This window comes from Haloferax sp. DFSO60, from assembly GCF_046557615.1.
In the GTDB taxonomy this organism is placed as follows: domain Archaea; phylum Halobacteriota; class Halobacteria; order Halobacteriales; family Haloferacaceae; genus Haloferax.
On the sequence record NZ_JBKIII010000004.1, the window covers coordinates 1 to 57671 of the forward strand.

52 protein-coding genes and 1 pseudogene (1 of these 53 running past the window's edge) are annotated in these 57671 nt (G+C 57.4%); 20 read left to right on the forward strand and 33 right to left on the reverse strand.

Annotated elements, in window-relative coordinates:
- Window positions 1–1049 (reverse strand): annotated as a pseudogene (locus ACK509_RS15820) (cell surface glycoprotein related protein); the annotation flags it as partial.
- A gap of 547 nt (window positions 1050–1596) precedes the next feature.
- On the opposite strand from ACK509_RS15820, the gene ACK509_RS15825 reads away from it, so the two are divergent.
- Window positions 1597–2052 carry a hypothetical protein gene (locus tag ACK509_RS15825; RefSeq protein ID WP_410767531.1) on the forward strand — a complete coding sequence of 152 codons (456 nt, stop codon included), beginning with the start codon at window positions 1597–1599 and terminating at the stop codon, window positions 2050–2052.
- An 18-nt stretch (window positions 2053–2070) separates the two neighbouring features.
- On the opposite strand, the gene ACK509_RS15830 is transcribed toward ACK509_RS15825, so the two are convergent.
- Complete coding sequence (locus ACK509_RS15830; RefSeq protein ID WP_410767532.1) at window positions 2071–2559, reverse strand: hypothetical protein; 489 nt, start codon at window positions 2557–2559, stop codon at window positions 2071–2073.
- Window positions 2560–2862: a ribbon-helix-helix protein, CopG family gene (locus tag ACK509_RS15835; RefSeq protein ID WP_410767533.1), complete on the reverse strand. Its 303-nt coding sequence runs from the start codon at window positions 2860–2862 to the stop codon at window positions 2560–2562.
- Window positions 2863–2959: 97 nt separating this feature from the next.
- Between ACK509_RS15835 and ACK509_RS15840 the strand changes: the two genes are divergently transcribed.
- From ACK509_RS15840 to ACK509_RS15850, 3 genes are all read left to right on the forward strand, one after another.
- Window positions 2960–3388 (forward strand): hypothetical protein, encoded by a 429-nt coding sequence (locus tag ACK509_RS15840; protein WP_410767534.1) that lies wholly within the window; start codon window positions 2960–2962, stop codon window positions 3386–3388.
- Between the two features lie 58 nt (window positions 3389–3446).
- Complete coding sequence (locus tag ACK509_RS15845; RefSeq protein ID WP_410767535.1) at window positions 3447–4028, forward strand: hypothetical protein; 582 nt, start codon at window positions 3447–3449, stop codon at window positions 4026–4028.
- A gap of 101 nt (window positions 4029–4129) precedes the next feature.
- Complete coding sequence (locus tag ACK509_RS15850) at window positions 4130–4582, forward strand: hypothetical protein (RefSeq protein ID WP_410767536.1); 453 nt, start codon at window positions 4130–4132, stop codon at window positions 4580–4582.
- Between the two features lie 60 nt (window positions 4583–4642).
- Here the strand turns inward: ACK509_RS15850 and ACK509_RS15855 are convergent, their stop codons facing one another.
- The 4 genes from ACK509_RS15855 to ACK509_RS15870 form a co-directional block, all read right to left on the reverse strand.
- Entirely contained in the window at window positions 4643–7291 is a 2649-nt protein-coding gene (locus ACK509_RS15855; protein ID WP_410767537.1) for a heavy metal translocating P-type ATPase, read from the reverse strand.
- Between the two features lie 96 nt (window positions 7292–7387).
- On the reverse strand, window positions 7388–8785 hold the full coding sequence (locus ACK509_RS15860) for a hypothetical protein (protein ID WP_410767538.1): 1398 nt from the start codon (window positions 8783–8785) through the stop codon (window positions 7388–7390).
- Window positions 8782–9033: a DNA-binding protein gene (locus ACK509_RS15865; protein ID WP_410767539.1), complete on the reverse strand. Its 252-nt coding sequence runs from the start codon at window positions 9031–9033 to the stop codon at window positions 8782–8784. The genes ACK509_RS15860 and ACK509_RS15865 overlap by 4 nt, the downstream gene beginning before the upstream one ends.
- A 54-nt stretch (window positions 9034–9087) precedes the next feature.
- Complete coding sequence (locus tag ACK509_RS15870; RefSeq protein ID WP_410767540.1) at window positions 9088–10152, reverse strand: iron transporter; 1065 nt, start codon at window positions 10150–10152, stop codon at window positions 9088–9090.
- Between the two features lie 181 nt (window positions 10153–10333).
- On the opposite strand from ACK509_RS15870, the gene ACK509_RS15875 reads away from it, so the two are divergent.
- The 3 genes from ACK509_RS15875 (at window position 10334) to ACK509_RS15885 (ending at window position 12210) form a co-directional block, all read left to right on the forward strand.
- Window positions 10334–10702, forward strand: a complete 369-nt coding sequence (locus ACK509_RS15875; protein ID WP_410767541.1) for a hypothetical protein — start codon at window positions 10334–10336, stop codon at window positions 10700–10702.
- A gap of 431 nt (window positions 10703–11133) precedes the next feature.
- The gene (locus ACK509_RS15880) at window positions 11134–11550 is read left to right on the forward strand and encodes a type IV pilin (protein ID WP_410767542.1); all 417 of its coding nucleotides are present in this window, start codon (window positions 11134–11136) and stop codon (window positions 11548–11550) included.
- Between the two features lie 183 nt (window positions 11551–11733).
- Window positions 11734–12210, forward strand: a complete 477-nt coding sequence (locus tag ACK509_RS15885) for a YbaK/EbsC family protein (RefSeq protein ID WP_410767543.1) — start codon at window positions 11734–11736, stop codon at window positions 12208–12210.
- Window positions 12211–12278: 68 nt separating this feature from the next.
- Here ACK509_RS15885 and ACK509_RS15890 read toward each other — a convergent pair whose 3' ends face one another.
- The 6 genes from ACK509_RS15890 to surE all read right to left on the reverse strand — a co-directional run bounded on the left by ACK509_RS15890 (window position 12279) and on the right by surE (window position 18920).
- Window positions 12279–12674, reverse strand: a complete 396-nt coding sequence (locus tag ACK509_RS15890; protein WP_410767544.1) for a hypothetical protein — start codon at window positions 12672–12674, stop codon at window positions 12279–12281.
- A gap of 582 nt (window positions 12675–13256) precedes the next feature.
- Window positions 13257–14501 carry an orc1/cdc6 family replication initiation protein gene (locus tag ACK509_RS15895; protein WP_410767545.1) on the reverse strand — a complete coding sequence of 415 codons (1245 nt, stop codon included), beginning with the start codon at window positions 14499–14501 and terminating at the stop codon, window positions 13257–13259.
- 865 nt (window positions 14502–15366) lie between these two features.
- A complete protein-coding gene (locus ACK509_RS15900; protein ID WP_410767546.1) occupies window positions 15367–15879 on the reverse strand; it encodes a hypothetical protein in 513 nt (170 codons plus the stop codon).
- Window positions 15872–16696 (reverse strand): ParA family protein, encoded by an 825-nt coding sequence (locus ACK509_RS15905; RefSeq protein WP_410767547.1) that lies wholly within the window; start codon window positions 16694–16696, stop codon window positions 15872–15874. The genes ACK509_RS15900 and ACK509_RS15905 overlap by 8 nt, the downstream gene beginning before the upstream one ends.
- A gap of 695 nt (window positions 16697–17391) precedes the next feature.
- The gene (gene msrA, locus ACK509_RS15910; RefSeq protein ID WP_410767548.1) at window positions 17392–17940 is read right to left on the reverse strand and encodes a peptide-methionine (S)-S-oxide reductase MsrA; all 549 of its coding nucleotides are present in this window, start codon (window positions 17938–17940) and stop codon (window positions 17392–17394) included.
- A 110-nt stretch (window positions 17941–18050) separates the two neighbouring features.
- Entirely contained in the window at window positions 18051–18920 is an 870-nt protein-coding gene (gene surE / locus ACK509_RS15915) for a 5'/3'-nucleotidase SurE (RefSeq protein ID WP_410767549.1), read from the reverse strand.
- A gap of 147 nt (window positions 18921–19067) precedes the next feature.
- On the opposite strand from surE, the gene ACK509_RS15920 reads away from it, so the two are divergent.
- Window positions 19068–19220, forward strand: coding sequence for an HVO_2142 family zinc finger protein (locus ACK509_RS15920; protein ID WP_410767550.1), 153 nt, complete (start codon window positions 19068–19070; stop codon window positions 19218–19220).
- A 537-nt stretch (window positions 19221–19757) separates the two neighbouring features.
- The gene (locus tag ACK509_RS15925; protein WP_410767551.1) at window positions 19758–20057 is read left to right on the forward strand and encodes an ArsR family transcriptional regulator; all 300 of its coding nucleotides are present in this window, start codon (window positions 19758–19760) and stop codon (window positions 20055–20057) included.
- A gap of 104 nt (window positions 20058–20161) precedes the next feature.
- Here ACK509_RS15925 and ACK509_RS15930 read toward each other — a convergent pair whose 3' ends face one another.
- The 9 genes from ACK509_RS15930 to ACK509_RS15970 all read right to left on the reverse strand — a co-directional run bounded on the left by ACK509_RS15930 (window position 20162) and on the right by ACK509_RS15970 (window position 29332).
- On the reverse strand, window positions 20162–21190 hold the full coding sequence (locus tag ACK509_RS15930; protein ID WP_410767552.1) for a GNAT family N-acetyltransferase: 1029 nt from the start codon (window positions 21188–21190) through the stop codon (window positions 20162–20164).
- A 54-nt stretch (window positions 21191–21244) separates the two neighbouring features.
- On the reverse strand, window positions 21245–22336 hold the full coding sequence (locus tag ACK509_RS15935; RefSeq protein ID WP_410767553.1) for a lipid II:glycine glycyltransferase FemX: 1092 nt from the start codon (window positions 22334–22336) through the stop codon (window positions 21245–21247).
- A gap of 136 nt (window positions 22337–22472) precedes the next feature.
- Window positions 22473–23390, reverse strand: coding sequence for a polysaccharide deacetylase family protein (locus tag ACK509_RS15940; protein ID WP_410767554.1), 918 nt, complete (start codon window positions 23388–23390; stop codon window positions 22473–22475).
- A complete protein-coding gene (gene wecB / locus ACK509_RS15945; protein WP_410767555.1) occupies window positions 23383–24462 on the reverse strand; it encodes a non-hydrolyzing UDP-N-acetylglucosamine 2-epimerase in 1080 nt (359 codons plus the stop codon). The genes ACK509_RS15940 and wecB overlap by 8 nt, the downstream gene beginning before the upstream one ends.
- Complete coding sequence (locus tag ACK509_RS15950; protein WP_410767556.1) at window positions 24459–25850, reverse strand: nucleotide sugar dehydrogenase; 1392 nt, start codon at window positions 25848–25850, stop codon at window positions 24459–24461. The genes wecB and ACK509_RS15950 overlap by 4 nt, the downstream gene beginning before the upstream one ends.
- Window positions 25847–26830: a Gfo/Idh/MocA family oxidoreductase gene (locus ACK509_RS15955; protein ID WP_410767557.1), complete on the reverse strand. Its 984-nt coding sequence runs from the start codon at window positions 26828–26830 to the stop codon at window positions 25847–25849. The genes ACK509_RS15950 and ACK509_RS15955 overlap by 4 nt, the downstream gene beginning before the upstream one ends.
- On the reverse strand, window positions 26827–27930 hold the full coding sequence (locus ACK509_RS15960; RefSeq protein ID WP_410767558.1) for a DegT/DnrJ/EryC1/StrS family aminotransferase: 1104 nt from the start codon (window positions 27928–27930) through the stop codon (window positions 26827–26829). The genes ACK509_RS15955 and ACK509_RS15960 overlap by 4 nt, the downstream gene beginning before the upstream one ends.
- On the reverse strand, window positions 27930–28505 hold the full coding sequence (locus ACK509_RS15965; RefSeq protein ID WP_410767559.1) for a DapH/DapD/GlmU-related protein: 576 nt from the start codon (window positions 28503–28505) through the stop codon (window positions 27930–27932). The genes ACK509_RS15960 and ACK509_RS15965 overlap by 1 nt, the downstream gene beginning before the upstream one ends.
- Before the next feature lie 239 nt (window positions 28506–28744).
- Entirely contained in the window at window positions 28745–29332 is a 588-nt protein-coding gene (locus tag ACK509_RS15970) for a metal-dependent hydrolase (RefSeq protein ID WP_410767560.1), read from the reverse strand.
- Between the two features lie 302 nt (window positions 29333–29634).
- On the opposite strand from ACK509_RS15970, the gene ACK509_RS15975 reads away from it, so the two are divergent.
- On the forward strand, window positions 29635–30714 hold the full coding sequence (locus tag ACK509_RS15975; RefSeq protein ID WP_410767561.1) for a DUF354 domain-containing protein: 1080 nt from the start codon (window positions 29635–29637) through the stop codon (window positions 30712–30714).
- Window positions 30715–30778: 64 nt separating this feature from the next.
- On the opposite strand, the gene ACK509_RS15980 is transcribed toward ACK509_RS15975, so the two are convergent.
- The 5 genes from ACK509_RS15980 to ACK509_RS16000 form a co-directional block, all read right to left on the reverse strand.
- Window positions 30779–32614, reverse strand: a complete 1836-nt coding sequence (locus ACK509_RS15980; protein ID WP_410767562.1) for an asparagine synthase — start codon at window positions 32612–32614, stop codon at window positions 30779–30781.
- A 201-nt stretch (window positions 32615–32815) separates the two neighbouring features.
- On the reverse strand, window positions 32816–33856 hold the full coding sequence (locus ACK509_RS15985) for a glycosyltransferase (protein ID WP_410767563.1): 1041 nt from the start codon (window positions 33854–33856) through the stop codon (window positions 32816–32818).
- Entirely contained in the window at window positions 33853–34908 is a 1056-nt protein-coding gene (locus ACK509_RS15990; RefSeq protein WP_410767564.1) for a DUF1616 domain-containing protein, read from the reverse strand. Before ACK509_RS15990 ends, ACK509_RS15985 begins: the two co-directional genes overlap by 4 nt.
- Before the next feature lie 2 nt (window positions 34909–34910).
- A complete protein-coding gene (locus tag ACK509_RS15995; RefSeq protein WP_410767565.1) occupies window positions 34911–36839 on the reverse strand; it encodes a hypothetical protein in 1929 nt (642 codons plus the stop codon).
- 189 nt (window positions 36840–37028) lie between these two features.
- Complete coding sequence (locus ACK509_RS16000; RefSeq protein WP_410767566.1) at window positions 37029–38522, reverse strand: oligosaccharide flippase family protein; 1494 nt, start codon at window positions 38520–38522, stop codon at window positions 37029–37031.
- Window positions 38523–39105: 583 nt separating this feature from the next.
- On the opposite strand from ACK509_RS16000, the gene ACK509_RS16005 reads away from it, so the two are divergent.
- From ACK509_RS16005 to ACK509_RS16025, 5 genes are all read left to right on the forward strand, one after another.
- On the forward strand, window positions 39106–40803 hold the full coding sequence (locus ACK509_RS16005) for a hypothetical protein (protein ID WP_410767567.1): 1698 nt from the start codon (window positions 39106–39108) through the stop codon (window positions 40801–40803).
- A gap of 243 nt (window positions 40804–41046) precedes the next feature.
- Complete coding sequence (locus tag ACK509_RS16010; RefSeq protein WP_410767568.1) at window positions 41047–42033, forward strand: hypothetical protein; 987 nt, start codon at window positions 41047–41049, stop codon at window positions 42031–42033.
- A 164-nt stretch (window positions 42034–42197) separates the two neighbouring features.
- Window positions 42198–43256, forward strand: a complete 1059-nt coding sequence (locus ACK509_RS16015) for a glycosyltransferase family 4 protein (protein WP_410767569.1) — start codon at window positions 42198–42200, stop codon at window positions 43254–43256.
- Window positions 43257–43444: 188 nt separating this feature from the next.
- Complete coding sequence (locus tag ACK509_RS16020) at window positions 43445–44668, forward strand: ATP-grasp domain-containing protein (protein WP_410767570.1); 1224 nt, start codon at window positions 43445–43447, stop codon at window positions 44666–44668.
- Between the two features lie 95 nt (window positions 44669–44763).
- Window positions 44764–45627, forward strand: coding sequence for a DUF5694 domain-containing protein (locus ACK509_RS16025; protein ID WP_410767571.1), 864 nt, complete (start codon window positions 44764–44766; stop codon window positions 45625–45627).
- 134 nt (window positions 45628–45761) lie between these two features.
- Here the strand turns inward: ACK509_RS16025 and ACK509_RS16030 are convergent, their stop codons facing one another.
- Window positions 45762–46763, reverse strand: coding sequence for a glycosyltransferase family 2 protein (locus tag ACK509_RS16030; RefSeq protein ID WP_410767572.1), 1002 nt, complete (start codon window positions 46761–46763; stop codon window positions 45762–45764).
- A gap of 541 nt (window positions 46764–47304) precedes the next feature.
- Entirely contained in the window at window positions 47305–47544 is a 240-nt protein-coding gene (locus tag ACK509_RS16035; RefSeq protein ID WP_410767573.1) for a hypothetical protein, read from the reverse strand.
- Window positions 47545–47699: 155 nt separating this feature from the next.
- Between ACK509_RS16035 and ACK509_RS16040 the strand changes: the two genes are divergently transcribed.
- From ACK509_RS16040 to ACK509_RS16050, 3 genes are all read left to right on the forward strand, one after another.
- On the forward strand, window positions 47700–48329 hold the full coding sequence (locus tag ACK509_RS16040) for a hypothetical protein (RefSeq protein ID WP_410767574.1): 630 nt from the start codon (window positions 47700–47702) through the stop codon (window positions 48327–48329).
- A 105-nt stretch (window positions 48330–48434) separates the two neighbouring features.
- Window positions 48435–49085 carry a hypothetical protein gene (locus ACK509_RS16045; protein WP_410767575.1) on the forward strand — a complete coding sequence of 217 codons (651 nt, stop codon included), beginning with the start codon at window positions 48435–48437 and terminating at the stop codon, window positions 49083–49085.
- A 60-nt stretch (window positions 49086–49145) separates the two neighbouring features.
- Entirely contained in the window at window positions 49146–49655 is a 510-nt protein-coding gene (locus ACK509_RS16050; protein WP_410767576.1) for a DUF2062 domain-containing protein, read from the forward strand.
- Window positions 49656–49729: 74 nt separating this feature from the next.
- Here the strand turns inward: ACK509_RS16050 and ACK509_RS16055 are convergent, their stop codons facing one another.
- Entirely contained in the window at window positions 49730–50995 is a 1266-nt protein-coding gene (locus ACK509_RS16055) for a tyrosine-type recombinase/integrase (protein ID WP_410767577.1), read from the reverse strand.
- A 396-nt stretch (window positions 50996–51391) separates the two neighbouring features.
- Window positions 51392–51994 (reverse strand): rod-determining factor RdfA, encoded by a 603-nt coding sequence (gene rdfA / locus ACK509_RS16060; protein ID WP_410767578.1) that lies wholly within the window; start codon window positions 51992–51994, stop codon window positions 51392–51394.
- Between the two features lie 101 nt (window positions 51995–52095).
- On the opposite strand from rdfA, the gene ACK509_RS16065 reads away from it, so the two are divergent.
- On the forward strand, window positions 52096–54009 hold the full coding sequence (locus ACK509_RS16065) for an archaea-specific SMC-related protein (protein WP_410767579.1): 1914 nt from the start codon (window positions 52096–52098) through the stop codon (window positions 54007–54009).
- A gap of 85 nt (window positions 54010–54094) precedes the next feature.
- Here the strand turns inward: ACK509_RS16065 and ACK509_RS16070 are convergent, their stop codons facing one another.
- Both ACK509_RS16070 and ACK509_RS16075 read right to left on the reverse strand, forming a co-directional pair.
- Window positions 54095–54910: an IclR family transcriptional regulator gene (locus tag ACK509_RS16070; RefSeq protein WP_410767580.1), complete on the reverse strand. Its 816-nt coding sequence runs from the start codon at window positions 54908–54910 to the stop codon at window positions 54095–54097.
- 335 nt (window positions 54911–55245) lie between these two features.
- Entirely contained in the window at window positions 55246–56493 is a 1248-nt protein-coding gene (locus ACK509_RS16075; protein ID WP_410767581.1) for a Zn-dependent hydrolase, read from the reverse strand.
- Between the two features lie 285 nt (window positions 56494–56778).
- Between ACK509_RS16075 and ACK509_RS16080 the strand changes: the two genes are divergently transcribed.
- On the forward strand, window positions 56779–57671 hold the 5' portion of the coding sequence (locus ACK509_RS16080; RefSeq protein ID WP_410767582.1) for an ABC transporter substrate-binding protein. It continues 778 nt past the right edge of the window; 893 of the gene's 1671 nt are visible here — the first part of the coding sequence; it begins with the start codon at window positions 56779–56781; the stop codon falls past the right edge of the window.

The following is a 57671-nucleotide window of genomic DNA, read 5'->3' on the forward strand; positions in this document are numbered from 1 at the left end:
TCCGTCGGTGTATCGGTTGGCGTGTCTGTTGGCGTGTCCGTCGGTGTATCGGTTGGCGTGTCTGTTGGCGTGTCCGTCGGTGTATCGGTTGGCGTGTCTGTTGGCGTGTCCGTCGGTGTGTCTGTTGGCGTGTCCGTCGGTGTATCGGTTGGCGTGTCTGTTGGCGTGTCCGTCGGCGTGTCTGTTGGCGTGTCCGTCGGTGTATCTGTTGGAGTGTCCGTCGGTGTATCCGTCGGCGTGTCTGTTGGAGTATCAGTTGGTGTATCCGTCGGCGTGTCTGTTGGCGTGTCCGTCGGCGTATCCGTTGGAGTGTCTGTCGGCGTCGGCGTCGGCGTTGGCTCCGCGCACGGACCAGCAGATATCGAGAGTTCGCGGTTCATATCGAGCGTTTGGGTCGTTCCATTCCGGTAGATGAGTCGGAACTCGGTGATTCGGTTGTCGCCGCCAGTCCAGACCCAATCGTTCCAGTGAGCGGCTGATTCGTTGAAACCGGGGGTAATCACGACCGAGTCGCCCGAATCGAGATTTTCGAACCCGCGGTAGGCACCACCATCGGTCCGGTTAGGAGCCCATTTCCAATCGATAGTGGCGCTATCCCCGCTCAGAACCCAGTCGTCGTCTTGGTTGCCATCGGCGTAGTAGTCGTCCTGGATGACCCAGCCATCACCCTGCGGGAGTCCGTCGATGGTGAACGTCACGGTGGAGGCGTGCGCCCCGTTTTCGGGGTCGAGCAAGTCGTGGACGAACACGAGGCTCACGCCTTGCGAGCCGTTGTAGAAGAGCATGTTACTCACCTGATTTTCTTGGTACACGCCCGTCCCGTAGGACGAAAAGATACCACTCGACGGAGTTTCGTTGTTACGGTAATCGTAGAACGATTCGACAGAGGTCGTCCCATCACCCACTGCTTCGACAGTGTAACACTGTTCGCCCTGATAGACCGAAAACACCGAGTTGTCACCGGGTGCCGCGAAGGCACCGGGCGTCATAGAAGGGAGGACAACCAACACTGCAAGTGCGAGGACGAGGAGCTGATTTCGGAGTCTCATCAGACACCTGTAGGCGTGGCAGAGCGAGCCGACCGCTGGCTCGGATCATCCCACTGCACGATGGTAATCGAACGGAGAGGCGGGGACCAGAAGTCGCTCGGTAAAATCATACAATCAATCTTGGTTGAGTGATATCCCCGGAGGAATTTGGTTATACACAGAGTACTAGAAAGAGAAGAGAGTCTTCTCTGAGATTAACGGCTGTTTTCCAGTGTGTGAGGCCCGAACAAACCCATTTTCTAAATGGCGTGTTTTTCACAGTTAGAGAGGTAATCAACCGGAAATTGAGTGGTTTGTAAACTGAAGTGAGAGCAAACCGCCGGAAAACCATCAAATATCCGGGAGAGCGAGGAACCACAAAACCGCAAGATATCTACAGAATTACCCAACGCGATGGTTCAGTCGAAGTTGAAATGCTGACAGTGTGACTTCGGTAAACTAGAAGTGTTTCTATCGACCGACCCTGAGATAACTATTTCACTGAACGGACATATTTGCGTATCAAATGTCAGAAGGGTATGACCATAGCTACAACGGAGGGGCCAAGATGACCCTTGGTTGGCTACTAAGTTTATTCGGCGCAGTCGGCGGAGTCGTCACTCTCCCCATCGCCCAGTTCGGATTGATACTTTACATCATAATCTACGTGTTCTTACCCGAAGAGGAGTTCGTCGGGCATGCGACCGCAGATGCTGCGATTATGTATCTCGTTTTCTTTTGGGGCGGCCTCTTTTTCCTCCTCGTCTTCGCCTGGTGTCTCGCGTACGGGATAGCGTTGCTACAAAGGCATTCGAATCAGTCGTATTTTGACACAGATTCGCTGAAAGGGGTCCTTCTGGACGTTGGTATGGGGGTGCTAGTTCTCGGCCCACCAGTGGTTGGGGTGGGCGTGGTCGCTATGTTTGGGGCCGATGAGACTTCTGCCAGCCTCGCTCTCGCGTTCGTCGCCTTCTGCATCGGGGGTATCTTGACCTGCCGAGCGGCCTGGCCTGCCATTCGCTAAAAGAGTCAACCTGACCAATCACTCGAAGAGTTGGCGTGCATATCGATAGATTGGCGCTCCAAGCCAATCTCGACCCTCGGCTATCGTCTCGAACGCATCCATCGCTTCCTGTTCGGTGAGCGCACCACGCTTGACTAGTGCTCGAAGAACGACCGGCGAGAGCGCGACTTCTGCATCGACTAACTGCCGAAGTTCGGGGAGCGCTCGAAAATCGTCGGTGATGAGGAATACTGCGCCTGTCTCTCGAGTCGCGGCAATGCAACTTGCTTCACCAATATCGATACGGCTCGTCACAAACGCGTCTCCGTCGGTGTCAACAACTTCGAAGTGGTCCGCAGAATCGACGACTGTCGAGGCCGCTTGCCCATGCCGGTCGTCGTACTCGGCAGTCTGTTCGAGTTCATCGAGAACGGTCTGGGACGTCACGACACTAAATTCGGTGAGTACCGGGTCGAGTACGTCACCGACAGTGAGTGAGACGAACGCGCTCGTGTCTACGACGAGCATCTACAGGTCGGCGAGTTTATCTGCGAGTGCTTCGCCGCGGTCGAGTACCTCCTTCGAGGCGCGAACTGCCTCCGCATCTTGCCGACCGATAATCTCGGCGAGTTTCTCGAACTCGATTTCGTCGTCGAGGTACAGTTCGACCACTGCCTCTCGGAAGTCGTCTTCTGCTTCTATCTCTTTGAGGTACTGCCGGAGCGCCTCGATGAGTAGCTCAGTGCGGTTCTTGTGGGTTACTTCCGCCGCGATGTCGGCGTGGTCCACCAGTTCCTCGGGGAGGCGAAAGTTGACCCGCTTCGTACTCATTGTACATACGTTGTGTGTACAGCGTGAAAGAGGTGTCGCTGACAGGCGCGAGGAGTTATGAGAGAATAGCATGGAAAGACAAACGTGGTACTGTCAAATGGTTGAATTTGAGTTGCTCTCTGAGTGGGGTGGATGGGAGCATACTACTATTCTGGATGACCTCGAAGTCGAATTTCGTGCGGATAGCTCCTCGAGAGAATTCGAATCATCTCTTCGAGACATCTGTCACGTGTTAGGACTCGTTCGGCATCGAACCGGTGGAGAGACAGTAATTGGGACGGGGGCAGTTATCGAACTATCGTTCGGTGAAGGCGACCGACTCGATATTTCGGTCAATTCACTGCAATCACAGACGAGTGTCCAGGAATTAGAGAACAAGCTTACGTCGCTCGTACACACCATCTCCACCGAGAAAGACCAAGCGAAGGGTTTGGAATATCGTGAGCAAGAGATAGAACACCTGAACAGGTGGCTAGTGAGGCGTGGTGTCGGATACGACGTAGAAAAGATACTCCTGAGTGGATGATGGCGTGGTGAAAAATCGCGGGACATATCCCCGACCACCGCTTCGAATCGCACAACGAATGCGAGAGGACGAGTTGGCGACCCGCGTCGTCGAACACTTTCGGGCGGCCTTCGAAGACGTGACCGTCCACCTCGAAGAGCCGTACGACCATTACGGCAATCGCGGCGTCGCCGACGTGTACGTCAGAGTTCGAACTCCGGAACCGGTCGATTACCTCATCGAACTCAAATCTGACGCCGCAATTCGCCACGCGACGGGCGCGAACGAGGTTCTACGGCAATATCGTCGGATGGAGCGCTACTTCTACAAAGACGACGAACACCGAATCGACCGAAAACTCGGACGAGACGGGCCGGGAGTCCACGTCCTGCTCCTCTTTGCACCGACTGCGGCCTGTGTTCGACACGTCCGAGCGCACCAAGCACTCTACGAGTCGGTCGAGACGGATGCGACCGTCGAAGGCGTACCTGCGACTCGAAAAGTGGCGTTTCTCACGAATTTGGACCAGGCCGCCGAAGGTAAACTCGGATTTCTCTCGGTGAACGGCGAGGTGTCGTTCGACTCAGAAGCGTTCGAGTCGGCAGCCCCTGCGGAGTCTCGTCTCGCCGACGCGCTTGCAGACGTGTCGAAATCGGAGTAGAGAGTAGAGCCGAGTGCGCAGTACACATCCAGTATGTGAGTGCCAAAATGGCGGGCGCCTAAGCGAACACTATCATACACCCCCCGCTCGTAGGGGGTGTCATGGGAACGATTCGAAAGTCGGTTCGACTTCCGATTAGCGACCTCCGCCAGCAGGTCGCGGACGCCGTCGGCGTGGCCCCGTCCTTGCTGGATATCCACGATATTCGAATCGAAGATGGATCGCTCGAAGTAGACGTCAGTCACCCCGACGGAAGCGACATCCCCGCTATCGAACTGTTCGTGACAGACCCCTCCGGAAAGACGGATTCGCACGTGACGGAACTCGATGGCGCAAAGACCCTCCTCATCGCTGGCGAAGACGTCCGCGTCGAACTCGTCGATTACAACCGCGAGCGCAACGAGGTGTTCGTGTCTGCAAAGCACCGTCAGGGCCAAGAGTGGGTAACCGTCCTCGGGTGCGGCGAGCAATGGGTCGTCGAAGTCGAAGAAGGCGGAAAGACGAAGAAGGTCCAGTGTCGAATCGAGAGTGCGATTCAACCCTCAGAAGAGTAAGCGCGAAAGAGACAGAGAGAAGACGAGAAGATAGACACAAGACGAGAGGTCGGAAGTCGGTCAGTTCTTCGGTGAAATTCGTGCGAGGCGCATCGCATTGCCAGTCACGCCGAGTGTCATCCCCGCGTCGCCTGCGAGGACCGCGAGCGCGACGCCGACATACCCAAGCGGGACGCCAACCGCAAGCAGTGCTTTGACCGCCAACGACGCCCAGATATTCTGTTTGATGACGCTCGTCGCCGAGTGTGAGAGGTCGTACAGGTAGGGGAGTTTCGAGATGTCGTCGGCCATGAGTGCGATATCGGCCGTTTCGAGGGCCGTATCGGTCCCCGCCGCACCCATCGCAATTCCTACAGTTGCAGTTGCGAGTGCGGGCGCGTCGTTGATGCCGTCGCCGACCATCGCAACTGAACCGTACTCCGCTTGTAAGTTCTCAACCGCCGAAACCTTGTCTTCGGGGAGCAACCCAGCGCGGTAGTCGTCCACGCCGACCGCGTCTGCAATCGCACCCGCTGTTCGCTCGTTGTCGCCGGTGAGCATGACTACCGAGAGGCCGAAGTCGTGGAGTCGCTGGACCGTCTCACGGGCGTCGGGTCGGAGTTCGTCGGCGACAGCGACGAGGCCCTCGATTTCGTCTTCTCTGCCGACGAGGACGACGGTCTTTCCCTCGGCTTGGAGTCGGGGTATCGTATCCGAGACGAGGTTGAGACAGCCCTGTTGGTCGCAGAGCGAGCGAACCTCGTCTTGGAGTTCGTCGTTGGTCTCGACGACGTGGGAATGTTCGAGGTCGAATCCGAGTTCCTCGAAGAACGTGGGGTTTCCGGCGTAGTGCGGAACGCCGTCGAGGTCGGCACGGACGCCCTTTCCGGTGATGCTCTTGAATCCTGAGACCGACCGAGAGGATGCGCCGTTCGCGTCGGCGTGCGTGACGATGGCCTCGCCAATCGGATGTTCACTCCGCATTTCGAGGCCGCGAGCGCAACGAAGTACGTCTTCCTCAGAATTGCCATTGAGCGGCACGACGTCTGTCACGGTGAGTTCGCCCTTGGTGAGCGTGCCCGTCTTGTCGAGCGCCACTGCTTCGACCGACCCCATCGCTTCGAGGTGCGACCCACCTTTGATGAGGACGCCGTTTCGAGCGGCCGCTGTAATACCAGAGACGACCGACACGGGCGTCGAAATGACGAACGCGCAGGGGCACGCGAGGACGAGCATCGTGATGCCGTGGACGAACCACGTCACCCAGTCAGCGCCGAACGCGAGCGGTGGAATCAGGGCGACACCGACTGCGACGACGACCATGAATGGCGTGTAGTACGAGGAGAACCGTTCGACGAACTGCTCACGCTCGGTCTTGTTCGCCTGTGCGTCTTCGACCATCGAGACGATGCGCGAGAGCGTGTCGTCGCCAGCAGCGGATTCGACGCGGATTTCGAGCGCACCGGCTTTGTTGATAGTTCCGGCGTATACCTCGTCGCCCTCGGTCTTGTCTACGGGAACGGATTCGCCGGTGATGGGCGCCTGATTGACTGCACTCTCACCCGAGACGACGGTGCCGTCTGCGGGAATCTTCTCACCCGGCGTGACGACGACCACGTCGCCGACGACGAGTTCCTCGACGGGAACGACGACTTCCTGTCCGTCGCGTTTGACCGTCGCCTCGTCGGGCGAGAGGTCCATCAGTTCCCGAAGTGAGTTTCGGGTCTGGTCCATCGAGTAGCGTTCGAGGAGTTCGGAGACGCTGAAGAGGAATGCGAGCGTCGCGGCCTCGAAGTAGAGACTCGTGGACGCCGAGATGAGACTCGCGGCGATGGCGCTGATAATCGCCGCCGACATGAGAAAGTCGATGTCGAGGCTACGGTTTCGAGCGGAGTAGTAACCGTTTCGCAGGATTGCCTGCCCACCGATGCCCGCGCCAACGAGGTAGAGCAGTTCGGGGAGCGTAATCGAGACACTGAGGAGCGTCGCAATGACGAGTTCGAGGCCGAGTGCGTACTCCGTGACGAGACCCGCAGCGAGGAATCCCCCGCTGACCCAGGTCTTCATCGCGCGCGTGCTTCGCCAGATACTCTCGCGTTCTGCATCGGCGGTGTCGCCGCCACCGTCCGCGTCGTCGCTAGCAGAACTGACGACTTCGTAACCCGCTCCTTCGACGGCATCGATAACGGAATCGGGCGTTACTGACTGGGAGAGTGAGACGACGACAGTTCCGGTCGTCGGACGGGTTTCGTAGTCGGTGATTCCGGGGACGGTCGTGAGCGCGTTTTCGACCTTTCCCGCACAAGAGGCACAGTCCATATCGGGAACCGACAGTGTGAGCGTGCGGACATCACTGTCGGGCGAGGATTCGACGTCGTAGCCTGCTCGTTCGATTCGGTCCGTGATATCGGCGGTTGTCGTCCGCTGTGGGTCGTAGGAAACGGTGAGTTCGCCACTCGTCACACGGGGGTCTACCTCACCGATGCCGTCGAGTTTCCGCACGCTCGATTCGACCTTCCCAGCACAGGTCGGACAGTCCATCTCTGGGACGCCGAACGACGCGCTCGAAAAGGTAGATTCGTCCGCAATAGAGTCGCCAGCGTGTGCTACGTCGGACTCCTCACCACGTTCGGAGTCCACGGTGCAGGCATCGTCACACCCACACTCGTCGGTTTGCTGGCTGTCGGCCGCGTCAGAAGAAGACGAGACGCGACCATCGTGCTCGGTCATACGCGACACTAGTAGGTGACGAGTTAATAATACACCTATTACAAAGGACCGTGGTAATACAAGAACGTCATAAATTGAACGGGTTGCATTAATAAATTAGAGGAACGGTGGCGACGTGGTCGGGAGCGAGATGAGCCACAGACTCAGCATGGTGTAGAGAATCATCACCGCGACGAAGGGCAACTGGCTTCGAATCGCTTGCAATCGACTCGGGAAGGTTCGATAGGCCTGCGAGTGGGCCACCCAGACGGCCAGCAAGTGGCCGAGTAAGACGAAGGCAACGTTGAGAGCGCCGAACCACGCGGGGAGCGTGAGGACGACAGGATTCGGCGGGGGTGACAGCGGCGACGCGAGCGCGCCGACGAGCATCGGCGAGAGCGAAATGAGGAAGCCGAAGTAGTGGGCGAGGTGGTATCCGGCGGCGATAGCGATGAGCGAGGGAGCGAACGTGATAGCCAGCGACCGCGACGTCTGGAACGTCTCGATTCGGCGGGCCGTCACGCGCGCGGCGAGAAGGTAGAGTGCGAGGAAAATTGCGTAGCCACCGAGGTAGAGGATTACGTAGACGAGAAGCGGTGGGATGCCCGCCTCGACGATGGCAGTAATGACGTTTGCACCCTGCTGGGTCGTGACGAATCCACTGAACGTGAGTTCCCAGACGAGGACGATAGCGACCGCAACGTCGGCGATATCAGTCACGTAGTCGTCCGTGACGAGTCGCATCCCGGGCAACCGAACGGAGAGCCCGTCATCGGTCCACCGAAGCGGTGCGACTCGACCGTAGAAGTGCAGAAACACCGAAACAGGGTCGATGCGGTCGAACCACGTTTTGACACCCACGAGAATCGCACCCACGACGGTCAAAATGGAATATCCGGCGAGAGCGAGCGCGAGGAGTTTGGGTTGGCGCGTGACGCCCGCGGCGGTTTCAATCCAGACGAGTGCGAGGATACCAGCGACCGCAGGCCAACGACCGAACCGGTCAGGGTAATCGAGAAATCCGTTGGGAACAGCAGACGCGAGCGTCCGCCACGGGTTGAGTGCGCGCCACGTGTCGCCGACGAGGTACGTGAACATCGTATATCCCGCACGAAGTCCCGCAAACACGACGATGACGGCGAAGTTGACCGTTGGAACTTGTGGCCCGGTGTAGCCGAGATAGACGAGCAGTGCGAGGAGGACGAGTCCCAACGCGTGGCCGAGAAGGACGAGTCCTCGACGAACGCTGTCGCCGACGGCAACAGATTCACGCCACAAGTGGACGCGGTCGATGAATCGGCGGTCGGTGACGAAACTAGCGAGGAGCGCAGACGCGCCAACCGTCGCGCCGCCGGTTGCGAGATACAGCCATCTCGGGACCGAGAGATTGTCCTGTGATGCGCCAGCGAGGCCGACAGCAGCGTTACTCGCCGCAACGGGGTCCGACAAAATTGCGAGGACGCTCGCGATGAACAGTCCGGCACCGAGACGACGAAAGAGCGTTGCCCGAATCATGATGCGAAGATGATGAACAGGATGAGAAAGCCAAAGTACAGGACGACGAGGCCACCGAGAGCGCGAATGCGGAACGATTTCAGCTCTCGCTCTTCGTCGTAGTACGCCTCGCGATACGCTTCTATCTCGCTCGCATCGAGGCTATCTGGATGGCGTACACCTCGGTGAAGAACCAACAACGTCTCGGTTGGGTACGCCTCACCGCAGGTCGAGCAAACGTGTCGAGCGGGCGTCGTGTCGGTAGTCATCCCACGTACCTCACTCTACGACCGCAGCGGGTTCTGAACGTTTCTGTATCCACGTCATCGCTCGAACGACATCGGTTCGAACTCGAAAAATGCCGTTTCGTAGCCGTCGTGTCGGGCGATTTGTGGAGGAACATCGACCGAAAGGTCAATTGTATCGCCCGATTCGAGTGATTCGACCGGCAGACCGTAGTGATAGCTGAGGTCTGGGTCGAGCGTCCGTCGGAGTTGCACGTCATCGACCAGTGTTTCGCCGTCGCGCTCGACTGTCGCGCGCAGTCCCATCATCGGAAGGACGAACTCGTTGTGCGGTGTTCGCGCGGAGACATAGAGGTACGACTCGTCTGCATCGAATCGCGCACCATCGTCGACGACGAAGCAGTCGAAGAGTGCGTCGCCGCTGGTCTGTCGTCCGAGGTGTGTTCCAGAGAGGTCGGAGATGGCGGGAGCGACGCCCGTCGGCATGTTCATCATCTCCATCGGAGAGATTGCACCACGCTGCCCAGCACGGTCACCCAGTCTCGTGAGTTCGACGTCGTAGAGTTCGTCGGTGTCGAACTCGAACGAGAACGTGGCTGTCTCTGCGGTTTCGAACCGCTCGGCGAACGAACCGGTTCGGTGGAGCGTCGTCCCGCCGACTTGGACGCGGGCCTCGTAGTCGCCTTCCCCGTCGAGTTCGTAGTTCGACCCGTAGTGGACGCCCATCTGTTGAGAGAGCATGGGATAGGCGACTTCTTCGCTCACGAGCGAGCCATCTTGGAGAATCTCAATAGAGACGCCCGAATCGAGTGGGAGAATCGTTCCGGTCTCAGCGTCCCACACGGAGGCCATGAGATGCAAGGTGTCGTCGGCCTCGACGACGGTCTTCTGGAGTTCGCCACCGGCAACAGACCAAAATCGGTGTGGATAGGAGTAGGTGAGTGCGACGCCGTACGACCCGGCAGTCGTCATCCCGTACATCTTCATGCCCTCGGTAATCGCAGGGAGATAGACCGCAGTGGGTCGGTTTTCGACAAGTGGAGGGTCACGCCACGCGGACTGTCGTTCGAAGCCACCGAGACAGCCAGCAGTCGTCGCGAGCGCACCGAGTCCGAGCGTCTTGAGGGCGTCTCGTCGTTTCATTGTGGGAGTACCCCTCCTCACGGTGGGGCTATTGGTGGATTTTACGAGCGAGTCCGTATGGCGGTTGCGCTTCGAGACCGACATTCGATAGATAGACACAGGACAGACCGTGCATCCTATACCCGCTGAGCGATGGATTATCGGGTACGATGAACGCGATTCGAACGACAGAGGGAGACACATGAGCGAGAAACTCGTCGAGTCGTTACCACCGCGAGCGATTCCCCAACAGGTCGTCTCAGAGTTAGAAGCTACCGACGCGATTCAGCAGGCCATCGCGGTCCGTGGATACAACGTCGAGCGAGACGGAGAAACCGTCGCGCTCGCGACACAGTTGTTAGTGAACGTTCGCGGGAAGTACATCCTCGGTCTCCACCTCTCGAACGGCGAGTGGCGCATCGTCTTCGACACCCGCGACCACCTCGAACTCGCCCAGGACGGCGCGCGAGCGGCCTACGAGGCTGCCCACGACGCACTGTACGAACGAGCGCCGTCGGACGCCGAAATCGACTGGGAGACGACACCGCGATTCTGGAACCCACCACAGTAACTCGATTTTTGACGTTTTCGACGTCTCGAACACCAGTGTGTCCGCAGTAATTCTGTGAACTAGCTGAGCGAATAGCCCAACGCGCGCGTCTCGCACTAATGTACTCGTAACTCGCCGAGGGCGTTCCTTCCGCGAGCGACAAGTAGTTGGTACGCAATTAGCGCTCGATTCGGCGTGAAATCACTCATTTAGGATTTCATCGACGTTCAACTCCCCGCATTCGATGGGCCTTAGCGGACAATTCCAACTTGAGACTAAAGTGCCGTATTCAGCAGTTAGAGACCATATAACTGCCGTAATAGATTGGTAAGGCATTGCGAAATTAAGTATATCCAGAACATACGGATAGTCAACAGGAAACGGATTCACGACCTCTCAGATGCTCCAGTTAGGTGGGCAGGGTGTGGGGTGGCCGTTCCTGGGGTAAAACAATGAATCTCAAAGAATTCCTTACAGAGTCTCGTGCAGTATCGCCCGTTATCGGTGTCATCCTGATGGTGGCCATCACGGTCATCCTCGCGGCCGTCATCGGCACGTTCGTACTCGGTCTCGGCGACCAAGTCGGCGACACCGCACCGCAAGCAAGTTTCAGCTTCGAATACGATGGAACGTCTAACGTGACCATCACCCACGAGAGCGGTGAATCAATCTCCAGCGACGACCTGAGTGTGGTCGTCTCCTCGAACGCGAGCGCGGTTGCAACGTTCAACGACGGTGACGGTACGCTGAGTGCCGGTGAAACCATCGAAGTCGGCACTGGTAGCCTCGACTCTGGCGACGAAGTCCGCGTCGTCTGGACCTCCGAATCCGGTGCGAACTCTGCAACCCTGCAGAAGTACACGCACTAAATCGGTCGAAAAACGATAGATTGGATCGAACGAGCGGTGATGGGTTGACCGCGATTGGGTAGAAACACGCTGTTCCAGCAACCAACCCGTTTTCGGACATTCCGATTTTTTCGAAGACAGTACCCGAGTAGTCGTGTGATTGCACGACAAACGTTCTTAACAGATTACGAATAATCCCTGTCTATGCATCCCACGGCACAGCAATTTTCCGACGCCGTCCGCGACACACACGACTTCGACATTACCGTTCGTGAGTTTCCAGAAGGAACGAAGACAGCACAGGACGCTGCAGATGCGGTTGGGTGCGATATCGCGCAAATCGTCAAGAGCATCGTCATGCGCGTCGGCGACGAAACGGTCGTCGTTCTCACGAGCGGCAATCACCGCGTCGATGAAACGGCGCTCGCCAGCGAGTTCGGTGTCGATGCCGGTGACGTTCGAAGTGCAAACCCGTCAGAAGTGAAAACCACGACTGGATGGAGCATCGGCGGCGTCCCGCCGACGTGTCACGAAACACCCGTTCCCGTCCTTGCAGACCCCGTTTTCGAGACGTTCGAGGAAGTATGGGCCGCCGCAGGCACACCAAAAGCCGTGTTTCGACTCACCCCATCAGAACTCCGTTCGATTGCCGACCCGCGGATGGCCGACGTCTTCGAGTAACCACGTCGACGAGTGACACGCTAATCGAACGTAGAGGAACACCACTCTGTCCGCTGTTCATCCGACCGTTAGAGTGGGTAACTGTGCTTCGAGACAAACTCTGCAAGCGACTGCTGAACGTCGGTGAGTGTGACGTGTGTCGGCATCGCGTCAGCGGACGCGTCTTTCAATCCAGTTCCCGTTGCGACGACTGCAACGTCGTCACTCTCTTCGAGTACGCCATCGGCGACGAGTTGCTTCGTGCCAGCAAGCGCGGCTGTGGACGCGGCCTCGACGCTGAGTCCGGCGTCGGTTGCGAGTACACGCTGAGCGCGCCGGATTTCGTCGTTGGTGACCGAGATGACTGCATCCCAGTCGAACGACGACGAATCAGTATCGAGCCACAGCGGTTCACCACACTCGCACCGAGCAACCAGGTCCGTGGTTCGGGTACCACAGTCGTAACACACTCGTTGGAGAGCCATTCGTGTCTCTTTGTCCGCCGAAGGGTGCAAAATGACTTTCTCCTGTGGTCGAACCGAGTGACGACGAGAGAAGTATCGTATCACGAACCCACGTTCGACGGGCACAACACCACGATGTCCGCTGTTTTTTTTATCTGATCTGCGCCTGTCGCAGTTTCAGTGCTATCACGCCGTTATTTTTCGTGTGTGTTTCGGCCAACGTGTACGGAATTCTAATCTGGATTTACCGTTTTTGTACCGAATAGAAAACCCACTCAGGGAGTGGTAGATGACTTGAAAGCGGTGAAAACAACGGACATACTGGGGTTGGTATCAGTGTCGTATCGACACGGTTCATCTCGGTTAAAGGGACGAAAGTAGAAGCGGCCGACAGGTTCCTCAGGCAGTCCCGTCCCAGAGAGGGTTCGAACACCGTTGTGTCCGTAGTATTCAGTCGTTTCGAGAGTGCTATTCACTGAAATATGAAATTCAGTAATAATGATACGTTGGAAAGTGGTCAACAGTTCAAATCAACAGTTCGAACGTAGCAATTCACGCAATAATTCGAACACAGTATTTGGATACTCGAAAGGGTCGATAGTTTCACACGAAATCGTTGAGAGTGCGCTTCGAGTCGGTGTTGAGATACGACTCGATGGTCTCGTGAACTCCCACGAGGTCGATAGTATCCTGCATCGCCGAGATTATGAGTTCGACATCCATATCGAGTGCGTATTCGCGGTAGGTGCCACCGCGACGCCCTTCGTTTCGTTCGGTGACCGAGACGATACCGAGCATGGCGAGTTCGCTGAGGTGGTCACGCATTCGTCTCGGGACGAGCGGGTCTCGATTTGCGAGTTCGGCAAAGCGCGTGTATCGTGGCCGGACATCACGAGAGCGAATCGGTGTCTCTCCTTCGAGGTCGAGCGTCAACAACGAGTAGAGAACGAGATGGCCGTGTTCGGTGAGCCCGTTGATTCCTTCTTTAATTCGACCGCGTTCGAGCGCGCGTCGTCCACGTTTGACGTGTTCTTCGGTGACTCGGTTGGTCTCCTCGTCTCGGGCCAAGTCGCCTGCTTTCATCAGCAAGTCGATGGACTGCCGTGCGTCACCTGCGTCTTTTGCACCGTAGGCCGCACACAGTGGAATCACTTCGTCGGCGAGGACGTCTTCACGGAACGCAACCTCGGCACGTTGTTCGAGAATCGCTTGTAGATTTTTCGCGTTGTAGGCAGGGAAGTGGATTTCTTGTTCACACAACGAACTCTTGACTTTGGGAGAGAGGTCGTCCCGGAAGGAAAAGTCGTTAGAGATACCGATGAGACCGACTTTGGCGGACGACAAGTTTCCATTCGCGCGTGCGCGCGGAAGTTGATAGAGAATGCTATCGTCGTTGACGTGGTCGATCTCGTCGAGGACGACGGTAATCGTTCCACCGCACTCGTCGAGTCCTTCCCAGAGCATTCCATACACCGAACCCAATGGATATCCAGTCGTGCTGATCTGGTTCGACTCGCTTCGAAGCTCGTTGACGAGACGAGTCGCAATCTGATACGAACTCGTCAGTCCATCGCAGTTGAGAAAGATGACGGTGAGGTCGATATCGTCGTATCGGCGGGCGTCTTCACGGAGGTGAGAGAGGAGATACCGCGACGCAGCGGTCTTTCCAACACCAGTCTTCCCGTAGAGGAAGATGTTGTTCGGTTGCTCTCCGTTAATCACGGGTTGGAGGGCCGCCTGAAAGGTTCGAAGCTCTTTGTCACGCCCCACGAGTTCCTCGGGTTGGTAGTCCTCGCGGAGGGCATCCCGATCACGGTAGATCTCGGTATCTCGCTCAAAGAGGGGCATGTGAACACGATTCGTTCACTTTCTTTATAAAACCACCGCGTCCGGAGTGTCCGCTGTTCTGATTATATATAAAGAAGCCCGCGAACACACCCCCTCCACTTTGTCCGCTGTTGTTGGTCTCGAAGGTGTGGGAAGGGAGAAGAACGGGAATATTGTAACAGCAAAGATTTAATACAAATACAGTTCAACCAAATCCGTACTGGAGATAAACTAATACTAAAAGAAGTGAAGATTAGTGAAGGTTACCGACCGTGTGCCTTGACTGACTCTCATCCGAGGAAATTACTTCCGCTTCTTTCGGCACCCCCTACTCTCTCGGCACGAGAACAGCGGACAAAGTGGTGTGAGTGTTCACTACCGTTCGTCCCTCCGTGAGGCAGACTCAAACGTGACTCACACGACTAGTTGTATCCAACGGCCACTTCGTTCTGTAAACCGTTCTGTGGTCAGAACTGCGGACATCGTGGTGTCTCTGTCTGGTCTCCGAGTTCTTCCTTGATTTCTCGATTCGTCCGTATTCCCCATGTTTCTCGTGTTTTCCCCGGAGAATCCTAACTGCACTTCGAGAATCGGAGGCTCACTTCCATGAGTTATTCCTACCGACGATTAGTTTTCGGCGAGGTTGGTCGCTGTTTTGGCTCTCGGAAGACATCTCCCCACCGAGGCTGTTGACCAACGTGGTCGCCCGAACACCATCATGTCCGCTGTTCTCGACTCGGTTCTGTACTAATTTCTCCGGACATCGTGGTGTGTTTCGCTACTCGACCCATTCAAAATTGACAACCGAACTACGGACGCGGTGGTGTTGTGGCTGCCCGCTTCATGCTTTGGATTGCGGCCTCTCTCGAATTTTAGACTCTCGGCACTACTCGTCTCTCGTTTCGAGGATTGCCTCGACGATTTCGTCTGGGTGTTCGGTTGCAATCCGGACGAGTGCATCGTGAAACTCTCGCCCGGTCAAGTTTCGAATGTCGTGGTCTTTCCGAAGGAGTGACTCGACTTCGAATTCTGCGTCATCGAGTTGGTCGAGCGTCGCTCGACGGACGTAGATGCTTTTGGCAGTCGTCGCTTCGAATTCGAAGGCTGGTTCGGACCCATCGGACTCACTCTCGTCAGGTTCGGGTTTGTTGTCTTCCTCCTCTTTGTACCCGTTCTCGGTGACCGCCTCGTCGTCCAGAACTGACCCACGTTCATCCTCGTGTGTGTCTTCGCCCGAACTCTCGACGATTTCTTCTTCAGTACTCGCTGCACTCTCGTTGCTACTCGACGAGGACTGTGATTCGTCTGTTTGTTTTCCGGTTTGGTCGGTATCACTCTTGGCGTCACCGTCGCCATCCATTGCTTCACCGAGACCAGCGAATCGGTTCTCCTTAGGCATCGTCAACGCCTCCTCGCTCGACGATTGCTGCGAGCTGGTCGAGTCGTTCGAGCATATCATTCTCCGGGTCGAATTCGCGGAGTGTTTTCCCGTCTCTCCACGCCCGACTGAAGGCAATTCGATGGCGAATTCCCGGGCCTTTGGAGTTCGAATCGTCAAAGAGTTCCGACCGAGCGAATGCCGGGAGGAAGGGTTCGAATGGCGACTCTTCGAGGTTTTGAATGATACGCCGCTCTTCGTTGTTTCCGGTGAGGTCGTTGGGGACGATTGCGAGGATATCGAGGTCTACTTCGCGACGGATTGGCCCGACTTGCTGTTCGTACATCCGTTCGAAACCGCTGACGCTCGGCTCGCTCATCAGCAAAGGAACGACGACGTTTCCAGTGCCGATGAGCGCAGCGTCGGAGAGCGGGCCAAGACTTGGGGGCGAATCGATGACGATGTAGTCGTAGTCCTCACCAAGGAGCGGTTCGACGATTCGCCGCCGAACCCATAGTACTCCGAACGTCGAGTTACGAACACGGTCTTCGATATCGTCTAAATCGACGTGGGAAGGCAACACGTCGAACTGCTCGCGAGACTGGACGACTTCGCGAACGTCGAGTGGGTCATCGTCGGTAAGAACGTCACCGATGTTCTCTTCGTCAGATTCGTACTGTGCTTTCAATCCGACTCCTTCGGTCGCGTTTCCTTGCTGGTCGAGGTCGACGAGAAGAACGTCGTTCCCTCGTGCTGCGAGCGCGTCCGCGAGATTAATTGCGAGCGTCGTCTTCCCGACGCCACCCTTCTGTAGCGAAACGCTCACTGCGCGAGACATTTATCGGCCCTCCTGCGTCTCAAACAGTGTATAATTTTCACAATTTGTGAAATTTTCGCGCAGTGTGGGCCGTCCAAACTGTCTTCGATGGGTGGACTGTGTGGGCATATGGGTCTAAACTCGCGTACTGCGGCATACTACATAATGGTGTCCACGACTTTTAGACAGTTGAGACGCTCTGGACAGTCCAAAAGTTATACAATCTCCACAAATTTTAAAATTTGTAGAATGTTCTCACTATGTGGGCTTCTCACCCTTCGTAAATCGCCTTCACATCGCTTTGCTCGCCAACTCTGACGAATATCACCTGGCACACAGTTTACAAATTTTAAAATTTTTAGGATGTGCAAACTGTGCTGGATTTTTCTACTGTGTGGGATGTGTCGAACTTCTCCGCTGTGTGGGGCGTGTTCGATTTCTTCACTTGGTAGATTGTCCCCACATTCTGTACGGTGTGGAGTACACGCTCTCCCCACATTGAACAGACGCTTCTCCGCCTCGATTTCTGGACTGCGTTCATCGTCTCATGGGTGTAGACTGTGTCCAATTGCTCTAGTGTCTACACACTCACCACTGTGTACACATTGTACAATGTTTGTGCTGTAGACGTTGAAAACTGGTCTGTACTCTATCTCTTCCGTTCGGTTACTCCGGACGTGGTGGTGTTGTCCGAGGGACTCTCACCGCTGTTGTATTTAATTCGGCGGCGAGGGATTGGTCTTGTCGCCGAACTTCTCGCGCACTTTCTTAATTTTCGGCGTCACGTTGATGACGCAGTATGGCTGGTCGGGATTCTTCTCGAAGTAGTCTTGATGGTAGCCTTCTGCCTCGTAGAACGTTTCGAGCGGTTCGATCTCGGTGACGATTGGGTTGTCGAACGCGCCTGCGGATTCCAGTTCGTCGACGAACGATTCGGCGACCTGTTGTTGTTGTTCGTCGTGGGTGTAAACCGCCGACCGGTACTGACTGCCAACGTCGGGCCCTTGGCGGTCGAGCGTCGTCGGGTCGTGGACGGTGAAGAACACTTCGAGGAGGTCTTCGTACCCGAGAAGTGAGGTGTCGAACTCGACTTGGACGACTTCGGCGTGCCCAGTCGTTCCGTTACAGACTTCTTTGTAACTGGGGTTGGGAACGTCGCCACCTGCGTACCCAGAGGTGACTTCCGAGACGCCATTGAGTTCTTTGAACGCGGCTTCGATACACCAGAAACAGCCTCCGCCGAACGTCGCGACTTCTGTACTCATACGTACTGTTACGCTGCGGATAGATTAAGCCCCGCGGCGGTGGCAGCGTGGGCCGGTATGCTGGACAGTGTCTTCGAACCCTCCCGCTCTCTTCGAACTCCCCTACTAATTCACTCGATTTGCTCGGAGAGGCTCTCGACGATTCCGGCGAGCGACTGGGATTCGGCGTGGCCGTGATGGACCGAGAGCGGCGAGACGCTCACTTCGCCATCGACCATCGCCCGGCGGTCCGTGCCGACAGGGTATCGCTCGCGGTGTTCATCGCGTGCGGGGAAGGGATTCTCGTACCCGACTGTATCGGGCCACGACACGTCACGAAGTCGGACGAGCGTTTCGTCGTCGTCGAGTTGTTGGTCGGTGTCGCCGTCTGGGAGAAGGGTTGTATCCTCGTGGTGGTCAACGTGTTGGTCGTAATCAGCGAGTGGATTGGTGACGCGCAGTCGAGGATGCGGCACGTCGATTGGCGCATTGACGTTCAACAGCCCGACGTCGTCGAAGATATCTGTTCCCTGAACTCGTTCGAGAAGTGCGCGCGCGACTCGGGCGGGGCGCGAGAAGTCGTACTCTTCTGGCGGGTGACAGAAGAAATCGCGGGCGTGGTAACTGGAGACGGCAATCGCGGGCGTGCCGAGGAACACGGCTTCGATACCTGCCCCGACGGTTCCCGAGCGTCCGACCACGTAGTTTCCGGCGTTGGGGCCGTCGTTGATACCGGAGACGACGATGTCGAAGTCGGTTTCGAGCCCGCGAAGCGCATAAGCGGTACAGTCCGCAGGTGTTCCGTCGAGCGCGTAGCCCCACGGGTGTGTTCGACGGACGGCAAATTCGTTTCGCGCACGGCCGACGCCACTTTGATTGTCTGCGGGCGCGACGACGGTCACCTCACCGACTGCAGTGAGTTCTTCGCGCATCGCTGCGAGTCCCGGAGCGTCGATACCGTCGTCGTTCGTGAGGAGAATCTGGAGGGGGGAGCCACTCATTTTGTGGACGGTCCACTGCGGGGGTCGTAGTCGTTCCGGAACGGGGAGAATTTCGTCGCCTCATTCAGGACTAATTCGACGTTGGTCCATCATGATTGTCCACCGAGAATCGATAGTGTGATATTACTTCACACATAGGCAGATGGTATGGACGTGAACCGACCACAAGGCGTAAGCCCACAGTGGTGCCCTGATTGTGGCGAAGAGTTACTGTTCAGCGGGACGCAACCCGCTGGATTCGCGCAGTTCTTCTGTGAACACTGCCGGTATCGACGCGACACCTTCATCGGCGACGAGTAATCTCGTCACTCTCCTCTCGGTTTATCTCGTATCTGCTAGTCCCACCTCTCGTCTCTCGATTGCTGTCTCACTTTTCGGGTTGCTCGGCCAACTCACTTCACTCACGAATTTGTGTTACTCACGAATTCAAGATAGTCAGCAATTCCTGACCATATTTACAACGGTGACTTTATGTAATTAACCTCGAACTAATGAATTGAATGAGCCACGGACGGATGTGCCCGGCGACCGGAATTCCTGTCATTTGGCCGGTTAATCTGCCGTTAAACCGATATCTATGGACATCTTCGACACCTCCATGGGTTCGTACCCGGTTCGGTATCGCATCTGCCCCATTGGCTCGCTTTCCTGCATTCCGCGGGTTACGTCGAGCAGCACGTACCGAACGTCCGTTGCCCGCGCACCACATCGATCGCGCAGTACATTCACTACCATGATTAATTTCGAACAGTCGTATAACGCACTTGGAGACGCACCATCAGTAGCGTTCGGACTGCCGACTGCACAGCATCTGACCGCACCTGAGGTGACTCACGCATGAGTACCGTCTACGGCATGACCGACGACGTTCCATGGGATGAAGTCGGTTACATCATTAGCTCGCAGTACCGCGTGACTGTCCTCGACCGACTGGTTAGAGGGCCCGCGACACCGTCACAAATCGCGGCCGACTCCAACAGCACGATTGCCCACGTCTCGCGCGCACTCAAAGAGCTTCGAAACCGCTCGCTCGTCAAGTTGCTCGTCTCCGAACAGCGGAAGAAGGGGCGCGTCTACGGTATCACCGGCGACGCGGAGAGCGTCTGGAGGATTATCGAAGCACAGGAGATGGCCTGAGGTCCGTCCTGTTTACTCCAAAAATTCGTCTGTACCGAAGCTGAACGACGATTCCTGTGATCTGACCGGCGGCTATCGCCGCCACCTACCCACCACCCGCCCCACTACTTTGGGAGCGGAATCTTCGAGCTATTGAGGAGTTGGTAGGTCCGTTTGGCGATCGTCATACTCGTCCCTGCGGACTCGGCGACGTAGTACGGCACGAGTTCACCGCCGAACTTCGACTTGTAGTCGCACAGGCGCTCGGTGTTCGCGCCGACGAGGTCGTACTTCGTGACTGATTCGAGCGCGTCGTCGGTGGCGATATCTTCGAGTATCGTCCAGTGGAGGAGGTTGTTGATACTCACGTTCTCGTACACCGCTCGTGCGCCGCCGAGCCAGTAGTAGGCCGATTCGTTGGAGAACGGCACGATGATGCCGCTCAGATAGTTCCCGTCTGGGTCGCGGGCGACGTAGGTTCGACATCTATCACCGAGGTTTTCGACCACGGTTTCGACGAACTCCCAGGGCATAGTGAACGGTTCGTCCTGCTCGTCGTATCGAGAGACGATGTCGTTGTACACGTCGTGTGCGCCTTCGATTCCTTCGACAGAGACGGTCACATCGAGGTCTTTGGCCTGTTTAATCTCGCGTCGCAGACTCCGGCTGAAGCCGCTGTTAACGTCGTCGAGCGAAGTCACGTTGATTCGATACGTGAACGAGGGTTTGAGCGTCAGCCCGGACCATTCGAGCGGTCGGGGGTCCATATAGTCGGGCGAACAGAGGAGGCGAACGAATGTTCGCGTCGTCCGAATGTCGAGTTCGTCGATAATTTGCTCGGTGAAATCCTTGTTAATCGACTCGTAGGCGCTCTGTTTCGGGCTGTTCGGGTTCACAATCGGGCCCATAAAGGGAATCGACATCGAGGGCGGCGGAGAGACGACCATTCGCCCGAGCGCAGTCTTGCGAAGGAAGACCGGCATCAGTGCGACCGGGTGGTCACCTTTGAAGCCGCCGAAGAGAAGCATCTCTCCGTCGAAGTGCTGGTCGATTGCATCGAGGAACGCTCCGGTGTGGAACACTTCGAAGCCGGTTTTCGGTAGTGCGGCGTCCCATTCGTCGAGGCTCATCAGTTCGATTCGTAAGTTTGTCATGTGTTGTGTGTTGGAAGTGGGTGTTCAGTTCAGGCAGTGCTATGCGAGTGTTCGTCAGTGAAATCGCTTGTACAGGGCCTCCATCACCGCAACGGGTGGCGGGCGACGCGACGACCTGCTCGGACTCACGAGCGGCGTGAGAGTGTGTTTGTAGACGTGTGCGACCGTCTTGGCTAATCTCGACCCGTGTTCGATTTGGTAGTGCATCTCGAGTGTCGGATTGAACTTGCTCTTGTAGCCGTTGAGCCGGGGATTGTTGGCACCGACGAGGTCGTACCACGACTTGCCATTCGCTTTTGCATCCATCATCACTCGCCAGTCGAGGTTGTCGTTGATTTGGCCGTCCACGTCGTTTTCTGTCTTGACACCACCTTGCCAGCGGTAGACCCTGTCACCGTATTCGAGTGCGATGATGCCGCCGACGAACTCGTCACCGTCGCGGAAGACGTAGGGCTTGATCTGCCCTTCTGGGAGTCCCTCGTACAGATCGACCACGAAATTCGATGGGATACCGAAGAACTCGTCCTGTTCTTCGTATCGCGCTTTCACCTGTTCGACGATGTTTCGAATTTCATCGACGCCGCCGACGGTGATGTTCGAGGCCAACTTCCGACCGTCGCGGATGTTACGTCGCGCGTTTCGACTGAACGACATCAGGAGGTCGTCTTCGTCCGGTTGGATATCGACGAGATAGGTGTACTTTGGTTCGGCGTCACAGCCTTCCCAGAGAAACGGTCGCATATCGTCGTACGACCCGTTTGTTCGGATGTGCGTGTAGTGTGGGTTGAACGAGAGTTCGACCCATTCACGGCAGCCTTCGATGAACTCCGTTCGGAGTTGCTCGGCCTTGCGTGCCTTCATACACCCCATGTCCAGCATGGCTGGACCGAGGTACGTCACTCGGATGTCCGGGGGTGGGGAAAAGGCCGCTTTGAACGGTCCTTTCTCCACCTCGAAGATTGGAAATAGCCCAATCGGTTCGTTCCCGTTGAACCCAACGAGTGGATGCAACACTGCGTCCGAATAGGTGGCTTGCACCGTGAGTGCGTGATACTGATGGAAGAGTCCAGCATCTGGAGAGCGTGCGACGTAGCCGTCCCACTCCTCTCGCTGGCTTGCATCTAATTCTCTAATTTCTATTGTCATGGTTTCGAAGCGGGGTATCTCACTCCGTACTCTCTCAGGCCGCCGTTCATACGCGAAATCCTGAGAGTCATGTTCGAGTTATGAAATGCATTCGGGTGGAATTGTTATGCGGCGTCTATCCCCTCGCAGGGTGTTCCTACATGCTGCCGTTCGAATGCTGAGTCCAGGAGGATGAGGCCGAAATGACCGCTGATTCGGGAGTATCGTTCGAAAGGAACTGCTGGTAGTAGTCTCCGACCGGGCCGACCCATGCGCCGTTGGCAAGCGCCCACTCGATGAGTTCGCAGTAGAGGCGGCGGTAGCCGGGGAACTCGACTTCGTTAAAGTATCGCGGGTGCCACAGCACGGTCATCACCGCGTCGTTCTCCTTGGCCTCGATGAGCAACTCTTCGCAGATTGCCCACGCTTCGTCGTAGTTCTCGCTTGGGTCGGGCAGCGCCATCTCCATCAGCGTGAGCGGGAAGACGGTAAACGAATCGTCGAACGGACGAATCGGTTGGTAGCCGTTTTCGAAACCGTAGGTTCGACTCGACCCGAGACTGGCGTCGTACCTGAGGCCGAGGTCGCGGTGGTACTGCCAGGTTCGAGAGCCGAGTTTGAGGTGGTGCTGTCGCCCACCGACAATCTCGTGACCGAGTACCTCTTCGAGGGCGGTTTTCTCGGCTTTGAGCTTTCGGTAGTCGTCACTGGACCGGAACGAACCGTGCATACCGACCTCCCAGCCACTGTCCTCGAGGTCGCGGATGACGTCGACGAGTTGCTCGTCGGTGATGTCGTACCGTCCGAAGTGTTCGATCCAGTTCTTGGCTTCGAGCCAGTCGCTGACGCTCCCGGTTCGGAGCAGACTCGGTTCGTTCAGGAAGTAGAACGACGAGCGAACACCGCGTTCTCGTTCGAGTTCGATTATCTCCTCGAACTGCCAGTAGGGATTTTGCTGGAGTAAGAACGTCTTGAGGTGGTACAGCGATTGCTCTTTCAGGCCGTAGTAGAGCCCCTGATACGTCTTGTACGGGCGGTCAACGTCGTGCGTGAGGAGGAGGGCAAACTCACTCATCGCCGAACTCCGCAATTGCATCGACGATTCGCGCTGCTGCGGTTCCGTCACCGTACAGGGATGGCTTTTCGGGGAGGCCATCGGTCGATTGGAGCGCCCGTTCGATTGCCACGGGGTCGGCACCGACGAGGGTGTTCCACCCAGCATCGACGGTTTCGACCCATTCGGTCTCGTCACGGAGTGTGACACACCGCTTGTCGAGATAGAATGCCTCTTTCTGGACGCCGCCAGAGTCGGTTGCGACTCGCTCGGAACCGTCGAGCAGGCGGACGAAGTCGAGGTAGCCGACCGGGTCGACGACCATGAGATGCTCGTCTTCGACCACGCGCGTCCAGAGCCCAGCGTTTTTGAGCGCGTTCTCGGTTCGCGGGTGAATTGGGAAGACGACCGTTTTTCCGGCCGCAGACAGGCCAGAGACGATATTTTCGAGTTTTTCGTGGTCATCTGTGTTGGCGGCGCGGTGGACGGTTGCGAGGATGTACTCACCGTCTCGTAGACCGAGGTCTTCGAGGACAGTCGAGTGTTCGCGTGCGGTCGCACGGCTCTTGAGAATCGCGTCGTACTGGACGTCGCCGGTCACGTAGACGCCCTCGGTGACGCCCTCTGATTCGAGGGTGAGCGCGGCCGATTCTGACGGTGCAAAGAGCATGTCCGAGCAGTGGTCGGTGAGGACGCGATTGACTTCCTCGGGCATCTCCCAGTTGTAACTGCGGAGTCCGGCCTCGACGTGCGCGACGAGCGGTCTGCGCTTTGACGCCACGAGTGCGGCGGCGAGCGTGGAGTTCGTATCTCCGTAGACGAGGACGATATCCGGGTCTTCGTCTTCCATGACCGCGTCGAGCTTCTGCATCATCTCGGCGGTCTGAAGCGCGTGGGGGCCGGACCCGACACCGAGGTTGTAGTCGGGTTTCGGGATGTCGAGTTCGTCGAAGAAGACGCCCGACATGGACTCGTCGTAGTGCTGGCCGGTGTGGACCAACACCTCGTCGTGCTGCTCGCGGAGCGCCGCCGAGACGGGAAACGCCTTGATGAACTGTGGGCGAGCGCCGACGACAGAGAGGATTTTACTCATCGGTCGCCTCCGTCGGTCGCCACTTTCTGCTGGCGTTCCGTCTCGGTCAGCCCACTGCCGACCGTGTAGACGCGGTGGCCGATGTCGCCGAGCGTGCCGCGCCCGTCGATGACGACGAGGTCGTCGAAGGCCGCCCAGTCGATGGTATCGAACTCTTCGTGCGGCGTGACGAGGACCATACCGTCGATATCGTGGGTCGCCAGCGAATCGAGCGCGACGGGGGTCGCACCGAAGGATGCGATAACCCCATCATCGAGCATCGGGTCCACTGCGAGGACGGTTGCACCAAGGTCGGAGAGCATCTCGATGACGCCTGCGGCGGGTGTGGCGCGGGTTTCTGCGACACCGGGTCGGTAGGTAACGCCGAGGACGGCAACCGTCGAACCGTCGATATCGCGGCCCATCTCACCGAGTTCGTCGGCGAGTTTCTGTGCCGTAAAGGCGGGCATGCTGTCGTTGACCTCGCGTGCGGTGAGAATCAACGGCGTCTCCGTCTCGACGCGACTCGTGACGAAGTATGGGTACCACGGGATACAGTGCCCGCCGACGCCGGGACCGGGTGCGTGGATGTTACAGAACGGTTGGGTGTTCGCGGCGTCGATTGCCTCGCGCACGTCGATTCCAAGGTCGTCGCGGATACGACCGAGTTCGTTCGCCAGCGCGATGTTCACGTCGCGGTAGAGGCCTTCGAACAGTTTCACCGACTCCGCGGTGGTCGCATCGCTCATCTCGATAACCTCGTTCGAGGTTATCTCGCCGTAGATGAGCGAGGCCACACGGGTGGACTCGGCATCGACGCCACCGACGATTTTCGGGTACGACTCGGTGATGTCTTCGAGTGCCTGCCCCGACGAGGTTCGCTCGGGACAGAAGGCGACACCGAACTCGTCACGCGAGAGGCCGCTCGCGGCTTCGATGTAGGGTGCAACGAGATCTTTGCTGGTTCCCGGCGGGACCGTACACTCGACGATGACCATATCGCCCGCCTTGATGCCCGTGGCGATGGTGTCGAGGACGGACTCGAATATCGAGAGGTCGGGCTCCTTGTCGTCCGACAGCGGCGTGGGCACGATAATGACGTGAATCGAGGCTCTGTCGGCGGCTTCTTCGCCGTCGGTCGTCGCGCGGAATGCACCACGCTCGACCTGTTCGGCGACGAGTTCTGGGAGTCCCGGTTCCTTGGCGACGTGGCACTGCCCGTCGTTCAATTGTTGGACGACGTCTTCACTGATGTCCATGCCGGTGACGTTGCCAGTCGCTTTGGCGTAGACTGCTGCGAGGGGGAGACCCATCTTTCCGAGGCCGTAGACTGCGACGGGGACGTCCCCGCGGCGGAGGGCCTGTTGCTGTTCGTCAGACGAGAGTGTAGTATTGTAGAGTCCTATCATTGTGTCACCGGGTCGTGGGTCCCTCCTGCGGCGTGTTCTTCGATGCGTCGGGCCATCTCGATGGCTCGGAGGCCATCTTCGGCCGAGACCAACGGCGGTTCGCCCGTCATCGCACTCTCGATGAACGATTCGAGTTCGTACTTCAGGGGCTCGCCGGTCTCCAGCATCGGCTGTTCCATGACTACTTCGTGGCGATAGCGGATGTTTCCGTTGTCACGCAGGTAATCAGGTCTCGATTGGCGGAATATCTGGACCGACTGATTGAGATAATCGACGCGGATGAGTCGGTCTGTGGTCGTAATATCGAGGGTTCGCGTCTTCTGTTGGGTCATGCGACTCGCGGTCAGCGAGCCAATCATGCCGTTTTCGAAGGTCAACTGGGCCGTTGAGTACTGTTCGTCGGCGGCACTCGCGGCCGCGACGGATTGGACCTTGGAATCCACGAGCGAGAGGAGGATATCGATATCGTGAATCATGAGGTCCATCACGACGCCGTCGCCCATCTGCCGGTCGAGTGGCGGGCCGAGGCGATTCGCTGTGAAGGCGATGGGTTCGACTTCGTCCAGCAACTTGCTGAGCGCGCGAACTGCAGGGTTGAACCGCTCGATGTGGCCGACTTGGAGCGTCACTTCGCGTTCTTTGGCGAATTGCGCCAGTGCGCGGCCTTCGTCGAGGTCTTCGACGAACGGTTTCTCGACGAGGACGTGGACGCCTTTTTCGATGCACTTTCGCGCGATGTCGGCGTGGTACGGCGTTGGAACGACGACACTGACGACATCGGCGTGGTCCAGCAGGTCGTCGATAGTGTACGCGTCGGTTCCGAAGTCTTCGGCGACCGATTTCGCGCGGGCGAGGTCGGCGTCTGCGACGCCGACGAGTTCGACATTGCGGAGTTCGGAGTAGACGCGGGCGTGGTTCGTTCCCATCGACCCGACGCCGATAACTCCGGCTTTGACGATTCGATTGGCGTCTCGGCTCACGTCACCACCTCCGCGTAGCGGGCGACGCTGCGGCCGATGCGCTTTACGTCGTCACCGTCGAGTCCGGGGTGAACCGGCAGCGACAGCACCCGCTTGGAAACTTCCTCTGCGACCGGCGCAGAGACGTTGAGGTGCTTGTACGGTTCTTGGTGGTGGACCGGTTTGGGGTAGTAGACGCCCGTGTCGATGTTCTGTGAATCGAGGTAGGATTTGAGTGCATCACGCTCGACCTGGTCGCACTGGACAGTGTACTGGTGGAAGACGTGTTCTGTCCCCTCGGGGACGTACGGCGTGGTGACCGGGGCGTCTTCGAGGAGTTCGGTGAGCAGTTTCGCGTTGGCCTGTCGAACTGTCGTGAAGACGGGCAGGCGCTTGAGTTGAGCGCGACCGATGGCGGCGGCGATACTCGTCATCCGGAAGTTGTGACCCACTTCGGAGTGTTCGTAGCCGGTGACACGACCGTGGTCGATGAATCGAGCGGCGCGTTCGGCCACGTCGGGGTCGTTGGTGGTAATCATCCCACCTTCGCCCGTGGTCATGTTCTTCGTCGGGTAGAACGAGAAGCACGCGGCATCACCGAACGAACCGACGGGTTGGCCGTTGATAGTCGCCCCGTGGGCCTGTGCGGCGTCTTCGATGAGCGCGAAGTCGTACGTCTCTGCGAGTTCGACGAACCGCCCCATGTCGGCTGGAAGGCCGTAGAGGTGGACGACGATGACGGCATCGACCTGTTCTCCGGCTTTGAGCCGCGCTTCGAGCGCGTCGGGGTCGAGGTTGTACGTCTGCGGGTCGATATCGACGAAATCGACTTCGGCACCCGTGAGGGCGACGGAGTTGGCCGTGGCGATGAACGTAAACGGTGTCGTCAGAACGCGGTCGCCAGGTCCGATGCCGAGCGCGTGGAGTGCGGCGTGGAGAGCCGTCGTCCCGTTCGACGTTGCGACGCCGTAGTCGGCCTCGCAGTAGTCTGCAAACTCACGCTCGAAGCCCCGAACCTCGGGGCCGTCTGCGATAATTCCGCTTTCCATGACCGCCTTCACGCGCTCGAACTCTTCGTCTCCGAGCTGGGGGGCGGCGATTGAGATATGCTTGTCAGTCATCATTTGCGAATCGTGTTCTCTCCTTGGAGGGGTGCAGGCAGTTCGCGGTACGTGGCTGGGGCACCCACTGCGAGCGTGTGTGGCGGCACATCCTCGATGACGACTGCTCCGGCGGCGACGAACGCGCCTTCGCCGATGGTGACACCGGGGAGGATGGTCGCGTTCGCGCCGATAGAGACGTTATCTTCGAGCGTCGGCCCGGTGAGTTCGTACTCCGAGCGAATCGGGTACATGTCGTTGGTCATCACGACGCCGGGGCCGACGAACACGTCGTTGCCGATGTGTGTATTCGTCGGGATGTAGACGTTCGTCTGGATGCTGACGTGTGAGCCGATGGTCGTGTTCCCATCGACGACCGATTGCGTCCCGATGAGGACCTTGTCGCCGATGGTGGTGTGCTCGCGGACCAGCACGTTGTGGCCGGTGATGAAATCGTCACCAATCTCGACGTCGTGGTAGATAATCGAGCCTGCGCGAATCCGCGCGCGCTCGCCAATCGTTGGCTCGGAGCCGTCTCCGTAGCCGACTGTGACCCCCTCGTCGATGAGGGAACCAGTTTCGGATTCGGCGCTCATCGTACTCCTCCGGCGTGTTCGCGGCGATTCGACGGCCGAGCATCCTCGGCGGAGTGCCGAGTCGAGGGTAAAATCATTGGTGTCATTTTCATTTCGGCGGGGGCGTGCCTGCCTCAGCGAAATTCAGTCTCGGTAACGGCTTTGTTATGGAGTGATTGCTACCCGTGAAACAGCGTTACCGACCTCTTTTTCGACACAAAGCATTCATTTACACCCGTTCGCTCGATTGGCCGACCGGGTTACCGGGATGCACTTCGACGAATCTCTGTCAAGGAACGCTTCAAAAGCTCGACTCCGGGCTTTCCGTCTGCAATCCAGAGGACGAATGCACTGCCGACGAGGACGAGTTCGAACAGCAGGTAGGCGAGCGCTTCCGGCCGTCGGAGGTAGAAGATGAACCGGCTCAGGTAGTACCACACCTGTCCGAAGAAGCCGTTTGTCGCGGTTTCGCCGCTGTGTGACAGTGGCCACAGGAACGAATCTAACGCGCCGTAGTTCCCGAAGAAGAACCCGCTGTAGAACAGGTCTGCGGGAATGTGTGAGAGATAGCCGAGTGCGAACGCGACACCAACAGTCGTGACTCCGTAGCGTCTGGAGACGAGGACGACGAGGAGTGCCAGCGGAATCGAGACGAAAACCGAGTGAGCAACCGAAATTCCGCCGGGGAAGATATTGAACGACCACGCGAGGGGCTTGTCGATAAGGTCGGGGAATTGCGTCCCGAAGGCCACCGCAAGAACGGCAAAGCCATCGAGTGGTCTATTCGCCGCTCGCGCCCACATCGAGACGGCGATGTAGCCGACTGCGAGGTGTTCCCACGGCCACATTAGCGAGGCTCCACGCGTGAACTTGCATGTATTCTGTGCGGGTCGGCAGCCGCGGTGGAGGATGGTACCATTTCTATATTCAAGAGGACGCCGAGTATCGTGCCACTTTCGCCGAAATCGGTCACTCGGACTAGTGCGAGTTTCGGATCGTCTTTGCTGGACACCTGAGGGGCGTTCGTCGTTTTGTTATGGTGGGTGTAATCACCAGGCTGGTGTCTCCCAACTGGCGAGATTCGTCCGGGCTCGCATGGGTAGACGCTGAATAACTACTCTTGCAGGCGTCCTCATCTCGGACAGAACTTATGCGATACGTGTTCTTCACAAACACTCCCGCGCACGTCCACCTCTACAAGTACGCAGTGCGCGAGTTGCAACGGCAGGGTCACGACGTTCTCATCCTTGGACGCGACTACGGTTGTACCAAGGACTTGTTGGAGTACTACGACCTCCCGCACGTCATCTACGGCAAGTGCGAGACGACGAAGAATTCGCTGTTCAAGGAACTCCCGTTCCACTACTGGAACATCTTCCGTGAGGTTCGAAAGTTCAAGCCGGACCTCATCTTCGGCATGGGTGGCTACTCGGCACACGCCGGAGCAATCTCGCGGACGCCGACCGTCCTCGTCCTCGACTCCGAGCCAACGTCCATCGACCACATCGTCTCTCGCCCATTCGCGAAGGCCATTCTCACCCCGCACACCTTCGGCAAGGAACTTGCAAAGAACCACTACCAGTTCCGCGGATTCAAAGAGACCGCCTATCTCCACCCCGACGTGTTCGAACCCTCTGTCGATATCCGAGAAGAACTCGGGTTAGAACCCGACGAGAAGTTCGCTGTCGTCCGTTTCAACGCCTTTGGCTCGCACCACGACGTAGGGCACAAGGGGTTCACCCCCGAACGCCGCCGCAAACTCATCGAGACGCTGAGCGAGTACGCAACCGTGTTCGTCCTCGACGAGAGCGAAGAACGCCGCGACGGCGACCTCGACACCCGGCCCTTCGATTTCCACCCGGCGCTCATTCACGACGTACTCTCGGAAGCGAGCCTCCTCGTCGCCGACACGCAGACGATGGTGACCGAAGCGGCCTTACTCGGCACGCCCGCGATTCGGTCGAACTCCTTCGTCGGCGAAGACGACATGGGGAACTTCAAAGCACTCGAACGCGAGGGACTCATCTACAACGTTCGGGAGTTCGACGAGGTTATCAAGCTCTCCGAGGAGATTCTCGCCGACGACGAATCGAAGGCTCGCTGGGCCGACAAACGCGATGCGTTCCTCGCGGACAAGGTCAACCTCACCGACGTAATCGTTCAAGTGGCGCTCAACTACGGAACCGTCGAACGGGTGCCGTCGCTGTCGAAACACACCGTCACGACGTAGTCGAACCGTCCGACGTAGCCAGTCGCTCTCGGACGAGAATTTTTCTGCAAAAATCAGCATCAGTTCAGCGAGCGTTAGCGGTTTCTGTCGTCACGGCTGCTGGTTCAGTTCGGTTCGTTCGGTGGTCGATGTATCGCTGTATCCACAACTCACTCGTGATGACGCCGGAGAGCGCATTCATGGACGACCCGTCGCCCGTGAGGTGATTCCACTGTAATCGCCGAATTGCGTCCGCGTCGAAGTACGGCCGTTCGCAGGCCGAGTCGAGCAGGGAATCAACGAACTCGGTGAATGCCTCGTTTTCGCGGTACCACTTGGAGAGCATCGAGCATCCATCGTCCGACTGTGAGTCGTCGGCGACACCGCCCGTCATACGATTTCGAAGGCTTTTGAGCGAACTGCCGATGGCGGTTCCGGTGGCGTGTTGCCACAGTGGCCGCGAGGGTGCGACGTTCGTCTGTTCGTCGGGGACCGCCGCCAGTCGTTCGTCGAGTCGGCGCATCAGCTCGAGTTTGGGGACTGACGTTCCCGCCGGGACCGCCCCGTTGGTGAACGGGAGCGTTCGAACACGGTGTTCCAGTGGGAGTTTCGCGACTGCCGTTAGGAACGCCGTGTTGCTGAATGGGATTCGCGTCCCGGCCTGGCTCTCGACGAGCGGCGTATGTGCGAACGCAGACCTGGAGACGGAGTTCCGGTAATAGCTGTCCATCGTCCCGTTGTAGAACCCCGATTTGTTGCTCGCTTGGACTGCTTCGCGGAACGACGTCATCGGGTCGAACGGGGTGTTCAAGAGTCGGCGAACAGTGTCCACATCGACCCGGTGGCCAGCACGGTAGAGCGCCTCTTCGGGCGACTTGCTCTGGGTAAGTGCTAACCGGGTAATTCCGTCTCCCAACGCGCTGTCTTGTCTATTCCCGTCGATGAATACGTCAGGAGTACTCGGGGTGTTGAACACGGCAGAAGGCGCGAGAAGTGTCGCCAGTTCGGCCATCCCGCTCGTGAGTTGGACGGATTTCTCGACGGAATCGACAAACTGCTCGGGGTCGATTGGTATCTGTCTCGTGTCGATACCGAGTTCGTCGACAACCGCTGGGGCGAGGTTGGGATGCCCTCCCGAAGCAGACGATGAAGTGTACGCACTCATGCTTCCGTGACGGCTGAACTCCGCGGCCAACAATCGGTCATCGAGTTCTCCCGAGAGCCACATTCCGACGCTTTCGCCCACCGTCGATGCGGTGGCCGCAACCGACGCACGATAGGCATCTGCGAGGTCGGATAGATACGACTCGCCTCGACTCTGCGTGAACGGATGTTCCCAGTAGCGACTTCGTTCGTAGCCGGACGTGCGGTCGTATTCGAGTACCGTCCCTGCCGGGAGATACTTCACCTCCCTTGCCAGTGTTTTGTCTCCCCACACGTGACCGGTCATAACGAGGTCACTTATCGCTCGCTCGTCGACGTGTGGGTCGTCGAGGAGGGTGGTCAGCGCACCGACTTCGGTTCCGAACGCGAAGGGGTCTCCGTCAGTGTAATATAAATGCCGCGTCCCCAGCTTGTCGCTGGCGAGGACAATACGCTCGGCCTCACTGTCGATGGCGGCGATGAGAAACGAGCCATCCAATTCGGGCAGCAACGAGTGTGGATCGTCCAGCAGTTGGTTGAACAACGTACCACGGCTCAGTTCGCCCTCGTTCGTCACCACCCCGTAGAGAACACCCATTCGCCATCTGTCTCGCCACGTCGTGCAGCCTTCGGGGTCTTTCGGGCCGTGGTGATACGCAGTCAGTCCGAATCCGGCGACGTGGTCCGCATCGCGCTCGTACCACTGTTCTTGATGGATTTCGGAGGCGCTCTTTTCGAGTGCCGTGTCGGTGAGGTGTCCGCCAACGAAGCCAGTCATCAGCGCCTCCCAACCCAAACCGAGGGAGCAGTCTCACACCAGTCATAACTATTGAATATCATTTACAAATGACAATATTTCTCTACTACACATTGTTATCCAGTACCTATCGGGTATTCTAGACGCCGCGGGAGAACGAGAGAGGGAGATTGATTTGTCGTCTACGCTGAGAAGAGGATCAATCTACGCTGTTTACCGGACTTACGATGCCGAAACGACGGGTTTGATCTCACGACCCGTCTCGTGATAGTCGTTTTCTGTGACGACATCGACGGTCTCTAGCGGGAACTCGGAGGGCTCTCGAACCTCCATGACGAACCCACGACAGAACCCAATCCACGAGATACCGTTCCGAACCCACCGTTCTGTTGCAAACGATGGGCCTTCCCAGAGTGCGTCGGCGACGAACAGGCTCACAGCCATCGCGACCCACCCGACGAACATCACTGGACTCACGACGAGTGTCGCCACCCCGAGCGAAAACAACAGCAAGAACAGGACGAACATGAGATTCCGAATCAACAGGAGCTTCAGAATCTGTGGCGAGGACAGCGATTGGCGGACCACCTGCCCGAGTCCGTACATGTAGCCGTTGCTCCAACGGCGCTTCAACTGCGAAATCTCGTAGGGGCGAGCGTGTGTGGCCGAGACGGTAGGTAGCCGAAGCAAGTCATACCCGGCGGCCCGCAACTGAAACCCAAGGATGATGTCTTCGTACCCCTTCAAGAATGGGTCGAACGTAGCGACTTCATCGAGGGCCGCTGCATCGTACAGCATCACCCCGTGGATCGCGTTGACAGATTTCTGCTCGTCGGATTCTGTTTCGTTCAGGTATCCATCGATACCTGAAACACTGTCGTCCTCTTCGATGATACGCTGTGCTTCTTGTATCCACCCGGTGGCAACCTCCATGTCGGCATCGACGAAGAGAATCAAGTCACCACTGGCTGCTTTCCAGCCGACATAGCGACCAGCGCCAGGTGTCGTCAGGTCGTCTTCCGTAATCTGGAGAACTGTAATTGGATACTGTTGGGCGCGTTCGACAGTTGCATCCTCGGAGTTCGAATCGACGAGGATAACTTCGAACGAGGGGCCGTCACGAAACGCTTCGAACACTGATTCGAGGCACGTTTCGATGTTCTCTTCTTCGTTAAGCGCCGGAATGACGACAGAGATTTTGGGGCTCTCTGTCGAATTGTCCGGGCTACTCCAACCGTTTGGGGAAAACGACACTTCACTCATATTGTCACTCCATTGTCTCTTATGTCTTCAACTGGTGACACTATCAATGTTTCAGTACTGTCAGTATCGACTGTTGAGTCACCGACGGTGACCGATATTTCGAGTACGCGGTGTGCCGTTTCGGCGGTCACATCTTGGGGTGCTTCTCCCTGGTAGAGCAGGAATTGGACAGTGAGGTTCTCTTCTTTCTGCGTCGGTGCGACCGGATACTGGACTGTCGCTATCTCTCCGGGTTGCACGTTCGCTGTTGTCCGGCCAAGTTCGGTCACCGATTGGCCGTCCTCCGAGACGAGCAGTCCCACAATCTCGTACTGTTGTGGGTCGTCTTCGTGCGACCGAATCTTCAGGGTGTACGGCTTTTCTTCGCCGACATCGAACGACTGTGGATAGCCACTCGCGACGAAAGTGCCGTTCTCGTTCGTACTCCCGACGTAGAACTCGGTCATACTTTGGGACCCACTACCGGTCATCGAGACGGCGGCACTCGTCCCGACCAACAAGAGGGCGATGACGACTGCACCGAGCGTGATGCGGTCGGTTGGAACGTTCTCCCAGATGCTCGTGTTCGTGGCCGCTCCTGTGTAGGCGTGCGTTCTCGTCGTCGGGCGTCGGTACACCGCGATTACTGCGGCACCCGCCGTCACGAGCGAGATACCGATTAAAATCAACCCAACGTTGAGCCCGGCAACGGCGTTGACCACGAGCGCAACCATCGGCACGAGTGCGATGGAGATGACGACGGCGAGCGTTATCCGCTCGAACAGCGAGATGCCGTCGGGGAGATACGAATTTGTGGCAGCCAGGTCGGCATCGGGCTTTGCTGGGGGTTTCGCGGAGGTCGGAACGAGTGCGGTGATAACCGTGTATCCGGGCGTGAACAGCAGTATCGGGAGTGCAAGTGGAATTCGAACGACCGTCGGAAGCCACTCGAACCACCAGAGTACGTTTGCGGCGAGGGCGGTGTAGCCACTGAGTACCACGAGAATCGCGGTGAACCGTTGGTCGAACACCGATTCAACGTCTTGGGTGGGGTTATCTGGAAGCATAGTCATCTCTAGCGGCAGTATTCTACCGCCCCAATCGTGTACACCGTATCACGCGACCCACAGACGGAGTCGTACGGGAGTTGGACGCGCAGTAGCTCTCCGTTGTACGTCGCTTTCGGCGCACCCTCCGTTTGGTAGCGCCGGTAGACTGCGGCGTCAGCTGCTATCGTTCCTTCTTCTGTTAGCTCGAACTGCTTCATCCGCTCGTCTTGCTGCCTGCGTTCGTAGACGGTCCAGTACGGATGGTCTGTCTGAAGCGTCGCGTCGTTCGGGTGGATACTCGATATCGTCTCTGCGGCTTGGAGTTCCGATTCCGAGTAACTGAACTCGGGGTAGATGTCGTTGAACACCGGGTTGTCCGGAGTTCCTTTGTGTGCGACGAGTGTCGCACCGGGGAAGACGACGGCAAAGATGAGGATACCAGCGACGATGGCTTTCGAGGGGTGATGCGCGGTGAGATATCGGATTCCGAACGCCGCGGCGAGCGCCATCGGGACGAACAGGAAGGCGAACCAGCGGTTCGGCACGAAGGTGTAGATACCGAACATGGGCATGCCGAGCGCGACGAAGAGCATGACCCCCGCCGAGACGAGCCACGTGAGGTGTAGCATCTTCAGTCGGTTCTGTCGAAGAAGCGTGAACGAACCGATGAGGGTGACGAGTAAGAACAGCAAGAACCCGAGGGAGTCGATGAGCCCGACCGACATCGGAATCGTGGTGATGAGCGACTCGATGGTGCTATCGGTCACAGACGTGTTGCTGACGAGGTTGAGGAAGCCAGCGTAGGCTTCGAACTGGCGTCTGAACAGGTCAATCATCCCGGTGAGGAACGATTCGCTCGAAAGCGGTGTGTACATCCAATCGACGAACGTCACGAGCAACGTGAACGCGAACAACGCGACGAAGTTCACCTGCTTGCGAGCGTCGTACAGGTGATGCGAGATTCGTGCGGGAAGCGCGTACCGATAGGCGAGTTGTGTCGCTGCTCCCGTCCCGAGGAAGACGAGTGCGACGAACGACGAAATCTGGTGTGTGAGGACGATTGCGAGGCTGAAGAACAGCACGAAGATGTACAGTGGGCGGCGATTTTCGCTGACGTAGATTTTCGCAACGCCATAGAATATCGCCATGAAGAACACCACTCCCGTGCTGGTGGGAATGATTTCGAGTCCCCACCGAACGACGTGGTCGCTGACGCTGTAGATTGCCATCGCGAGCAGTGACCATCGAACGGAGAGGAAGTATCGCGACGTGAAGTATATCAGCAGCGTCGAGAAGGGGATAGCGAAGCCAAGTGAGACGTACACTGCGGTTCTGAGCGAGGAGTCGAACAACTCTCCAGCGAGTGCGACAAAGAGGTGATACAGCGGTGCGGCGTAATATTTGGAGTCTGCCATCCCCGAGAGGTGGCCTGCCTGTTGAATCGAGGCGGCGAACTCGGTGATGTGTGTCCAGGTATCGACTCCAATCAATCCCGGTGTCGTGACCAGTGCGATACCCCGCACGATAAGGGCGAACACCAGCAGTTCGCCGATGATGAATCCGGGTTTGAGCGCGGATTCGCGTGCGAAGATAATCTGGACGAAGATGAGAGTGGCGACGACAGAGGCAACCATGAAGAACGGAATGGTCCGGCCAGCGGTGAGGAGGCCGACAGAGACCATGCCGCCGAGGCCGACGATGGTCACTGCTCGCAGGATGTGAACGGTGTGTTCGGATAGCTGCCAGTTCGTAAACGAGGTGTCCGGGTGTCCGTAGTGCTTGACAGCGAGAAAGACGACACTCGCTCCCCCGAGGACGAGCGGAATCGTTTCGATTAGAATTTGCGAGGCAAAGAAGCGTAGCGGAAAGAGCAGAATTGCAATCACGAGAACGGCGCTAGCAACGAACGTATCTAGCTGCCGTGCTCCGAGAGGGCTATTGTTAATCAAGCTCATCCCTCGTAATTTCTTGTGAAGACACATCTGGGTTCCAGACCGTCAGATGTTCCATAATGTGCGCGCCGTGTGACTGTACCATGTGATGATTTATTGAACACTTTTGCTATTGGTTGTTTAGTGCCTAATTGGGTAGGGGTGGTCGATTGCTGAGAGGTAGAATCGACAGGTTTTGAATGAAAAAACACCTCACCGAGAGACCTTCGGAACCGGGAATGGAATCGCTGAGAGACCCAGACGAACCTCCTTTCTGTCGATTGCACCGGTCCCGAGGGCGACCGCCCAGAACAGGAGAAAGCCCACCGGCGGGACGAGTACCAACGCGATGATATCGTTGGCGATGACCGATTCGAGAGAGAAGATAAGTGGGAAACTCACCACGGCGGTAGCGACAATCCGAACGGGACGAAGGCCTGCGAGCGGCTGGTAGCCAAGATAGTACCCACACGCGACGTGCAAGAAGAACATCGACCCGTAGCTAATACTCGTCGCGACCGCGGCACCGATCATTCCGTACTGTGGAATGAGTATCCCGTTCAGCGTGACGTTCCCGAGTGCTGCCAACGCAGTGGCTCCGATAAGCGGCCAGAGTCGGCCTTTTGCGGTGTTGATACCCGAAATCGGAATCGCCAGTGCAAACCCGAACGCACCGAGCAGGAGGTACGAAAGCGGCTGGTAGACCACACTGAACTCAGCGCCGTAGTATATCGGGATGAATCTGTCTGCCAGTGTGAACACGCCGATGACGAGCAACGAAGTGATGAGGAACACGTAGCGAGTGACTTTCCCCGCCAAATCGCTGATGCGCTCGTGTTCGCCGCGAGACCACATCTTCGACGTCGAGTGGAGCATGAGCGTCTGGAACGCCGTTGGAATTAACCAGATGTACTCGGCGAGTTCCAACGCGGCCTTGTAGAATCCGGTTTGCTCACCGCTGACGAGCAACCGCAGCATCATGATGTCCACGTGGAACAGCGACGTCATCAGCAACACGAGGACGATGTTCAATCCGTTGAACGACAGCAACTCTCGATACGGGAGCGACGACATCGGTTTACGAATTGCCGCACGAATCGATAGCCGACGGGACAAGACGATGACCCCGACGAGCAGTACGACAGTCGAACCGATGGCTTGGGCGACGAGAAAACCAGCGACACCCAGTCCAATACTCGCCAATCCGAGGCCGACGCCGACTAAGATGATTTTCTCGACGACGGTGAGTGATTCAGAGTACGGTTCGAGTCCAAGTCCGAGCAAGGCACGACGGATGAACGAGCGAAGTTGGACGGTAATGACGAGTACTGCAAGGAGATAGAAGTACACCTCGAACTCTCGGTCTAACACCTGTTGTAGGACGCCTGAGGCAGTAAGAAGCACGAGCGTTACGCTTCCGATGACTGCCAGCACTACCGCGAGTTTCAGATAGAATCCGACGACACCGGCTTGCCATCTATCGACATCTCCTCGCTCTTCGGCGATGAACTTCTGTGTTCCTTCGGTCACGCCTGAGCTAACTAGAATCATGAGCAGCGAAAACGTCGATAAGAGAAATGCGTAGTTCCCGTACCCGGTCGGGCCGAGTACGCGGACGATGAGTGGGAGCGAAAGGATACCAACTACCGAGGTCAGTATTTTCCCGTTCAAAATCGACAGGAACCCACTCGTAAGGTCTCGACTCATCTTTCAACGATTCCACGTGACTGGTCATTGTAATGGAGAGTCTATCCGCACGATGACTCCCCGCAATTGGTCGGTTTTCGCCGCAAGGCTGACCGCTGACTCGGTCGCTTTCTGACTCTACCTGTGACGTGACATCGAATCAGCAAATATCGGCCCAATAGATGACACCCAATTGAATTTTTGACTGACTGTCTTCCCTCTTCGAAGTAAGTTGAATAATTGTACGTTAATCCATACTATCGGCTGAAATTGTTGTCTTTGACCACTAGGAGTTATAAGATGTCTGTTTAATTTCTAGTTCGAGAGACAAATTAATCCTATCCAAAATGGTGAATTTTTGGATTAATAGTCTACTAATCGTGTATTGACTTGATGAATATCTGGATATCATATGCAAACCATCCGCAACTAAATTAATATCATCTGCGAGAAGCTGGTAAAATTGCTTAATGAGCCACATTAGTGGGGGATTAGTATGTCAGAGGACAGCCGTCAGGAAGAGCGGCCAAACGAATTTGATCGACGATCATATCTTAAAATAGCGGGGAGTGCGCTCTTAGCGGGCGCAGTTGGTACGGGAAGTATGGGAACCGCCGCGGCCGCGGAGTACGACGAGATTGTTGTTGGCGCTGGCGAGACGTTTACCGCACGAGTCGGCTCGGGAGAGACGTTCGAGAACAAACTCATCGACATCTCGGCACCGGGTGCGACGTTCGATATCGAAGCCAGCGGAAGCGACTGGGTCGTCCGTAACATCGGTATCAAAGGCATCTGGGACGTCTACGAGAAGGCAGAACCATTCCGGGCACGCGTCGATGAAGGCGGAACCGGTCTCATCGAAAACTACTACTTCGCGGATGGATGTCCTGACGACGAATACGCTGGTGTCACAGGAATCTACGTCTACCGAACGCACGGTGGCGACCTGACTATCAACCAGACGAACATCCAAGACCTGCCGGACAACGCGATTTACGCGAGTACGCCAGGCTACCCCGAAGAGACCGTTGGCGACAACCGCTACCCGGGCAACGGTGGCACCGTCGTCATCAAGAACTCCTACGCCGAGGGATGCCGTGCATCCCACTTCCGTGTGGGAACGACGGGTTCGCGTATCGAGAACTGTGTCGCCGTCGGCGGCGACCAAGGTGACCGCGGTGTCTGGGCGCGCTTCAACGACATTCAGGTCGTGGGATGCAGTCTGACGGGTCACGCACAGGGTGACATCGCCTGTGGGACCTACCAGTGGCCCGACGGAACCGATGCGACGGTCTCTCCCAAAGACACGTACTTCGAGACGACCGACAACACTCTCACGTACCGCGGGACCGTTCTCGGCGGCTCTTCGGGTTCGCCGACCAAGTCGCTCCCCGCTGGTGCTCCGGCGAGTGCTGAAGAAGCCGCGATGGGTGGCTCATCGACGGACTCGTCGACCGGCGGCGGCAGTAGCACGAGTGACGTAACCGACTTGGCAAACACGCTCACGGTCGAAACCGTCGAAGGCGGCCCGCTCGTCGAGTACGAGTTCACCGTCGATGGGACCGTCGCCAAAGGCGCTGACGCCGAAAATTCCGACACGCTGGCGTCGAACGGCGACGGCACGACGACGGTCACCGGTAAGACCGGCAACGGCTACGCCGACGACTTCCAGTTCGATGGCGAACTACTCGACTTCGCCGCCAACGTCGATGCCGAGAATTACAGCGTCCTCGTCAACGGCGAAGAAGTGTCGTTCGAATCGACGAGCGCGCTCACGGTCGAGACCGTCGAAGGCGGCCCACTCGTCGAGTACGAGTTCACGGTCGATGGCGACGTGACGAAGGGCGCAGACGCCGAGAACTCCGATACTGTGACCGCGAACGGTGACGGCACGACGACGGTCTCTGGCAAGTCCGGCAACGGCTACGCCGACGACTTCGAGTTCACGGGCGAACTGCTCGATTTCACCGCAAACGTCACCGCCGAGAACTACAGCGTCTTTGTCGATGGCGAGGAGATCGAAGTTTCGTCCACGAACACACTCACCGTCGAGACGAATCAAGGCGGCCCGCTCGTGCGCTACGAGTTCACCGTCAACGGCACGGTGTCGAAGGGCTCCGAATCCGAAGGCTCTGAGAAGGTTTCGTCGAACGGCGACGGCACGACGACGGTCTCTGGGAAGACCGGCAACGGCTACGCCGACGACTTCGAGTTCGTCGGCTGGCTCACGGACTTCACTGCGGACGCCGCCGCCGCAGACTACCGCGTACTCGTAAACGGCGAGGAGGTGGACTCGCTCTAAGCGCACCTCATTCGAACATACGAACCCTTCTGCAAGCCACTCACGTGGCTAGCGGCACGATGTCGTTACTCGTGTCGTGGTTCGACGGGGATAGTCGTCCCCAACCCGGACCAAACATTCATTCTTCAATCCGCTGTCTTGTTAGACAAGACAATGCAGGCTGACGACGAGCGAGAGACATCGGAAGGTGAAGATTCGTTCTTCGAGTTTCGTGATTTTCCTTCGCTCGGAACACGAGGTGACGTGTCTGACTCTCCAAACTCGCCTCCTGCACGCGACGACTCTCGAACCGAGTTCGGTCGTCGCTCGCTTCTCAAAGCCGTCGGGAGTGTGTTGCTCGCAATCGCAGTCGGAATCACGAGTCTTTGGGCCGCTGACAATACGCTTCCTGAATACGAAGAAGTCACCGTCGCGGCCGGAGAGACGTACACGGCCCGAGTCGGGTCGGGTGAGACGCTCGAGAACAAACTCATCGACATCTCAGCACCGGGTGCGACGTTCGATATCGAAGCCAACGGGGCCAACTGGGTCGTCCGCAACGTCGGCATCAAAGGTGTCTGGGACCAGTACCAGAAAGCAGAGCCATTTCGAGCGCGTGTGGATGAGGGCGGAACTGGCCTCATCGAGAATTTCTACTTCGCGGATGGCTGTCCCGACGACGAGTACGACGGGGTGACCGGCATCTACGTCTATCGCACGCACGAAGGCCATTTGACCATCAACCAGACGAACATCCAAGACCTGCCAGACAACGCAATTTACGCGAGTACGCCGGGCTATCCACAGGAGACTGTTGCCAATCGACTCCCCGGGAAAGGTGGTACTGTCGTTATCAAGAACTCCTACGCCGAGGGATGCCGAGCATCGCACTTCCGTGTGGGAACGACGGGTTCGCGTATCGAGAACTGTGTTGCAGTCGGCGGCGACCAAGGTGACCGCGGTGTGTGGGCTCGATTCAACGATATCGAGGTGATCAACTGCCACCTGAGTGGTCACGCCCGCGGCGATGTCGCCTGTGGAACGTTCGAGTGGCCAGCAGGTCTCGACGCGAGAGTCAGCGTCGTCGATACGTACTTCGAGACAACCGACGTTGGGCTCTTCTACCGTGGCACGGTGTTGGGTCTCCCAGCAGGTTCACCTGACTCGGTGCTTCCACCGATTCCACGAACCGCCGAGGAGGCGGCCAAAGGCATCGCACGGGCGACGAAAACGGCGACGACCGACACCTGAGTCTGGAACTGTATCGCTCTCGAATCGTCGTTCGTTTCCCGGTACGACGACGCACTGACTCATTTTTGCACTGGCAAACTGGCCGGTCAACCGACCCATAACTATCCACCAAGGACACCACGTTTCGCGTACGGAACTGTACACACTCGCTTCAACGTGATACCATGACACATACGCAGAAACTCCTCATCGTCGGCCCGAAAGGGACTGGCGGCATCGACCGATATATCACGGAACAACAGCGGCATCTCAGCAACCGCATGGACGTCCGTGTCTATACGAAGTACTCATCGCCCGAGGGCGAGGGACTCGAACGCGGCATCCGAATGGTACTGTCGTCGCTCTGGGCAATGCTCTTGTTTCCGTTCCAACCTCGCCCGGATGTCGTTCACGTCCACACCTCGCATACGTACTCGTTCTACCGGTCGGCATTCTTCGTCCTGTTCTCGACGTACGTGTGGAACGCCCCCGTCGTGCTACACATCCACGGGTCGTCGTTCGACGAATTCCTGAACACGGGATCTCCCATCGTCAAACGCCTCCAATCGGTCGTCTTCGACACCGTCGACGACGTGGTCGTACTCTCAGAATACTGGCGCGGCGTCGTCTCACCGCTCGCAGATGAGGAGAAAATCCACGTCCTTGCGAACGCCGTGGACCCGAGTGAATACAGTCCAACCTACGACGCCGACCCAATTCACCTGGTCTTCGTCTCGAACCTCATCGAGCGAAAGGGTGTCCTCGAACTTCTCGACGCTATCGAGCGGCTCGAAGAGATGTCTGACCTCTCTTTCCGGGTGACTATCGGTGGCGGTGGCCCGCTTGCAGACCGTGTCGAGGCGGTTGCACGGAAGTACGACAACGTCGAGTATCTCGGGTTCGTCACCGAAAAAGAAAAACGCGACTTGCTCAGCAGCGGGTCGATTTTCGCCTTACCGACCTACGCCGAAGGATTGCCGATTGCGATGCTCGAAGGTATGGCCGGTGGGAACGCCATCGTCTCCACGCCTGTCGGCAGTATTCCCGAAGTCATCACGAACGAACGCGGTCTGCTCGTCGAACCCGGTGACGCGAGTGGGCTGACGACGGCGCTCGAACAACTCATTCGCGACCCGAAACTCACCTCGAAGATGGGACGTGGCAACCGAACCCTCATCGAAGAGCAGTACTCGTGGCAGGCGACGGCGAACAACCTCGTCGATATGTACGCAAAAGCGGACTAGTTTGAAAGTATGAGTGTCCTGATTTCTGTATTGTTTTCCCCAGTTTCGATAGTTTTCTGGTTAGAATGACGCTTACTACCACGTTCTCGCGTCAATACCCAGTCGATACGTATGGCACCTACGACGATTTGCCGTCTTGAGTCACCGGGCTCTTCACCGTACCTCTGCCCAACAGGAGGGGCACGCTGATGGTCGCAAACCGGGTTCTGGTGTTGGATACGAACCTCAGACAGGGGCTCGTAACCCTCCGGAATTTAGGCCAACACGGCATCGAAATCACTGCTGGGTCGACCACTGACCTCAACCCCGGTGCATACTCGAAGTACGCAACCCGCTCTCTCTGCTATCCCTCACCGCTTACTGACGAGGTGGGCTTTGCCGATGCAATCGAGGCTGAACTCCGCGCACGAGAGTACGATATGGTCGTCGGACTCGGCAACGCGACCATCCCCGCGCTCACGAAACACCGCGAGCGGTTCGAGCAGTACACGGCCATTCCCTATCCGCCACACGACCGACTGATGATTGGGTTCGACAAGTGGGATAGCTACCAAGCGGCCTGTGACGCTGGGATTCCCGTTCCGAAGAGTGTCTTGCCCGACGATATCGACTTCGAAGCGGTCGAATCAGAGATTGGCTACCCAGTGGTGTTGAAACCTCGCCAGAGCCACAGTCGTCATGGTTTCGTCGTGTGCCACTCGCAGGCTGAACTCGAAACAGCCTACCGAAATCGAAATCGAGAGCTTGGTTCTTATCTCATCCAAGAGTACATCCCGAGCGACGGCGAGATGGGCGTGTACACGCTCTACGACTGGTCGTCGAACCTCGTGGGTCTCACCGTCCAACGACGGCTTCGAACCAACCCACCAGAGGGTGGTATCAGCACGCTCCGTGAGACGATTGACCACCCGGTGGCCGTTCAGTATGCAGACAAATTGCTTCGGTCGATCGATTGGACGTGCGCGGCCATGGTCGAGTATCGAATCGATAGCCGCGATGGCGTGCCTAAGATGCTCGAAATCAATCCCCGATTCTGGGGGAGTATGGCACTCTCCGTCTTTGCAGGCGTCGAATTCCCGTATCTCCTCTATCAACTCGTGACGACTGGTACGTGTGAGTCGCAGTGTTCGTACAATGTCGGCGTCCAAGCACAGCACTTCCCGGGTGAAATCGGGCAGTTGCTCGGTCGCCCGGACAAGCTTACTGCCGCCCGTGAACTCTTCAAACGGCCGTCTGTGCCTCGGACGTACGACGTACTTGGCCGCGACGACCCGGCGGCATCGATTGCGTATCTCGCGTTGAACGCACAACAACTCGCCGCACCTGTCGTCGAGCGACTCGTTCAGTCGGCTACGTTTCGGGGGTCGCGGCGGATGAACCCCGTCGCCGACGTGCTGAGTCGAATACGGTGACGTAGTCGCGTTCGTGAATACCGAAACACCCTCGATTTTTCTCTGCTCGGCGAACAAACACCTATAAAGCATTCTGTGAGTGACACGTTCTCACGATGCCCAGGCCCAACGTAGCTGCACGAAAGTCGCCGACGTGGCCGACTCCAACGCCGGAACAAATTGAGGTCGTCATTCTCGGCACCTACCACATGGACAACCCCGGATTAGATGCGGCAAACGTCGATGCCGACGACGTACTGAGCGACGACCGACAACGGGAACTCACCGAACTGGTCTCGAACCTCGAAGCTATCGACCCGGATTTCGTCGCTGTCGAGCGCCCTGCATCTGCGGCGGACGCAGTACAGGACGCCTATTTGCAATATCGCGACGGCGGTTTTTCGTACGGCGAAGCACACGCGCTCAATGCCATGCATCCGGAGCGTGACGATGCGCGACAGCGAAGTCGAAGTGAAGTCGTCCAAATCGGATTCAGACTGGCCGACCGATTCGGCCACGACCGTGTCGTTCCGGTCGATGTTCCAGAAGACCTCGGTGACAGCCCGGACTTAGATGCACTCGAAGCAGATGGGTTCGAACCAACGCCAAAGCGAGACGTTCCGCGACTCGATACCAGAGCCCTAGAGGAATCGCTCACCGAGCGCCTCAAAACCTCGTCTATTCCTGCATACCATCGCTTTCTCAACGAAGAGGCCGCACTCCACTACAACGACGGAATGTACGACCAGTTCCTTCAGATGGGTACAGACGAGAACTACGCCGGACCCGACGCACTCGCTCGGTGGTATCGACGAAATCTTCGCATGGTCCACAACATCTGGCGCGCCGTGGACGACGATACTGAGCGCGTCCTCTTCATCGTCGGGTCTGGTCACGTCCACATTCTTCGACATCTACTCACCGAGTTCCCACAGTTCTGCCCGGTGAGTCCGCTTCCGTACCTCCCGCGTGAGGACTAGCCACTGGCGTCGTCAGTTCGCTCGGCTACAACGTCGATAGAAGAGAATCGGTTGTTGATCGGGAAGTACAGGTTGCTGAAAATGCGTCGTTCTCGAACTGCTCGGTCGGTTGCCTCGGCTACTTGCGGGGTTGACTACCGGCGCAGTTTTCGTCGCCCGGAACTCGAAATCTCGTCGCTCTCTTGTCTGTCACTTAGCATCGCCCCGAGGAGCGAGACGATGCCGAGAATCGACACCTGCATCGAGGGCTTTGTCTCGCCGTGTCTCGTGAGTAATCTCCACCCTGTCTGGAGGACACCGAAGAGCGTTGCGAGCGCGCCGAAGACGTAGAGGATGGCCACCGGGTGTACACCCGATTTCGTGTACTTCACCCACAGACGCCAGATGAAGTTCCGTAAGAGGAGCGTCGAGAGTTTGGGAATGAACGTCGAGTATCGGATTCCACTCTCTTCGTCGCCGTAGCGGGAGGGCATCGGGACGCTCGCCACGCGCTTGTCGTGTACGTTGAGTTTGACGAGCATGTCGTTGAGGAACCCGTACTGGTCGTAGAGGTCGTCCATGTCGATGTCGCGGAGGGTTTCAGCAGAGACTGCGGTGTAGCCGTTCTGGGGGTCGCGGATGTGCCAGTAGCCACTGGAGATTCGCGTCAATCCCATGAGGAGGACGTTTCCGAACAGGCGGAACGGAGGCATGCCGACGAGGTGGTGAGTACTGCTGAGTCGGTTTCCAACCGAGTAGTCGGCTTCGCCCGAGACCACGGGGTCGAGAATCGTATCGAGAATATCGGGGTCCATCTGTCCGTCACCGTCCATGACGGCGATGACCTCCATCCCGTCGTCGAGTGCGCGGCGGTAGCCTGTCTTCACTGCTGCGCCGCGACCCTGTTGGGTTTCGTGTCGAATAGGAACGATTCGCGATTCGAATCGTTGGCCACCATCGGTCGCGAATGGTGCGACCTGCTGTGTCGTCACCTGTTCTGTGTGTTCGAGGATTTCGTTCCAGGTTCCATCGACCGAGCAGTCATCGACGACGTACGCTCGGTCCACAAATGCTGGCATCGTGTCGATAACTGGCCCGATAAACGACTCTTCGTTGTGTGCTGGGACGACGACACCGATTGCCTTACCGCGGTACATTCAGACCTCCGTGCCCAGTTGCGGCCGACTGAGCAGATTCGACTTGAGTGAACTCCTCCGGCAGGACCAGTGTCTGCGTGGAAGATTTCGAGAACATTAGACACATTTTCTGGTTCAGGTCCAGATTGTGTCAGAAACATCTTTGTTAATCGCCACCGACCCGTGTCAACGAATATTCAGTCATTGAACAACCAATTTCAATAGTCAGGGTGGCTGAGATGTGTATCTGAGAGAAATCGTGCCTTCGTTTTCTGTTCGAATGTCCAGATAAAGACCCGTTTCAGGACGCCGAATATGTCTGAAAAATATTATACTAACACTGTCTGTCTGGATTGTGAGATATTCACATTTGGCGACATAATTTGACACAGCGTTGTCTCCTCGGTCTTTACAGGCACCTAGCGGGTCAGTGGGAACCTTGACTCTGTGACTCGCTGTGTTCGCCCCGCTCGGCTTTGGATACAGACTCGAATCTCTTCGGGGTGCTATTGGTGGTGATTAAAATGGGATGGACGGCGTGTACCACCGCCTAATGTGGGCCTTAGAGGATGTCGTCATCGATACCGCCGGGGTCACCGGCAGTATCGAAGAGGTTGTTCTGGGCGCTCTCGACGAAATCGGACCGAATCGCGCTCTCTTCTTCGACGGGGGCACCGTAGGCGTCCATCCCCATCGAAAGCAGTTCTTCGACTGCTTGCTCTTCAGTAATGAATTCTTCATCTACCAACTGCTCGAACTCCACGAGCAGTTCGTCGGGCAGGTTCACTTCAACGACGGGCATTACCCTCGGTTCGTACTCAACGTACTTGAGCAACCGGGTGTGACACAGACAGATAACCGGGTCGCTTATGACTGTTCCCTCGGTGTGTCACTGTAGTTGACTGTCCGTATTTGCTGATGGTGCAGGCACACTCGAACGCTCGGAGGACGACTCACATGACACACGACCCTGACTCACAATCTGACGGTGTCGTGGGTGAGTCCGCTCCCGACGAACTCGACTGGCTTCCCGAACGTATCTCGCTTCCGAGCGTCGAATGGGTCATCTACCCACCCGGCGAACCTCGCCCGGCAAACTTCGCACTTCGATTCGAAAAGGCAGTGCCGACTGCGCTCGTGGGAACGGAGTCCGGTGATTCACCGGGCGTCCACGTCCTTCCGCATCCCGGTGGCCTGTCGGTCTCTGCGCGACTCGGTGGCCTCCTCGACGATTCGATTCGAGAGTTTCAGCACCCAGAAACCGAAGTGGACCGCACAGAAATCGCGTCGTGGGTTCAGACGTGGGTCGAATCCCTCGATAAGCGAACCGAATTCGAACGGATCCGGTCGGCGTGCGGTCCGGTTCCCAACGCAGGTGAGACGGTTGCGCGCGCGCTCTTCGAACACTTTGGCCGCGCGGATACTGTCGCCGCGTTCATCCTCGACCGAGATACGAGCGCACTGTGTTCCGTCTCGGGTATCGCCGACCAGACCGCCGACGAGTTGGTCGTCCACTACGGCACCGACACCGAGTGGGACTACTACCGAAGCCGACAGTCGGGGTCCCGCGAGAGCCTCGACGATTGAGGCGTAGCGAGCATATCGCCCGGCCACTCCCCCCGAACTATCGGTGAGTAAAACAGATTTTTGACTCTCACGTAGGATTATGCACTCATCGAGTGAGATACAGATATGTCCCCGACACGTCGAACGATGCTTCGCTCGCTCGGACTCGTTTCTCTGTCTGCGCTCGCGGGCTGTCTCGGCGGTACTGCTCAACCAGACGATGGACTCACAGACACGCCCGGTGATTCAACGATGACCGACAACCCAGGCGGCACACGACCGACAGGAACCGGCGGACCAGGCATCTCGCTCAGAAGCGTCGATGCTGCGCCCGACATCCCAATCGAACCCGCGGTGGATGTGAGCGAAGATGTGGCGACAGACGAACACCCACCACAGATTCAGGTCACCCTGACGAACACGAGCGATTCGGAGATACTCGTGGGCGAAGGTCGAGCTATCTTCTTCGAATACGTCACCGATGACTCGCGTGAACTCATGTTCCTCCCGGCAGAACAAGAGTGGCCTGCTGAAGCGGGATGCTGGCGATTGTCGGAAGGCATCCTTATCACCGAAGAGTACCGCATGGAGACGTTCGCCCCCGGCGAGTCGAAGACGAAATTCGTTGACCTCTACGGGATGGCCAAAGAGGGCGAAGACAGTTGTCTCCCAGTCGGTGAGTTCCGATTCGAGACGCAGATTTCCGCGCAGGGAGAGATGGGTAGTAGCGATGACTCACAATCTGCGACGTGGGGCTTCTCTCTCGTTCTGGAATAACTGATATTCGGGCTTTCTAACCTACTAAATTGAATATTCTGACTTTCCGAGGCCGAAGAGTTGATAACGACTGATTCCCTCTCGTGGGCAAGCGTGTACGAGAGACTGTTCGCGGTCCGCGACCGCATCCGGACGGGGATACTCGCCGCGTTCGAAGCACAGCACACGCCGCACGAGATTGCGCTGAGCTTCGCGTTCGGCGTGTTCGTGACGGTTCTCCCAACTGCTGGAACCGCGCTTGCTCTGTTCGTATTAATCTCGTACTATTTCGAACGCGCGAGCAAACTCGCCCTCGGCGCGACGGTCGTCATTTTCAATCCACCGGTCAAGTGGGCGCTCTACGGGGCGAGCTTTTGGCTTGGGTCGTTCCTCCTCGGGCCGGTCGGAACAGCACCAGTAGACCCGACCCAGTTCACGCTCGATGCTGGCTACGACATCATCATCCGACAACTGCTCGGCAACGCCATCTTCGCGGTCGGACTGTCGATACTCGGGTACGTACTCGTCTTCGGTATCACACAGGTCTACTACCGACGAGAGGCGACCACTCCGACGTTCGACTTCTCGTAGGCTGCCAAAATAATTGAATTGCTGACATTCTATACCGGTTTCATACACCACCATGTCCGCAGTTATCCACAACTTCAGCGACTTCTCTGCGTGGGTATCCGGGTTACCGTCTGTGACTCTGAATCTGATTCTTCGTCACCGAAAACTGCTGCGAGTCGTGTTCGCATGGCTTCTCTTCGGAATGCACGTCGCCGCTCCTCAGACAGGTAGTTGGACATGACCACTTCGGCACTCTTCGAACCTTGGTCGGCGGCGATGCCCTCTAACTGTGCGACCATCGATTCGACGGCCGCCTGATACGTGGTGTACCAAAACCGACGACACAGTTTGGCCGTCGGCGTTTCGCCATCGACGCGGACGCCCGCGCTGTCTGCGAGGCGCTTGAATCGACGGTTGACTGTCTCGCGTGCGATGTACCCTGTTTCGGACCGCGAAGAGGGGAATATCGCTCCCGTCCACTCGTTGTCTCCGGCGAGACCGTCGATTCGCTGGCGAACTGCCTCGGTTCCGTAGAGGAGTGCCACCGTTCCCGGTCCGTTCTTCCGCTCGCTAAAGGCGATGTGCGGGTCGTCGTCGCTCAGCGTGAACTGCGATGCATCGAGCGTTGCGAGTTCGTTTGGCCGAAGTCCCCACCCGGCGAGTCCGAGGACCAGCAGTCGTTCTTCGAGGCTCTCGGCGGCCTGATACACCGACCGAACCTGCGCTGCGGTCATCGTCTGGTTGTCTGGTTGCCCTTGCTCCCACCGGAATTGCTTTGCTGCGTTCGCAACCGGGTTGTACCGCGCTCGTCGGAAATCGACCAGGTAGTCGTAAAATGCGCGGACCGTTTGAAGGTACGCGAGTTTCGTCCCATCGGTCGTCAACTGGTTGCCGAACTCGTCGAGGACGCGCAAACAGCGGTCGATTTCGTCGGGCTCTGTGTCTCTATCGCTGAGGTGGTCCAAGAGACTTGCCTCCCCGTGGAGTCGGCGGTATATCCGTGCGAACCGTGCGAGGTGCGTTCGCCGAGTAGGGAGTGTCGTCTCCGCGAGTCCTCGTCGCGTTTCGAGCATGTCGAGGTAGGACTCGAAGGCTCGGATAGTTGATTCGTCTTCGATTCCCCAGTCGTACCCCTGCGAGTCGCCGTCGCCGACACCGACAACGTCCACGAAGAACTCTCTTGGCGTCAATCCGTGTTTTTCGCGCAGTGCGTACGCGATACCTGACCATCCTTGCTCGGCCAACCACGCGTAGGTCGGTGCGTCGCTCGTTGGGTCCATTCCATCGCGGTCCATCGCGGGCGCAACCACCTCCCAATAATAGGCTTCGAGTTCGTCGAGGGATTTTCGAGACCAGTTCATTCGTGGCTTCCCCGTGGACGCGTTCTCTCTCGACGACTGCGCAACTCCATCATCTCAGTTCACCGTCCGTTGGAGACAAAGTGTTTTCTCTCGACTACTGAGTGAGACGTGGATATTCTCCCTCCAAACTACGTGTTCATTCGTGAATAGAATTTCACAAAAATCACAATATTGGTGGTTGGCCATTCATAACTCTCTTATGATATTCTCTATCTCTGCTCTATTACAATGTTTACAAATTGTAAAATGCCTTGTCATTAACGATTAAGCACGACTTTCGTAGTGGTTCGTTCCTCGAACTAGGTGAGCCAGTTGCACTTGTGTTGTTAACCACTCTGTTGTACACTCATTTGTTTGTCGCCTACTTTCCAAGTAAAATGCACTACTCTCTTCTTCTCACTCGTCCACAGAACAGCCACACGATCCGTGGTGAATTAACTCATCGAACCCGTATTGGCGACCACATTCGGTACACAACACTTGGATATCGACGAGTACGTCGGCAGACCCAATTTCGAGGGTTTCGCGGTGTTCGAGCGACTCGAGTGCGCTTTCGGTGACCGCGACGAGTCGCCCGCGGAGTCGCTGGACTCGCTCTGTCGGGTCACTTTGTCGTCGTGCTTTCGACGCTCCTCGGTAGGACGTAAGATACGTGTGGATTGCTTGGTGGGAGACGAAATCTTTCTGTAATTGGTCGATATCTACCCCTGCTCGCTCTAAGCGTCCACGCGTGCGCGTCCGCTCTGCACCAGTCGCACTGTCGTCTGTCAGTGCCTCGTACAGCGACTCGATTTCTCCATCCAGCAGGTCGAGACCGACGTCGGTCGTTGCGCGTTGCAGGAGTTCGAGATTGAATGCACGCGCGAGCGTTCGCAGGCTATCGTCGTCTTCGTCTGCCGTCCACCGCGCTTCGAGTTCGTCCCCAAACCCGTCGAATCCGTAGGTTTCGATGAGACGCCCCACCTTCGAATCCGTCGGGTCTGCACGCACATCTGCCATTACTTATCACAACTTCCCCAACAAAATAAGCGTACCCATTACACTCGTACTTCTGTAATCCAACACGAAATGTTATCACGGGTCACCTAGTACGTAGTCCAATGACTCTTACTACGAGTGCCTCAGAGGTCTCTGTTGAGGCACAGAACATCGGCGGTATCGAGGACACGTCTGTCGTTTTCGAACCCGGTATCACGATTCTCGTCGGACGAAATGCCACCAACAGAACCTCGTTTTTGCAGGCGTTGATGGCCGCACTCGGTAGTAATCGGGCCTCGCTCAAAGCGGACGCCGACGAAGGACGTGTCACACTCTCTATCGACGACGAAACCTACACGCGAACACTTCGCCGAGAGGGGTCGAACGTCGTCACCGGCGGGTCTCCGTATCTCGACGACCCGATGCTCGCCGACCTCTTTGCGTTCCTCTTGGAGTCGAACGAGGTCCGCCGCGCAGTCGAACGTGGCGACGACCTCCGAGAACTCATCATGCGTCCGGTCGATACGACGGCTATCGAGGCTGAAATCGCCCAGCTCGAAGCCGAACGCCGTTCTGTCAGCAAGCGATTGGAAACAGCAGACGATATCGACCAGACCATCCACTCGCTCGAACAACGCGAGGCCGACCTCGAAGACGAAATCGAGGGGGCCCGAGAGCGATGTGCCGACCTCGAAGACAAAATCGAGGCCGAAGAAGAAGCCGAGTCACGAAGCGGTGACGAACTCTTCGACCGCCTCAACGACCTGCGCTCGTCGCTCGAAAACGTCAGATTCCGTCTCGAAACCGAACGGCAGAGCCTCGAAGCACTCATCGACGACGAGGCCACGATTCGAGAGGAACTCGACAAACTCCCCGACGAGAGCCACGACTCGCCCGACGACCTCGAATCTCAACTCTCGACGCGCCGCGAGCGAGTTCGACAAATCGAGTCGCAGATGAACGAACTCCAGAACATCATCCGCGTCAACGAATCCATGCTCTCGGGGACGAATCGTAACATTGCGAACGTCCTTCGCGGCGAGGGGAAGCGAGATGTGACGAAAGGACTGCTCGAAGACGACCAAATCGTCTGTTGGACCTGCGGGTCGGAAGTCGATTCCCAGACCATCGAAGCGACCATCGACAACCTTCAGTCGTACCGCGCGACGCTCGCATCCGAGCGACGAAATGCGAGAGAAGCTATCGACGACCTTTCGGACCGCCTCGATACCATCGAATCGCGGCAGAATCGCCGCCGTGAACTCGACACTCGCCTCGAACAGACGGTTGCCGAGCGCGAGGAGACGACAGCACGTATCGATGACCTCGAAGCACGGCAGGAAGAACTCCGTGAGGAGATCACAACCGTCGAAGCAGAAGTCGAAGACATCGACGACGAACGCGACGAACTGGTCGAACTCCACTCGCAGGCGAATCGGGCCGAACTCGAGCGCGACCGCCTCGAAACCGAGCGTGAACGCGTGCGGGAACGACTGGACGAAGCCCAGATGCGCAAGGACGAACTCGCAGAACTCCGAGCGCGACGCGACGAGATCGACGACGAAATTCACAACCTGCGTGGACGCATCGACCGTATCGAATCGAACGCCGTCGAGGCGTTCAACGACCACATGGAGCGCGTCCTCGAAATTCTCGACTACGGAAACGTCGAACGCGTCTGGATAGAACGCATCCAGCGGGAGTCTAACGGGCGTTCGGACGACGCCCACGAATTCGTGCTTCATATCGTCCGTGAGACGAAGATGGGAACAGTCTACGAAGACACGATCGACCACCTGAGCGAGAGCGAGCGTGAGGTCATCGGACTAATTTTCGCCCTCGCGGGTTACCTCGTTCACGACGTGGCTCAACAGGTGCCATTCCTCTTGCTCGACTCGCTGGAGGCAATCGATTCTCAGCGTATCTCGGCACTCGTCGAATACATCCACGAACACGCCGAGTTCGTCGTCGTCGCACTCCTCCCCGAGGATGCCGCGGCACTCGACGATGAACACGCGAGAATCACGGAAATCTAAGGGCTCTCTCGGTCGAATTTCGGATTGAACTGTCGTTCTCAGTTTGTGAACCGTCACTGAATGTGTGTGAAAAACAGACTGTGTATTAGCTGAACGTCGGGAATTCGTCGTCTGACTCTTCCATGTTGACGTTGACTTCGATGACGTTCGCCGTGTTGACGACGCTCTCGATGATACGCTCGTGGTAGTCTGGTTGCTTCATTCGACGGACTGGACCAGAGACGCTAATCGACCCGAGGACGCGCCCATGGCGGTTGGTGACGGGCGCGCCGATTGCTTGGAGGCCCGTAATCTCTTCTTCGTCGTTGAGCGAGTAGCCCCGGTCTCGGATGGTCTCCAGTTCTTCGAAGAGGTCGTCGCGGTCGGTGATGGTGCGGTCCGTCTTTTGCGGAAGACCGTACTGGTCAACAATCCAGTTCACGCGCTCGCGTGGGAGGTGCGCGAGAATCGCTTTTCCAGTCGCCGAAAAGTGGAGGTAATCGGCCTGCTGAAGCTTGTTCACCTGGTAATCTGCACCGACTGCTTTCTCACCGCGAACCTTGTAGAGGTTGATACCCAACCCGTGCTGTTCGGTCGCGAGGTGGGCGTACTCGCCGGTCTTCGCGGCGAGTTCTTCTAACTCTGATTTTCCGATTCGGTAGAGGATGTTCTGATATCTCACGTACTCGCCGACGAGCAAGAACTGCAACGAGAGGCGGTAGGTGTCCTCTTCTTTCACCACGAACCGCTCGCTTCTGAGCGTACTGAGATAGTTGTAGACGACGCTCTTCGAGAGGTCGAGGTGGTTGGCTAACTCTGTCACGCGCGCGCCGTCTAACTCTTCGAGCGCACGGATGACATCGAACGCACGAGACACCGTCTTGAGGGTCCGCGGCGAGCCGGTCGTGGGTTCGTCTGCCATAGCATACATCCCGGATGCATCCCCATATGTGTTTGTATTTCACGAACTACTGCAACTAGTGAAACCCGCTCATATCCCGACATATGGTCAGTATTCACGAAATAGGTACTCAACTCACATTGCAATTTCGTACTCGTTGGGTTCTGTATCGCAATAATTCACTAATTACAAATTGCTGTTCACATATGGTGTACGCGTCAGACTCGTGTCTGACTCTGTGCAGGTAACGTCGCATGGTTTGTTTCAGGATGCTTTCAGGCGCTCACAGAACGGGTAACCGACGGTGACAGTTGCTCACGGTGGAGCATACGAGAGAGAAAACTCGGTCTATCGAACTACTCGGTCGCCAGCGAGGCGAGTGCCCCGGCGAGAACCTGCGTCGCTTTTGCACAGTCTTCCCAGTCGGTCCATTCGAGCGGATTGTGCGAGATTCCGTCTCTAGAGGGTGCGAACAGGAGGGCGGCATCGGTTACTTCCGCGACGTGCATCGTGTCGTGACCAGCACCGGAGTGTAACTCGAGCGTCTCGAGACCAGCGTCGACGCCAGCATCGTGTAGTGCGGTTCGGCACCGCTCGCTCATCTCGATGGGTTGGCGATTCCACGGGTGTTCCAGCGAGGTCTCGACGGGCCGCTCGTCTTCGATGCGGGCGAGACTTGTTCGCGCCTCGTCGATGATGTACTCGATAGAGTCGTAGTCAACGTCTCGAACGTCGATTGTCAGTGAGACGGTCCCGGGAATGACGTTCGGTGCATTCGGCGAGACTTCGAGCTTACCGACGGTTCCGACTGCCGTCTCCGAGATAGCACCGCGCTCGTTCGTCGCCTGCTCGACGTCGAGGATGAATTCGCTCGCTGCAGTGAGTGCGTCCGAGCGGTCGTCCATGAGCGTCGAACCGGCGTGATTGGCTTCGCCCGTGATTTCGACGTTGCAACGAGAGAGACCGACGATACTGGTGACCACACCAGCGGGAACGTTCGCGTCTTCGAGTCGTTCGGACTGTTCGATGTGGAGTTCTATCCACGAATCCCACTGGGAGGCGTCGAGTTGACTTTCGCCGCGATAGCCGATATCGGCCAGCGCGTCACCGAGCGGAATGCCGTCTTCGTCTTCGATTTCGAGTGCCTCTTCGACGCTCATGTCGCCGACGGCGACCGCAGACCCGATGAGACCGCCACCGAATCGCTGTCCCTCTTCTTCGGTGAAGTTGACGACTTCGACGGGTCGGACTGGTTCGACGCCTGCGTCTTGCATCGCTCGAACACTCTCCAAGGCGGCATAGACCCCGAGTGGGCCGTCGAAGATGCCACCTTCGGGGACTGAATCGAGGTGGCTCCCGGTTGCGACGGGAGCTGCGTCGGGGTCGGCACTCTCGGGAACCCATCGTCCAACGATGTTGCCGACCTCGTCGATAGATATTTCGAGACCTGCATCTCTGAGTCGCTCACAGAAGAACTCTCGCGCTCGTCGGTCTGGCTCGCTCCCGGTCACGACCGTCCGTCCGCGACCCTCTTCGGTCGGGACGGCACCAAACTCCGCATTTGACTCGATGTCACTACGGAGTCGCTGCTGGTTGATGTGCATGGTGCTTACTGGCGGGATTCGTGACTCTCACTATTTTATTGTTTGGAATTAACACACACGACTGACATAACTGGAAAATCGCCAATTTTGCTGTGTGAGGGTCACCCAGCCGCCCACATTCTAATTTACAAGATTGCTCGAGATGATAATTTATCTATGACCAGTTATTGGTGCGAACGAGTTGCGGATTTCCACCAACTGGTCGTGAAAACGAGTAGATATGTATGAGAAGATTTCCCACATAACCACAATTTTTATCACAACGTAATGGATTTGAGGGTTTGTATGCAAGGTAATGGCAAGGGAACCGACTCTCCCGATAGCTCTGCTGATGAGTCGCGTCGCGGGCGTCTCGGACGCCGCACGTTCCTCGGTGCCGCCGCAACGACTGGCGCTGCTGCGTTAGCCGGTTGTACTGGTGGCTCCGACGACGGTGGCGACTCCGGCGGTTCGGATGGCGGAAACGACGGTGGCGACTCCGAAACCGAAGAGACCACCGAATCGATGGGCAAGCAAGGCGGTACGCTCCAGTGGGGCGGTGCAGTCCCCGTGCAGGGACTCGACCCCCACCTCGACACCTCCGCGGCGTCGAAGCGCGTCCTCGAAAACATCTACGAAGAAGTCGTCGCACTGCAAGACGACTACTCCATCAAACCCCACCTCGCCGAATCGATGGAGCAGTCCGACGACAACACGGTCCTGACGTTCAACCTCCGTCAGGGCGTGATGTTCCACAACGGCAAGGAGATGACCTCCGAAGACGTTCTCGCGACGTACGAACGCGTCCAGAACGGCGACTACCTCGCCACGGGCTTCTTCGAGTTCGTCGAAGAACTCCGCGCACCTGACGAGTACACCTTCGAAATCGAGCTGACCGAACCGTTCGCGCCGTTCCTCGCCAAGATGGCGACGGCCGAACTCTCGGTCATGCCCGCCGAGAACGCCGAGAAGGACATCGCCGAAGAACCAATCGGCACGGGCCCCTACAAGTTCGATAGCCGCGAAATCGAGACGTCGTTCACGATGACGCGCAACGAGGACTACTGGGGTGCCTCCGACGAGGACGGTCCGTTCATCGACACCATCGTCAAGAGCGAAGTGCCGGACCCGAGCGTCCGTCTCCAGTCGTTCCTCGCTGGCGAGTACGACTTCATCAACGGTATCGCACCGAAAGACGT

Bases quoted from the DNA above. Each gene is read 5' to 3' on its own strand.
- ACK509_RS15825 (WP_410767531.1), top strand. From the start codon at position 1,597: ATGACCCTTGGTTGGCTACTAAGTTTATTCGGCGCAGTCGGCGGAGTC.
- ACK509_RS15830 (WP_410767532.1), bottom strand. From the start codon at position 2,559: ATGCTCGTCGTAGACACGAGCGCGTTCGTCTCACTCACTGTCGGTGAC.
- ACK509_RS15835 (WP_410767533.1), bottom strand. From the start codon at position 2,862: ATGAGTACGAAGCGGGTCAACTTTCGCCTCCCCGAGGAACTGGTGGAC.
- ACK509_RS15840 (WP_410767534.1), top strand. From the start codon at position 2,960: ATGGTTGAATTTGAGTTGCTCTCTGAGTGGGGTGGATGGGAGCATACT.
- ACK509_RS15845 (WP_410767535.1), top strand. From the start codon at position 3,447: ATGCGAGAGGACGAGTTGGCGACCCGCGTCGTCGAACACTTTCGGGCG.
- ACK509_RS15850 (WP_410767536.1), top strand. From the start codon at position 4,130: ATGGGAACGATTCGAAAGTCGGTTCGACTTCCGATTAGCGACCTCCGC.
- ACK509_RS15855 (WP_410767537.1), bottom strand. From the start codon at position 7,291: ATGACCGAGCACGATGGTCGCGTCTCGTCTTCTTCTGACGCGGCCGAC.
- ACK509_RS15860 (WP_410767538.1), bottom strand. From the start codon at position 8,785: ATGATTCGGGCAACGCTCTTTCGTCGTCTCGGTGCCGGACTGTTCATC.
- ACK509_RS15865 (WP_410767539.1), bottom strand. From the start codon at position 9,033: ATGACTACCGACACGACGCCCGCTCGACACGTTTGCTCGACCTGCGGT.
- ACK509_RS15870 (WP_410767540.1), bottom strand. From the start codon at position 10,152: ATGAAACGACGAGACGCCCTCAAGACGCTCGGACTCGGTGCGCTCGCG.
- ACK509_RS15875 (WP_410767541.1), top strand. From the start codon at position 10,334: ATGAGCGAGAAACTCGTCGAGTCGTTACCACCGCGAGCGATTCCCCAA.
- ACK509_RS15880 (WP_410767542.1), top strand. From the start codon at position 11,134: ATGAATCTCAAAGAATTCCTTACAGAGTCTCGTGCAGTATCGCCCGTT.
- ACK509_RS15885 (WP_410767543.1), top strand. From the start codon at position 11,734: ATGCATCCCACGGCACAGCAATTTTCCGACGCCGTCCGCGACACACAC.
- ACK509_RS15890 (WP_410767544.1), bottom strand. From the start codon at position 12,674: ATGGCTCTCCAACGAGTGTGTTACGACTGTGGTACCCGAACCACGGAC.
- ACK509_RS15895 (WP_410767545.1), bottom strand. From the start codon at position 14,501: ATGCCCCTCTTTGAGCGAGATACCGAGATCTACCGTGATCGGGATGCC.
- ACK509_RS15900 (WP_410767546.1), bottom strand. From the start codon at position 15,879: ATGCCTAAGGAGAACCGATTCGCTGGTCTCGGTGAAGCAATGGATGGC.
- ACK509_RS15905 (WP_410767547.1), bottom strand. From the start codon at position 16,696: ATGTCTCGCGCAGTGAGCGTTTCGCTACAGAAGGGTGGCGTCGGGAAG.
- msrA (WP_410767548.1), bottom strand. From the start codon at position 17,940: ATGAGTACAGAAGTCGCGACGTTCGGCGGAGGCTGTTTCTGGTGTATC.
- surE (WP_410767549.1), bottom strand. From the start codon at position 18,920: ATGAGTGGCTCCCCCCTCCAGATTCTCCTCACGAACGACGACGGTATC.
- ACK509_RS15920 (WP_410767550.1), top strand. From the start codon at position 19,068: ATGGACGTGAACCGACCACAAGGCGTAAGCCCACAGTGGTGCCCTGAT.
- ACK509_RS15925 (WP_410767551.1), top strand. From the start codon at position 19,758: ATGAGTACCGTCTACGGCATGACCGACGACGTTCCATGGGATGAAGTC.
- ACK509_RS15930 (WP_410767552.1), bottom strand. From the start codon at position 21,190: ATGACAAACTTACGAATCGAACTGATGAGCCTCGACGAATGGGACGCC.
- ACK509_RS15935 (WP_410767553.1), bottom strand. From the start codon at position 22,336: ATGACAATAGAAATTAGAGAATTAGATGCAAGCCAGCGAGAGGAGTGG.
- ACK509_RS15940 (WP_410767554.1), bottom strand. From the start codon at position 23,390: ATGAGTGAGTTTGCCCTCCTCCTCACGCACGACGTTGACCGCCCGTAC.
- wecB (WP_410767555.1), bottom strand. From the start codon at position 24,462: ATGAGTAAAATCCTCTCTGTCGTCGGCGCTCGCCCACAGTTCATCAAG.
- ACK509_RS15950 (WP_410767556.1), bottom strand. From the start codon at position 25,850: ATGATAGGACTCTACAATACTACACTCTCGTCTGACGAACAGCAACAG.
- ACK509_RS15960 (WP_410767558.1), bottom strand. From the start codon at position 27,930: ATGACTGACAAGCATATCTCAATCGCCGCCCCCCAGCTCGGAGACGAA.
- ACK509_RS15965 (WP_410767559.1), bottom strand. From the start codon at position 28,505: ATGAGCGCCGAATCCGAAACTGGTTCCCTCATCGACGAGGGGGTCACA.
- ACK509_RS15970 (WP_410767560.1), bottom strand. From the start codon at position 29,332: ATGTGGCCGTGGGAACACCTCGCAGTCGGCTACATCGCCGTCTCGATG.
- ACK509_RS15975 (WP_410767561.1), top strand. From the start codon at position 29,635: ATGCGATACGTGTTCTTCACAAACACTCCCGCGCACGTCCACCTCTAC.
- ACK509_RS15980 (WP_410767562.1), bottom strand. From the start codon at position 32,614: ATGACTGGCTTCGTTGGCGGACACCTCACCGACACGGCACTCGAAAAG.
- ACK509_RS15985 (WP_410767563.1), bottom strand. From the start codon at position 33,856: ATGAGTGAAGTGTCGTTTTCCCCAAACGGTTGGAGTAGCCCGGACAAT.
- ACK509_RS15990 (WP_410767564.1), bottom strand. From the start codon at position 34,908: ATGACTATGCTTCCAGATAACCCCACCCAAGACGTTGAATCGGTGTTC.
- ACK509_RS15995 (WP_410767565.1), bottom strand. From the start codon at position 36,839: ATGAGCTTGATTAACAATAGCCCTCTCGGAGCACGGCAGCTAGATACG.
- ACK509_RS16000 (WP_410767566.1), bottom strand. From the start codon at position 38,522: ATGAGTCGAGACCTTACGAGTGGGTTCCTGTCGATTTTGAACGGGAAA.
- ACK509_RS16005 (WP_410767567.1), top strand. From the start codon at position 39,106: ATGGGAACCGCCGCGGCCGCGGAGTACGACGAGATTGTTGTTGGCGCT.
- ACK509_RS16015 (WP_410767569.1), top strand. From the start codon at position 42,198: ATGACACATACGCAGAAACTCCTCATCGTCGGCCCGAAAGGGACTGGC.
- ACK509_RS16020 (WP_410767570.1), top strand. From the start codon at position 43,445: ATGGTCGCAAACCGGGTTCTGGTGTTGGATACGAACCTCAGACAGGGG.
- ACK509_RS16025 (WP_410767571.1), top strand. From the start codon at position 44,764: ATGCCCAGGCCCAACGTAGCTGCACGAAAGTCGCCGACGTGGCCGACT.
- ACK509_RS16030 (WP_410767572.1), bottom strand. From the start codon at position 46,763: ATGTACCGCGGTAAGGCAATCGGTGTCGTCGTCCCAGCACACAACGAA.
- ACK509_RS16035 (WP_410767573.1), bottom strand. From the start codon at position 47,544: ATGCCCGTCGTTGAAGTGAACCTGCCCGACGAACTGCTCGTGGAGTTC.
- ACK509_RS16040 (WP_410767574.1), top strand. From the start codon at position 47,700: ATGACACACGACCCTGACTCACAATCTGACGGTGTCGTGGGTGAGTCC.
- ACK509_RS16045 (WP_410767575.1), top strand. From the start codon at position 48,435: ATGTCCCCGACACGTCGAACGATGCTTCGCTCGCTCGGACTCGTTTCT.
- ACK509_RS16055 (WP_410767577.1), bottom strand. From the start codon at position 50,995: ATGAACTGGTCTCGAAAATCCCTCGACGAACTCGAAGCCTATTATTGG.
- rdfA (WP_410767578.1), bottom strand. From the start codon at position 51,994: ATGGCAGATGTGCGTGCAGACCCGACGGATTCGAAGGTGGGGCGTCTC.
- ACK509_RS16065 (WP_410767579.1), top strand. From the start codon at position 52,096: ATGACTCTTACTACGAGTGCCTCAGAGGTCTCTGTTGAGGCACAGAAC.
- ACK509_RS16070 (WP_410767580.1), bottom strand. From the start codon at position 54,910: ATGGCAGACGAACCCACGACCGGCTCGCCGCGGACCCTCAAGACGGTG.
- ACK509_RS16075 (WP_410767581.1), bottom strand. From the start codon at position 56,493: ATGCACATCAACCAGCAGCGACTCCGTAGTGACATCGAGTCAAATGCG.